This window comes from Singulisphaera chitinilytica, assembly GCF_049331405.1.
GTDB lineage: Bacteria > Planctomycetota > Planctomycetia > Isosphaerales > Isosphaeraceae > PoT.
Genome location: NZ_CP186274.1, coordinates 9,031,805 through 9,089,475 on the forward strand (window position 1 = coordinate 9,031,805; position 57,671 = coordinate 9,089,475).

Consider the following 57,671-nt stretch of genomic DNA (forward strand, 5'->3'; position numbering starts at 1 on the left):
TCCTCGAAGTTGGCGACTGTCACGATGTTGCCGTTGCGGAGCATGCCGAATCGCTCGAGCCGGATGTAGTTCCCGGCGTCGCGCCAGATGAAGAGGCCGGCGCCGTTGCAGGGGATGCTCTTGGGGTTCGTCGAGGGCCCCTTGGGGCGGAAGTCGCCGACGACCCTCACCTGGATCTCGAAGTCCCCCTCCACGGTGCGCAGGACCCTCGGGGCGTTCAGCCGGTCGATGTCGGCGTTGAGGTCGTGGAGCGTGCCGGGGACCTCGATCGACAGGTCCTTGCCCTTCGGGGTGATCTTGCAGTCGCCGTCGGGGTCGACGGCCAGGCCCCAGCCGGCGAGGGGCTTGCCGGTGGCCTCGGGGCCGAGGACCTGGGTCTTCGAATCGGGCTCCCGGGTCGAGCCGAACCGCAACGAGCCGAGGAACCGGCCGGCGTCGTCGGGCAGCTCATGGTTCGGCACCGAGACCACCATCAGGGCGAAGATCGCCTTGCCCGAGGCATACTCGCGGACCCGGATCATGACGACCCCGCCCCCCTTGGTCGGCTCGGCCCTGATGGTGAAGTCGCGCCCGGGCTTCCCTTCGAAGGTCACTCGCTTCTCGGTGACGACCCGGCCGCGGTAGTCCCTGGCGAACTGGTCGCGCTCGGCGTCGAGGTGCGACTGCTCGGCCCCCCGGACGATCCCGGTGGGGATGTCGAAACGCTGGGCGAGGTACTCGGCCGACTCCGTCTTCGCCCCGATCTCGATCACGCGGGAGTGCCCCCCGGGGCTGCTCCGCATCCTCGTCGACTGCCGGTTCGGCCTCGTCGGCAGCTCGACCGAGAATTCCCCCTCCTGCGAGACGGCGGGGGTCCAGTGCCTCACGCCGACCTCCGAGGCCTGGTAGAAGAACGAGGCGCACCCGAGGATCAGCACCGAGATCGACATGAGCGTTCCACCCCAAGGCCTGGCCCGCGCAAGCCGGGCCGGTCGGCGACATCGTCGAAGGGGGGGAACGCATGAGGCTATCGGTTCTTCCGACACTTCTGCAAGGCGATTCCGCAACGCACCGGGTCGACCAGGAATCCGGGAATCGGGGCGAATCGGGATGCAAAGCGCCCGGCCCTTGCCCCATAATCGCGGGCAGACCCCGAGGGAACTCGACTCTTCCGGACCTTCCTCCATGCCCGCAGCCGACCGCGACCTGCTCTTCGGCCTGATCGCGCTCCAGAACGGGCTGATCGACCAGGAACAGCTCCTGGCCGCCTTCCGCGCCCGGACCCGCGAGGCCGGCTCCAACCTCGCCGATCAACTGCGAAGGCTCGGGCATCTCGACGACAGGAAGGGTGCGGCGGTCGAGGCGATGGTCGCGCTCCACCTCAAGGACACCGCCGAGGCCCAGGCCACAAACGACGACACGACCCGGCTCCTCCTCCCGGACGGGGACGACTCGGAGGTCACGGCGATCCTCGACCACCTCGGTCCCGAGGCGAGGGGCGGGGAGACCGAGGTCGAGGTCGAGGTTAAGGGCGACGCGGACGACCCCGACCGCACCATGGTCGTGACCGACGCCCCCGACGGCCGTCGCTATCGGATCTTGCGCCCGCACGCCCGGGGGGGCCTGGGGACGGTCTTCGTCGCGCTCGACTCCGAGCTGCATCGGGAAGTGGCGTTGAAGAGGATCGTCGACAAGCATGCCGACGACCGTTCGAGCCGGCAACGGTTCCTGCTCGAGGCCGAGGTCACGGGGAACCTCGAGCATCCGGGGATCGTCCCCGTCTACGGCCTCGGGACGAACGCCGACGGCCGCCCCTATTACGCCATGCGGCTCATCAAGGGGGACACGCTCTCGCACGCGATCGCCCGGTTCCACGACGACGAGTCGCTCGTGCAGGACGCCGGCCGACGCTCGCTGGAGCTGCGCAAGCTCTTGCGGCGGTTCCAGGACGTCTGCAACGCGATCGACTACGCCCACGGCCGAGGCGTCCTGCATCGCGACATCAAGCCGAGCAACATCGTGGTCGGCAAGCACGGCGAGACCCTCGTGGTCGACTGGGGCCTGGCCAAGGTCACGGGCCTGGCCGATCCCGAGGGGGGCGATCAGACCCTCATGCCGCCCCCCAGCGGCGGCGGGGCCGAGACGCTGCCCGGCTCGGCGATCGGGACCCCCGCGTTCATGAGCCCCGAGCAGGCCAGGGGGGACACCGACGCCGTCGGCCGCCGCTCCGACGTCTACAGCCTGGGGGCCACCCTCTACTGCATCCTCACCGGCAAGGCCCCGTTCGGCGACGACGAGGAGAACCTCATCACGCTGATCAAGCGGGTCAGGCGCGGGCACTTCCGGACGCCGAGCGAGCGGGTCCCTGGGCTCGACCCGGCCCTGGAGGCCATCTGCCTCAAGGCGATGGCCCTGGAGCCCGAGGCCCGCTACCCGACGGCCAGGGCCCTCGCCGACGAGCTGGAGCGGCTGGGCGGCCGACGAGCCGGTCTCCGCCTGGCGGGAGCCCTGGACGAACCGCCTCGGACGCTGGGCCAGGCGGAACCGGGCCTGGGTGCTGGCCGGGGCCACCTCGCTGCTGCTGGTCGCCGTCATCGCCATCGTCTCGGCCGTCGTCATCGACCGCGCCCGGCGGCACGAGCGGAAGGAGAAGCTCCTCGCCGGGCTGGCGCTCGAGGCCGAGAAGGTCGCGAAGGCCGAGGCCCGTCGCGAGCGTGCCCAGGCCGAGGCCAACTACCGCCTCGCCCGGGGCGTCGTCGACCAGCTCGTGACCCGCCTCGCCGAGAGCCGCCGCTTGCAGGACCCCGCCAACGCCACGCTCCGCTTGGAGTTGATCGGACTGGCCCGGCGGTTCTACCTCCAGTTCATCCGTCGGCGCGGGCCCGACGCCCTCGCGAAGCTCGACCTGGCCGCCTCGTACCAGAAGCTCGCGCAGGCCGCCGGGGTGCTCGGCGACCCGGCATTGGCGATCGACCAGTCGCACCACGCGATCCAGATCCTCTCCCACCTCGAGAGGTCCGGCACGCACGGCCGGCTCGCATCCCTCCGACTCGCCGAGGCCCTCGACAACCTCGGCAAGTTCCAGGTCCAGACCCGCCGCTTCGAGGAGGCCGAGCGCACCTTCCTCAAGGCTCTGAAGGTCGTGGACCGCCCCGAGGGCTGGCCCGACCCCGACCAGGCCGACGCGCGTCAACACCTCGAGTCATCCATCCGGGGGGACCTCGCCCTCGCCCAGATGGACCTCGGCCAGCTCGACCGCGCCAACCAGTCCCTCGACGCCCTCCTCGAATCCGACGAGGGCTACAGCAAATCCAGGCCCGGCGACCTGGAAGCCCGCGACGGCCTGGCCACGACCCTCGCGCGCCTGGGCCTCGCCCTGATGGCCCGGGGCCGCCTCGACCGCGCCGACCCCTTCATCCGGCGCGCCGCGGTCCTGACATCGTCGAGCCCCGAGACCGCCGAGAAGTCTCCCCCCTCCGCGATCACCGCCTCCAACTGCGCGAGCCTGCTCGGCGACATCGAGATGCTCCAGCGCCAGTTCGCCCCGGCTCGGGACGACTACGACTCCGCCGTCCGCCAGGCCGAGGCCGCCCTCGCCACCGGCTCCGAGGTCGCCACCGCCCGGTCCGCCCTATCCCGGGCCCTGGCGGGCCGTGCAGGAGCCCTCGCCGCCCTCGGCCGTTACTCCGAGTCTCTCGCCGACTGGGATCGCGCCCTCGAGCACGCCGACCCCCGCGAGGCCCCCATCATCCGACTCGGCCGCGCCGAGACCCTGGCCGAGCGGGGAGATTACCTATTGGCCGTCGCGACCCTCGAGTCTTTGTTAAAAGGCCTGCCCGAATCCACCGACATCCCCTTCTTCGCCGCCAGAGCCTATGCGGTCGCCTCGCACGCGGCGGCTCAGGACCAATCCCTCTCACCCTCGGAGCGTGAGGTCCTGGTCGAGCGTTACGCCCATGCCGCGCTCGAGCACCTATCGCTCGCCCTGCGACACCGCGCCGGCTCCGAGCCCCGCAACCTCATCGACCTCCGCCACGCCCGGGGCTGGGATCCCTTGCGCCACCGCCGCGACTTCCAGGACCTGATGCTCGACCTCGCCTTCCCGAAGAACGCCTTCGCGACCGACGTCCGATCCCGGCAAGCCCCGAACCCTTGACGCGCCCCAGGGCGAGATCCTAAGTTCCGAGGTTCGCCCCGAGCCCGAGAGATGCAGGGAGGCCCCAGTCATGCCACGTATCGAGCCGATCGCCGAGCCATCGGATGAGGAGCGGAAAGCGATCCTCGCGCCGCTGGATGCGTTCAGCAGGAAGGCGGGGCATGTCTGGAAGCCGGAGGGGATCGCGCTGGTACTACGGGACGACGACGGCACCATCGTGGGCGGAGTGCTCGGCGAGACGGATTGGGGGTGGCTCAGGATCGCGATCCTGGCCGTGGATGAGAGGCTCAGGGGGCAGGATTGGGGGACTCGGTTGATGGACGAGGCCGAGCGCATCGCCGTCGCGAGGGGATGCCACCATGCCTGGGTCGACACGTTCAGCTTCCAAGCCCGACCTTTCTATGAGAGGCTAGGCTACCGCGTCTTCGGCGAGCTGCCCGACTACCCGAAGGGGGAGACCCGCTACTTCCTGGCCAAGCCGCTGGTCGGGCCGGTCGAGGCGGGGCGGGTGCCTTCGCCGCCGGAGGGGGTCGGCCCCTGAACGGCAGAGAGCGGGGCGGCAGGAACGGGCAAGGCAGGCAGACGTCTGGATTCGACAGGACGATCCCCGAAAGCTCGAGGGCTCGCGTCTCATGGCTCAGCGCAACGAAAGCCGTTGGTTGGTGGTCGAGGAGCTGCTCGAGCGCGGCGACCCGGCGTTCGTCGACGAGATCCGGCGGATCGTCGACGCCGAGGCCCTGGGGGATTTCGCCGGGCGCTGGTATGCCGACACCCGCACGGCCTCGCGACGGCTCCTGCTCGCCTACCTCGACAGGCCCCTGAACGCCTTCCGGCACGAGGCGCTCATCAAGCGCCTGTTCAAGCTCGCGGAGGCCGCGGGGGACGACCAGGTCATGGGGCGGTTCGCGGTCGCCCTCGATCGCTCGGTCAGGCGGAAGCTCGTGAACGCCCGCAAGGTCGAGTGGCGGCAGGTGGACGGCGAAGAGGCCGCGAAGGCCCTGGAGAGGGTCTGGAAGGGGCTGCCGCACACGGAGGTCAGCTATTACGGGCGAGGCCGGAGATACAACGTCTGGCGGCACTGGACGCAGCAGGAGATTCGCACGCCCAGGGACACGGTCATGCCCCGGGGCAAGCAACAGGATTTCTACGACCAGCGGGGCATCAAGCAGTCCGTGGCCGACTGGATCGTCAGGCTCCAGCTCACCCAGGGACGGTACAAGGACCCCGACCAGATCCCCGACGCCGTCCGGGCCAAGCTCGAGCGCTATCGCCTCTTCTCCACCCCCACGCGCAACTACCTCCGCCGCCGCTGCTGGCGATACTTCCGGAAGCTGGGGAAGGAGCACCCCGGGCGCTACGTGCCGGCCGTCGAGGAGATGCTCAACCGCTACCAGGACCACGACGCGGCCGACAGTTTGGCCCTGCTCGACAACTGGTCGCTGATGCACATCCTCTTCCACGAAAGCCCCGCGATCGAGGCCCGCGTCACCGGCTGGCGGACCGCCGAGGGGCGATCGCTCTCGGAGCTGGAGCCGAGCCCGATCTACCCGAACCTCTGGGCCGAGGCCCCGAGGGCCCTCTTCGAGCTGCTCGGCCGGGCGAAGGCCCGCCCCGTCAGGCGCTGGGCGCTCGGGATGATCATGCGGAACCAAGGGGCCGTGCTCCGGGTCGTCTCGCTCGAGGACTGGCTCTCCCTCATCGTCCACGAGGACGACGAGATCGCCTCGCTCGCCGCCGACTCGCTCCGCGACAACCCCGGGCTCGCCGGCATCGACGCGACCTTCTGGCTCGAGCTGGCCGAGCGCGCGAACCCGAGCGCCCTGGAGCTCCTCGTCGAGCTGATGCGGGCGCACGTGAGGCCCGAGGCCCTGAGCTTCGAGCAGGTCGTGGCCCTGGCCATGAGCCGCCCCTTGCCGCTGGCCAGGCTCGGGTTCGACTGGCTCCGCGCCCACAAGGTGAGGACCGAGGCGGAGGGCCTCTCCCTGCTCGCGCTGGTCGAGACCGAGGCCGAGTCGCTCCGCGCGGGGATCGTCGCCTGGGTCCGCACCGCCTTGACGGAGTCGCTCGGCTTCCGGCTCCCCTGGCTGCTCGAGTACTTCGACAGCCGGCACCGCGACGTCCGCGACGAGGCCTGGAACTGGTTCCGCGATGTGCTCGAGGCGCGCAACGACGTCGAGCTCTGGCGGCGGCTGCTCGAATCGCCTTATGACGACGTGCAGCTCGGCCTGATCGCCGAGCTGGAGGCGCACGTCGACGGCCGCGACATCGAGGGGCTGGAGCCCCTGGCGCTCGAGCCCGAGTCGATCCGCCTGCTCTGGGCGAGCGTGCTCCTGAACATCCATCGGGGGAACCGGGCCAAGCCGGTCGTCATCCGGCAACTGCTCCGGAGGCTCGCGAAGCGTCCCGACGAGCTGCCGCAACTCCTGCCCCTCCTGGCGATCGCCCTGCGGTCGACGCGGGGACCCGAGTGGCGGGCGGGACTTGCGGCGATCGTGCAGGCGGCCGGGCGCGACTCCGAGTCGGAGACTTTGGTCCGGCGGGCCTTCCCGGAGTTGCATTGGGCCTGACCGTTTGCGAAGATGCCCATCCCGACCCTGGCGGCGGCCAGGCCGGACTCGAGACCGTTTTGCTGCGGCGTTCCGCCGCGGTGGAGTCTGCCTCGGAGATTGCTTCCCCAAGGCCGTTGTTCTTTGGCTCGGGCCCGATACCGTAGGCGCCTACTGAGCCGACGAATGTCTCGGCGCCACGGTATCGGGCCCGAGCCTCGTGAACGACCTTGGTCGTCGCCTCGAAGTCGAGACGGCCTGGCCGCCCCCCGGGTCGGGAAAGACCCATCAAGCAGGATCCGACTCGATCCCGAGGACGGCGCATGGACCTGACCCTCGCGTACCACGGCCGGAGCGCCGTGCAGCCGGTCGCCGGCGGCCTGGCCGTCTCGCTCGCCCCCAACCTCAGGCGAGACCGGGTCGGCTTCGACGGGCTCCTCCGCAATCCCCTCCGCTTCCGCGAGGCCGTCGCCGCGCTCCACGACGTCGTCATCAGCGACCTCCGCCCCGCCGAGCAGGACAAGTCCGCATACGAAGCCTACACGGCCGAGCGCAGCAGGCGCGAGCAGGAGCTCCGCAGCAACGTCACCCAACGGGTCCGCACCGAGCTGCGCGAGGAATTGGAGGACTTCTCGGGGGTCGACATAAAGGCGGTCGAGACCCGCTTCCGCAAGATGCGGTCGGTCTACTGGGGGGCCCGCCGGGAATACTCGAACTACCTGCTCAGGCACGACCCGGAGCTCTGGCGCCTGCTCATGCCGTGCGACCCGGTCATCACGGTCGCGCCCGACTGCCTCTTCTTCGAATGCTTCAGCGCCGACGAGAGCAGCTACGGCTGCCTGACCGTCGACCGCGACGCCTTCACCGGCGAGCGCGACGTGGCCCTCGGCACGACGAACGTCGACTACTCGTGGGCCCTCTACGAGCACTTCCAGAAGCTCCGGAGCTATCGCGAGACCCGGTTCCTCGTCGACCCGACCGGCTTCGAGATCCGGACCGATATCGACCCCGCCCATCGCGAGGAGAAGATCGCCCTGCCGCCGAGCTGGCTCCGGGGCTTCATGCAGCTCCAGGCGGCCATGAGCCTCCCCACGCGCCGGGTCAGGATCAGCCGAGAGGGGCTCTACGGGGTCCTCGGGTTCCTCAAGAGGCACAAGGCGGCGAAGAGCCCCCGGGCCGTCCGGTTCGAGCTGGAGCCGGGGCAGCCGGTCGCGATCGTCCTCGAGCCCTGGGAACGACGGATCGTCCTGCACAGCACGCCCTATGACGGCCCCCGCTCGGAGACGATCCGGATCTGGGGCCGCAACCGCCTACTCGTCCTCGCGAGGCTCCTGCCGCTCCTGGAGGAGGCCGAGGTCTACCTCCTCGGCACCGGCCTGCCGAGCTTCTGGTCGATCAAGATGGGGGAGATGCGGCTGTTGCTCGGCCTCTCCGGCTGGACGGCCAACGACTGGACGAGCGGCGCCGCCCTCGACCAGATCGCCCCGCCGGCGCAGCCGAGCGACGACCTGTTGAAGGACGTGGCCCTGGCCTTCCGCGCCGAGCCGACCCTGACCTTCGAGCAGGTCCGCCAGCGCACGGGCGCGGCCCCGGCCTTCGTGGCGGCGGCGTTGAACCGACTCGCGCTGCTCGGGCAGGTGATCCACGACCTCCACGGCGGGGTCTACCGCTGGCGTCAGATCCTCCCCGTCGCCCTCTCGCTCGACCAGATCGGCCCCGAGCCGCCGGAGACCGTCGCCGCCCGCCAGCTCGTCGAGCAGAAGCGCGTGACGATCCACTCCGACGACTCGCGCCCCGACGGCCTCCGGATCCTCTCGGGCAAGGCCTCCGAGCGCCCCGTGAGCCTCCTCCTCGACGCCGACGGCCGCATGCTCCGCGGCAAATGCACCTGCTCGCACCACTACAAGGGGGGCCTCCGCAAGGGGCCTTGCCGGCACCTGCAAGCCCTCCGCACCTTCGCCGACGCCAGGCCCGCGCCGGCGTCGATCGAGTCGTGGTTCGCCTCCTTCCGCCTCTCTCGCTGATGCCGGATCGATCCACGCGGGATGACGCCTTCATCCTGAGAACATTTATACCTCTCTCTTCGTCAACGCGTGATCGTCGCCTCTCCTCCGGCGCCCGACCCTGGCGTGGAGATTGCGACATACGTGCAAAATTGACGCGAAATTGACAGGCGCCCGCCGCCTGGCTATCCTGCACAACGACATTTGACGAATGTCAGAGCATCGTGTCGTAATTGGCCGGCCGGAGTACGGGGGCGACTGATGATGGATGCGAGGCGGCTCGGGGCGTCGTGGTGGTTCGGCCTGGTCATCCTGCTCGGCATGGCGGCCGGGCAAGTCGCGGGGCAGGCGGGGGGCGGCGCCGAGGAGGACGACCCCCGGCAGCGCCAGGTGATGGAGCGGTTCCTGGCCCTGATCGAGAAGACGCCGAGGCGGGGCACGGCGCTCGACCGGGTCTACAGCTACCACGTCGAGCGCGGGACGATCGACGCCTTCCTCGACGCCTATCGCGCCAGGGTCGCCAAATCCCCCGACGACGGCAACACCTGGTTCCTGCTCGGCCTGTTCGAGGCCCAGCGGGGGCGAGACGCGGCGGCGGTCGCGGCCCTGCGCGAGGCGGAGAGGCTCCTGCCGCAGAACCCCTTGCCGTCGTACTACCTCGGCCAGGCCCTCGTCATGGTCGGCCAGCCCGACGCGGCGGCCGAGGCCTTCGAGCGCGCCATCGCCCGCAAGCCGATCCGCGCCGACCTCCTTGAGATCTTCCAGGCGCTGGGGAAGGTCCACCAGCGGGCCCGGCGGTTCGAGCAGGCGCTGGCCGTCTGGAACCGCCTGGAGAAGCTCCTGCCGGACGACCTGCGGGTCCAGGAGCAGATCGCCCAGGCCCTCATCGACGAGGGACAATACGCCGAGGCCCTCCCCAGGCTCGAGGGGCTCGCGAAGAAGGTCAAGGACCCGCATCGGCAGGTCCAGCTCGCCATGGACGCGGCCGACCTCAAGGTCAGGCTCGGCAAGACGGCCGAGGCCCTCAAGGAATTCGAAGGGCTGCTCGGCCGCCTCAACCCCGACGCCTGGCTCTATCGCGAGGCCAGGCGGAGGCTCGAGGACATCTACCTCCGCAACGACGACATGGCCGGGCTCTCGACCTACTACGAGCGCTGGATCAAGAAGACCCCCGACGACCTCGACGCCATCGCGCGCCTGGGCCGCCTCCTCGCGCTCCAGGGGCGCTCGGCCGAGGCCCGCGAGTGGCTCGAGAAGGCGGTGAAGCTCGCCCCGACCCGTCGGGAACTGCGGATCGCCCTGATCGACCAGCTCGCGAAGCAAGGGCTGATCGCCGAGGCCTCGTCGCAGTACGAGGCCCTGGCCGAGCGCGAGCCGGGCAACCCCGACACGCTCCGAGACTGGGGGCGGCTCCTGCTCAAGGACTCGAGCCGCCCCGAGCCCGATCGCAAAGCAGCCGCCGCGAAGGTCTGGCGCAGGATGGCCGACGCCAGGAAGGACGACGCCGTGACCGTCGCCCAGGTCGCCGAATTGTTCCGCCAGGCGGACATGGTCGACCAGGCGCTCGAGCTCTACCGCAAGGCGATCGCCCTCGCCCCCGAGTCGCCGCAGTACCGCGAGTACCTCGGCGAATATTATCAGGCGTTGAAGCGGACGGACGAGGCGATCGCCGCGTGGTCCGAGGTCGCCTCGGGGCCCAGGCGTAATGCCAAGTCGCTGGCGAGGCTCTCGGAGATCCTCGCGGGTTTCGGGCACCTCAAGCCGGCCATCGAGGCGGCGAAGGGGGCGATCGCGCTCGACCCGAAGGAGCTGCCCCTCCGGATCAAGGCGGCGAGCTTCCTCGGGCGTGACGGCCGGCTCAAGGAGGCGATCGCGGAGCTCGACGCCGCCGCGCGCCTCGCCGAGACCGAGGACGAGAAGGAAGAGGTCCTCCGGCTCCAGATCGAGAATTACCAGGCCTCGGGGACGCTCGCGGCCGAGATCGCGTCGCTGAGCCAGGCGCTCGAGTCGGGCCGGGAGACGGGGGCCGCGCGGTGGCTCCGGCTGGCCAGGCTCTGGGAGGCCGATCGTCGGCTCCCTGAGGCGGCGGCCGCGGTGAAGAAGGCGCTCGCCCTCGAGCCGAGGTCGGTCCCGGCCTGGGCGACCTCGGCGAGGCTCCACGAGTCGGCCGGAGACCTCCTCTCGGCGGCCGACGGCTACCGGAGGCTCGTCCAGCTCGACCGCAGGGCCCGCGGCGAGTACCTCACGAACATCGCCAAGCTCGAGGCCAGGCTCGGCCGACGCGCCGAGGCCCTTCAGGCCGGGCGCGACCTGCTCGCCTCGGCCCCCGGCAACGCGGACAACTACCAGGTCTTCGCCGACCTCTGCTTCCAGCTCGGGGCGAACGACGAGGGGCTCGACACCCTGCGGCGGTCGGTCAGGCTCAACCCGTCGGACTCGAAGGTCCTGCTGAACCTGGCCGAGGCGCTGGCCCGGCAGTTCCGGATCGACGAGGCCATCGAGATCTACTGGCGGGCGCTCGCCAAGCTCGACGAGATCGAGGCCAAGCTGAACGCGGTCGCGCGGCTGGCCGACCTCTACCTCCAGCGCAACCAGTTCGACCGCCTGATCGCGCGCCTCGGGCGGGAGCTGGGCAACCCCGACCAGCAGCGCGAGCTCGCCTTCTGCCTGGCGCAAGCGTACTCGTCGGCCGGCGACTACGGCCCGGCCCGGCAGGAATTGGAGCGGGTCCTGGCCACGACCCCGAGGGACACGCAACTGCTCAAGCAGCTCTCGAACCTGGCCGAGACCGAGGGCTCGCTGGCCGACGCATCCAAGTATCAGAAGCAGCTCAACGACCTCGCCCCGAGCGAGGAGGGGACATCCAGGCTCGCCCAGCTCTACGTGAAGTCGGGCGACATGACCGAGGCCGAGGCCCTCTGGGAGAAGATCTCGGCCGAGGACGAGGACTCGCACAGGGTCCTCCAGGCGATCGACAGCCTCGTGGGCAACGGCAAGGACGAGGCCGCCCTGACCATCACCGGGCGCCTGCTCCGCGCCAGGCCGGATGACTGGGAGGCCCTCTATCGCGAGGGGGTCGCCCTCGTCGACCTCGACCGACGCGACGAGGCCGAGCGCCGGTTCCAGGCCCTGCTCGCCCTGGGTACCTCCGACGACGCCCTGAGCGCCATCGTCAAGGCGAGGCGCAAGAATTTCCAACCCCAGGCCGCGAGCAGCGCCTGGGCCCAGGCCTACCAGGCCCGCAAGTACCCGCAGCTCTACCGGGGCTATGCGACCTACTCGATCCGCCAGGCGACCGGCCTCGACTCGCGCAATTATTACAGCAATGCCTCGGTCTGGAGCCCTGCCGACTTCGGCGAGGCCCGCATGGCGACGATGGCCTGGCGCTATCGCCTGGCCGAGAAGTCCGGCCGCGCCGAGGCCTTCGTCAAGGACACGCGCGAGGCCGCCAGGAACGCGGGGCGCGACGCCCGCCCGCGCTGGGACTGGCTCTACCTCCAGATGGTCCGCGACCAGGGGAAGTGGATCTACGAGGCGGCCAGGGAGCTCGCCCGCAACGCCCCCGACGACGTCGACGCCCAGTGGGCCATGCTGCACTGGCTGGCCGAGCGCACCACCAAGCCCGGAGGCGGGACCTATCGCCCCACGGGCGTGGGGGTCGTCGAGACCACCCCGCCGCTCCCCGCCGAGGAGGTCGACCTGATCCTCAAGGGGTATCGGACCCTCCGGCTCCGGAAGCCCGAGATCGTCTACAGCGAGATCCTCGCGAGCATCGACACCGAGCTCAAACGGGCCCTGCGCGACAAGGACCGCGAGCAGCTCTATCGCGACGCCCTCGCGGCGGTCGTCGACCCCGGCTCGCTCGGCAGCGCCCTGCAGCTCGCGGCCGAGCGCGGGGACGTCGACCGGGCGCTCGACCTCTTCGACAGGTTCGACCAGGCCAACCCCGCGCAGGCGACCATCGCCTACGCCTTCCTCTACGGCTCGGGCGACCCCCTCGGCCGCCTGATGAACGCCAGGGCCCAGGAGAAGGCCCACGGCGACGTCACCCGGATCCTCGACCACTACGCCCGCGTGATGCAACAGCGCACGCCCCAGGCTCGGCGGTCGAGGAACCTCTCGCCCGTGAACTCACGCTCGTATTATTACATCTGGGTCGGCAAGAACCAGAACTTCACCAACATCGACTTCCCGAAGCCGAACGACCACGTCGACCACGACGGCATCCAGCTCCTCCGCAACGCCTTCGAGCTCTGCCGGCGCGACGGCAAGTTCCCCGACCTCCTCGAGCACCTCGGGCGGGTCGCGGAGAAGGGGACGGAGATCGAGCGGATCGACGCCCGCCTGATGCTCGGCTACCTCCGCTGGTGGAACGAGGAGCGCGACCTCGCCGTGAAGGAGCTGGCCGAGGCCGTCAAGATCCGCCCGTCCGACCCCGAGCTCAAGCTGAGCCTGGCCGAGATCCGCGAGAAGAACGACGAGCCGGCCGAGGCCCTCAAGCTCGTCGACTCGGCCGAGCCGCTCGACCAGCGGATGATGCAGCGCCGCGAGCTGCTCGCGCTCCGCCTCTCGGTCCTCGCGGGGGACATCGAGCGGGCCCGCAAGGCGGCCGAGCGCCTCTTCGGCCTCCGGCTCGACGTGAGCATCCAGTCTCAGCTCGCCGACCAGATGGACCAGCTCGGCATGCACGAGCTGGCCGAGGCGATCCTCGGCCGCGCCCGCCGCCGCGCCGGCAACGGCACCGCCGCGCTCGTGAGCCTGATGCAGCAGTACCAGCGGCAGAACCGGACCGACCTCGCCGTGCAGGTCGCCCTGCAGCTCCTCCGCAGGGGCGGCTCGAGCGGGTTCAACCCGTATGCGAGCTTCTATGCGACCGAGGAGGAGACGGCCCGCAAGGAGGCCATCGGCACCCTGGCCCGCGCGGGGCGGCTCAAGGCGATGATCGAGCGGCTCGAGGCCCAGGTGAAGACCTCCCCCGGCTCGCTCCCCTTGCTCCAGAACCTCGCCGAGTACTACCGGGTCGACGGCAAGTCGGCGCAGGCGCGTGAGGTCTACAAGCAGATCCTGGCGATCCGCCCGGACGACGCCAAGATCCGGTTCCAGATCGCCTCTCAGCTCCTCGACGACGGAGAGATCGAGGCCACGCTCGACCACTTCCGCGTGGTCCTGAAGAAGGAGCCGTCCCTCTTCCGCTACCGCTCCGACGACATCTTCAAGGCCTTCCGCCAGGCGCAGAGGCTCGACGAGCTGGTCTCGCTCCTGGAGCAGGTGGACTTCAAGACCTTCGGCCACCCCGCGTTCATCACCCCGATGATCGCCGAGCTGTTCAAGGAGAAGGAGCCGAGGCTGCACGACGCCGCGCTCCGACTGGTGCGCAAGGCCATGGACGCCTTCCCCAACGAGCGGATGTACGTGCTCGGCCAGGTGAAGGACGAGGCGATCTGGGGCCTCCCCGAGATGCTCGACTACGCCAGGACCGCCGTCCTGCCGCCGGCCGACGACTCTCTCGACGCGATCTGGCACGGGCTCGACGAGGTGATCGAGTACGCCGACGACGGCCGGCTCATCGGCGTCGCCACGAGGCTGCTGGAGGTCGCCGCCAGTCGCAACGCCCTCCGCCCGCTCCTCGGCGACATCGAGGCGGCCTCGAAGCCGCCAGCCGGCCTGGAAGGCGGGGCAGGCCCTCGCCGGGGCGATCCTCGTCCGCCTGGGCGAGCCCGACCGAGCCCTCTCGCTCCTGAGCCCGATCATCGACGACCCCAAGGCGCCGATGGAGCCGTACATCGCGCGGATCCTCGCCCAGGAGCTGGAGGACCACGACGCCTCGCTCCCGATGGCCATCTCCATGCTCGAGCGGGCGATCCGCGAGAGCGACGAGGAGACCTCGCAATACTTCGAGATCCACGCCGCGCGCCGCCTGATCCCGCTCTACGAGCGCAACGGCCGGCTCGCCGAGGCCAGGGCCTTGCTCCTCAGGCTCGCGAATCGGAAGGTCACGCGCTACACCGCGGCCATCACCAACACCCGCATCGCCTTCTCGAACGCGATCCTCGCAGGCCAGATGCTCCTCGACGCGTCGCTCCCGACCGAGGCCGCCTGGACCTATCAACGCATGCTCGACGACCGCGAGGGGCTCGAGGCGCTCCAGGCCTTCTACCTCAGCGGCTCCACGGTCGCCGCCCCCGAAGACACCCTCGTCCGCGCGTTCCGGGAGCGCCGCGATGCCGCCCTCGCCAGGGCCGATCGGCGCACCTTGCGTCGCTACCTGGCGGCGACCCTCTCGCCCCCCGGCCCGAAGGAGGCCGCGAAGGCCCTCCTGAAGCACTCCGAGGCGGACGCCGGGCCCCCGTCCACCTTCGACCTGATGCTGAACGTCCAGCCGAAAGTGCTCGAACAGGCCAGGCTCTCGAGCCCGCTCGAGGCCCAGTTCGCCAGGGCCGATCCCCCTCTGCGGACGTCCATCCTCAAGGACCTGGCGAAGCCCAGGGCCGAGGCCCCCGACGACCTCTCGCACCTGATCGTCGCCGCGCTCGTCGGCCTCGACGACGGCGACGCCGAGGCGGTCAAGCCGACGCTCGATGCCCTGTCCGCCTGGCTCGACCGCCACCCCCTGGAGCCGATCCCCGCCGGCGAGCACGCGAACACCAAACAGCGGGCCGACGCCTTGCCGCAGGTCGCGCTCTGGCTCGTGGCCCGTCGGCTCGAAGGGCATGAGGACGCGAGGGCCCTGGCCGAGCGCCTTGCCGCCGGCGCCATCGAGGCCGCCGACCGCCAGGTCGAGCCCCTCTGGTCGCTGGCGATCGTCCGCGAGCAGGGGCAGCTCGCCCTCGACCGGGGCGACCGCGTCCTCGCCGAGGCCCGCTGGAACGACCTCCTCGCCCGGATCAACCGCCAGGTCGCCGCGAGGGAGGCGGTGAAGGGGGTCCCGGTCACGACCCCCGAGCGCTTCCGCCAGGCGAGCGCCCTCGCCTCACTCGCCACGCGGCGGGGCTTCGCCGGGCTCGGGCTCAAGGCGCTGACCGATCCCCTCAAGGGGGGTCCCCCCGTGCAGCCGCTCGCCGCCCCGAAGGAAGGGGCGGGGGCAGGTTCGACCCCCGCGAAGCCGGCCGAGGAGTCGCGGATCGTCGTCGCCCGCGAGGTCGAGCAGGCCTTCGCCAGCCTCGACCCGCTCTGGGAAGCGTCGGCCGACCCCAAGCGCGTCTATGAGTCGATCCGGGAGGTCGTGCTCAACGAGGCCAGGCCCGGCGAGATCTTCCTCTATGAGCGCCCGTTCGCCCGGGGCGAGGTGGGGCGGCCGAGGAGCGTCGGGGCCCTCCTGGTGAAGTGGGCCGCGAGGGCCGGGCGGCTCGACGACCTCAAGGCGCGGGTCGTCGCCCGCCGCAAGGAGCCCCGCGCCGAGGTCCCCACGCTCGTGCTCCTCGCGAGGATCGGCCTCGAGACCGGCGACCCTGCGCTCGCCAACGAGTCCCTCGCGGCCCTGGCGAAGCACCTGACCGACACCGCCGCCCAGACAACCGCCGATCAGGCCTGCCACGCCGCCGTGCCCGCCCTGGCACGGGCCGAGACGAGGGCCGCCGCGCTGGCCCTCCTGGAAGCCACGGCGAAGTCCCTGGCCAACGGCTCGGGCGAGGAGCCCCTCGCCGGCCTGAGCCTCGTCCTCGGCCGCCATTATCACGGGCAGAAGAAGGCCGACGACGTGCGGAAGTCGCTCAAGGCCTACGCCTCGGCCCTCGACCGCACCCTCAGCGGCAAGAAGGGGGACCCCGCGCTCTCGCTCCGCAAGGGGAACCACCTGCGGCTCGCCCGCGAGCAGCTCCGGCTCGGCCTGCTCGCCGAGGCCCTCGACACGCTCGGCCAGTTCGCCGAGGCCACCACGCCGCAGGCGGGGGATCCGCCGGCGGGCGAGGTCCTCGCGATGCTCCGGCTCCGCCTGCAAGGACTCCCCGCGGCCGAGCGCCTCGCGCTGCTCAAGGCCTGGAGCCTGCCGACCGCCGAGCGCAAGTCGGCGCGGGTGCTCGCGGGCCTGGCCCCGCGAGAGGTCCCGCCCGCCGCCTTCGGCCTCGGCTCGATCGGCGACGACGCGATCCTCGGCACGGCCGACCTGCTGATCGCCGCCGCGAAGGAGCAGGGGGCCCTCGAACCCCTCGCCGCCGAGGCCGAGCAGGCCGCCGCGGCGAAGATCGCCAACGCCGAGCCGCTGGCCATCCTGATCGGCCTCGCCCGAGGCAAGGGCGACGAGGCCATTCCGAGGCTCAAGGCGCTCCTCGCCAGGCTCCCCGGCAAGATCCCCGCCGAGCCCGAGACGACCCCCACGCCCCCCGCCTGGCCCGATATCCTCGTCGCCCTCGCCTGCCTCCGATCCGATTCGGCTGAGATCAAGGCGCAAGGGAAAGCCATCGCGAAGGTCCTCCTCGACCACGCCCGCAAGGTGTCGAGCGATGCCCTGGTCGCCCCCCTGCAACGCGAGCTGGTGCAGGCGCGGTCCGTCGCCGCCTCGGGCAAGCCGCTCGGCGAGCATACAGCAAACGGCCTCGCCCACTGGACGCCGATGGTCGTCGCGCCCAGTTCGGCCTCGGAGCCGGGTGAGGCCCTCTGGCTCGGCGACGAGGGGACGCGGGCGCTGGCGCACGTCTCCGGCTCGGGCCGGGACCTGCTGACCTTCAGGGCCCCGCTGACGGGGACCTTCACCGTCTCGGCCCGCGTCTCGGCCGCCGAGTTCCGCCAGGGGCACCTCGCCTACGGCGGGCTCGTGTTTGAGCCGCTCCGACACAAGGAGATGAAATCGGCCTTCGATACGTTGCTCTACAACAACACGGGGCAGCATGCCATCGCGTTCCGCTCGGGCAAGGTCTGGCCCCTGAACGGGCAGGAGCCCCTGGAGCGCCCTTGCCGGTCGTTCGGCGCCGAGGACGAGGCCAGGCTCTCGCTCGAGGTCACCCCCGAGAAGGTCCGCTGCCTGGTCAACGGCCACCTCTTCTACGAGGCCGAGGGGAACCCGGCGACGAGCAGCCCCTGGCTCTCGCTCTACGCGGCCGCCGGCCGATCCGCGACCTTCCGCGACGTCGAGATCCGGGGGACGCCCACGATCCCACGCCAGCTCGACCTCGCCGCCGACCCCCGCCTCTCGGGCTGGCTCCCCGGAGTCGAGGGGGACACACTCCCATCATGGAAGCTTGCAAATGAACATACCTGCGACGACGACGCCCACCTCGACTGGTCCCTCGCCGGGGAAGGTGAGATCCGCGGCCGTCGCCTGGACGCCTCGACCGCGCCCGGACCGGTCCCCGGCCTGTTGACCTATCACCGCCCGATCCAGTCGGGGGAGACCGTCCGCTTCGAGTTCCTCGCCGAGCCCGGCGTCGTCGAGGCCCACCCGGCGCTCGGCCGCCTCGCGTTCCTTCTCGAACCCGAGGGGGTCCGCGTGCGCTGGATCTCCCCGCATCCCGAAGGGGACTGGACGGCCCTGGAGCCCGACAATGCCGTCGCGATCCCCGGCGCCCGCCGAGGCCCCGACCGCCTCCCGATCAAGTCCCGCGAATGGAACCACGTTGCCCTCGCGATCCTCGACGATCGCATGACCATCGAGCTGAACGGGGCGCTCGTGTACGAGTTGCCCCTGGCCCCGGGGCAGTCGCGCCGATTCGGGCTCTACCACGACAAGGCCCGGACCTCGGCGAGGGCCCGTCACATCGTCCTCGCCGGCCCCTGGGGCGACTCCCTCGCCGCCGAGGTCGCCGGCAAGCTCGAGGCCCCTCGGCAGGGCGTCGCCCCCCCCGATGCGAAGACGCTCGACGCGCTCCTCGACCGCAAGCCCACGCCCCCCGACGCCACCGTCCGCGTCGAGGCCCCGAAGGTCGAGCACTGGAACCTTTCGACCTCGGGCAAGACGCATGAACTCATCTACGACCGTCCCATCGTCGGCGACTTCGCCCTCTCGGCCGAGCTGGCGATCGCGCCGGTGCCCGTCGAGCTGGGCTACGGCGGCGTGCGGTTCGGCGTGAGCGACGACCGCAAGCACTACCGCTGGTCGAACGGCGAGCGGAAGGGGGAGGGGGCCTTCGACCCGCCACTCCCCGGCGACAAAGCCTGGTTCAAGGCCGAGCTGGCGATCAAGGGCTCCGAGGCCGCCTTCTCGGTCGACGGCCGGCGGGTCCACGCCGAACGCCTGGCCGACCGCCCCGACCCGTGGGCGGTCGTGAGCGGGCTCCCGGCCTCGGGCGAGTCCGTCCGTTCGCTCCGGGTCGTCGGCGAGCCGAGCGTCCCGCGACGCGTCGAGCTCTCGCCCCTCGCGGGACTGAGGGCCTGGGCGATCGTGCCTGAGCCCGAGCCCCGCGGCGAGCACGGCCCGGCCTACTGGGCATGGCACGGCGAGCATCTCGTGGGGACTCCCTTCTACGACATCCCCGAGAGCCGCCAGGAGAGCCGGCTCGTCTACCGCCGCCCGCTGCTCGAGGATGGCGAGGTCTCCTACGAGTTCTTCGCCGAGGACGCGAGCCGGATGGTCCACCCGAGCCTCGGCGAGACCGGCTTCCTCCTCGCCCCCGACGGCATCAGGGCCGTCGACTTCCCCCGGCCCGACCACGACGACGCCCCTCGAGAGAGTCGCCTGACCGACAAGCCGCTCGCGATCCGGCCGAACGACTGGAACCAGCTCCGCCTGGCGCTGTCCGGCGGCAAGGTCACGCTCAGGCTCAACGGCGAGGTGATCCTGGAGCAGCCCTGGCCCTCCGACGCCCCGCGCCGGTTCGGCCTCTTCCATTACCTCGACGAGACCGAGGCCGTCGTCCGCCGCCTCGCTTACGAAGGCGCCTGGCCCGGCGCGTCGCCGAAGCCCTGACGCGTTCGATGATGATGAAACCCGGGGCTCGTCGGGAAAAGTCGTATTCGGACGCGGGCGGGACGTGACTAAGGGGTATCGAAACGACCCGAACCGGGGAGCCCCGCATCATGGCCCGAGCCTCGTCCTGGATCTCCCGCGACATCGAGACCCTCTTCCGCGTCGGGACGGCCGACGGCCTCGGCGACCGCCTGCTGCTCGACCGCTTCCTCGATGGCGGCGACGACGCGGGCCCGGCCTTCGAGATGATCGTCGCCCGCCACGGCGCGATGGTGCTGGGGGTCTGCCGACGAGTCGCGGGGGACGACCACGCCGCCGAAGATGCCTTCCAGGCCGCGTTCCTCGTCCTCGCCCTGCGTGCCCGGGCGATCCGTCGCCGGGAGTCGCTCGCCCCCTGGCTCCACGGCGTCGCCGCGAGGGTGGCTCGCCGGGCGCGTGACGCGGCCTCGCGACGACGTCGCCGGGAGGTCGTGGTGGAGTCGCCGGAGCCGTTCGCGACGGAAATGCTCGAGGCCGAGGCCGATGAGCTCCGGCTCGTGCTCGACGAGGAACTCGGCCGGCTCCCGGGCAAGTATCGCGACCCGCTGGTGCTCTGCTACCTGGAGGGCCTCAGCCAGGAGGAGGCCGCCCGAGCCCTGGGCTGGACCAAGGGGACGGTCTCCGGTCGGCTCGCCAGGGCCAAGGAGATCCTCCGCGGGCGCCTCTCACGCCGGGGCCTGGCCCCGACGGCCGGATTCCTCGCGACGCCCCTGACCTTGCCATCCGTGATGCCCGCGCCCCTCGCGACGGCCGCGGTCCGAGCCGCCCTGGCCGCGACGATCGGCATTGCCGAGGCGTCGGGCCTCCCGGCCTCCGCCCTCGACCACGCCAGGCGGACAATCCAAGCCATGACGGCGATCCGCTGGGCGACGATCTCCGCGATCTCCGCCCCCCTGATCCTGATCGCGCTGGGCACGGCCGGGGCCTGGTCGATGGCCGCACGCGACGACAGCCCGGCCCCCGCGAAGGTCCCCCATCGCGTTGCCGGGAAGATCGCCGATGACCAGCTCCCCCCCTGGGCGACGCAGAGGTTCGGCTCGACCCGGTTCCGCCACACGACGAGGATCGAGAGCTTCGCCGTGTCGCCGGATGCCACGTTCGCGGTCGCCGCCAGCGGGACGCGGATCTCGAACAGCGTCAGGGCTTATGACCTGGCCACCGGCCGGGTACTCAGCAACTTCGAGGATCTGCACGACGTCACCTCGGTCGCCATCTCGCCCGACGGCAAGACGGTCGCGATGACGCAGCGCGAGGTCTCGGCGTTGGCCCCGACTCTTCGTCTCTACGACACGGCCAGCGGCAGAGAGACGGCCCATATCACCTATCCCCCGAATGACCCCCTCCAACGCAGCGGCCTGCTTGGCTTCGCGCCAGATGGGAAGCACCTGATCGTCGAGGCGGCAGACAGAGTGTCGATGCACCTGATCCGCCTGGATAAAGGCGAGGTGGTGAGGACGTTCCAACTTGGCGGTTACATCTTCGCGGCGGTCCTCTCCCCGGATGGCAAACGTATCGTCGCCGGCGGATATGACTACGACGGGAACCACGACCTTGCTCGCCAGTGGGAGTTGGACACGGGCCGGGATCTGGGCCCCATCCTCTCGGCGAAGGGCACCGTCCGTTGCGCCGCTTACTCCCCCGACGGCACCACCATCGCCCTCGGCTACGAGGCCAGGAAGGCTCGCATCGAGATCGTCGACGCCGCCACCGGCAAGCGACGGCTGGAGATCCCATTCCCCGAGGATTCCATCCGGTCGCTCGCGTTCTCCCCTGATGGCAAGACGATCGCCGCATCCGGCGACTCGACCACGAGGTTGTTTGACGCCTCGGGCAAGGAGCGGTTGAAGATCGATCGCCGGGCGATCGGCCTGCGATTCTCGCCCGACGGGGCGACCCTCATCGGGGCGGTCGCGGGGATGATCGAGGTCTGGGAGACGGCCACGGGCCGATCGCTCGTCCCGGCGGGGGGAGAGAGCCCGGTCGAACAGATCGCTGTCACGCCCGACGGCAAACGCATCGTCACCCTCGGCGGAGAGGGGGACGGGCACGTCTGGGACGCCGCCACCGGCGAGCATCTACGCCGGGTGGGCATGAGCTGGCAACGAGGCTTCGCCCTCAGCCCCGACGGCCGGCTCCTGGCCTGGTCGCATGAGGATGACACGATCCAATACCCGAGCGAAGACGCCCCCGGCGCCACGGAAACCGGCAGTCGGCTTCGCCTGATGGACCTGACCACCGGCGAATTCATCGAGCGTTTCGATCCCTTCGAGGGCAGTGCCAACGTCCTCTCCTTCGCCCCCGACGGCCGGACGCTGATGACCGCCGACCGCATCGTGCGAGTCTGGGACCTGGCGACGGGGAAGGTCACGCGTCAATTCGCGGCCACCTGGAAACCACGGGCACGAATCTGGCGCTCGCGCTTCTCGTTCGACGGCACGCAACTGGCGATGATGTACCAGGGAGAGACGCGCGGCCTCTCCGTCGATTCCAAGTTCATGGTCTGGGACATCGCCGCCGGCCAGGAAGTCCCCGGCCCGACTCCGCGCTGGTTCACCCCCGAATTGCAGGCGTTCGCCGCGGACGGCAAGACGATGGCGGTCGCACGCCCGCCCTACGGGTCGGCGATCCAGTTGCAGGAGGTCGCCACGGGCCGGGTCCTCGGGGAATTCCTGGGCCCCCCCGCCCGGGTCACCTCCCTCGCCTTCGGCCCCGACGGTCGTCTCTACATCGGCCTGCCGGACGGGACCGTCCTGGCCAGGCCTCCCCACGCCCCAGGCTCCCCGCCTGCCGGCCAAGACAGACCGTGACCGCATCGCGAGCCGCACCACGCCGAAATCATTCGAATAACTGACACGTCAATTAATTGTCCTTTATTATCAACTCGGCACCCCAAGTGGATTTACATCGAAAAATACCGTCATTAGGATGTTCGCGTTGAAGCGACCGCGTCCTCGATTCCGGGCCGACGAAGTCCCACGAATTCGGAATCTCCGAAGGTTTCTCGGATTCGACGTTTCGATTCTGTATCCAGGGCGCAATCTAGATGAGCGCGTGACATTTTCCCTGAACATCAATCAGAACCTCGCCCCAAACAAGGGCTTTTCCCCTTAGTTTTTTCGGGATTGGACTTCGAGGTAGGCCGGGTCGAACCAGGGTTTCCCCCATCCCTCCCCCCCACGACTCGTGTTGCCCGGACGCAGCTTTCGTCCGCCCCGCCGTTGGTGTGCGGGAAGGCCCGGGCATTCCATCACTCAGTTCATCCTAATCGAAGCCGCTCCACGGAAGGGGGCATCGGCATGATTGGCAACGTGCAGGAAATTCTCTAGGTCCCGACAGCGATCGCCGCAATTCTCCCCCCCTCCATCGTACGCTCGACCGCCAGAATGTTTTCATAGGTTCATACAATCGCCGGTCATGAGGTCGGCCGGCCGGTTTCGAGCCTTCGGGCTCGCATCCGATGGCGAGGGTCATGAGACGGGGTCGTCAATCGAGTCAGGCGTGAGCGACAGGGCACGGTGTGTCGCCCTTCTCTCGACAATCGCACGAGTTCGGTGACGACCCAGGGCGTCGGACAGGAAGGCGCGGCGGGCCAGGCCGATCGGCCGGATCCCCCCCGGTGATGCTGCGCCTTGCATCCTCGTTCCGAGCCCCGATCGGACACACACAACCAGCGCAACTTCATCGAGAACGACCATGCTCAACAGGATGCACCGGGCCAGTCAGAGCATCATTGATCGACTGTCGAAGTCCTCCAGGCGTCGCCACGTCAAGAGGCGCGAGGATTGGCTCCATCGGCTCTCCATGGAATACCTGGAAGAGCGCGTCGTCCTCTCCAACATCAGCTGGATCAACCCGCAGGGGGGCGACTGGGACGTCGCCTCCAACTGGAGCGCGGGCCGGGTGCCCAACGCCCAGGACGCCGTCACGATCGCGACGGCGAATCTCAGTATCACGCATTCGTCGGGCGCGAATGACTCCGTCCAGAGCCTCACGAGTGCGTCTCCCATCACGCTGTCCGGCGGATCACTGCAACTCGCCGCCGCCTCCAGCATCAACGGGGCCTTGAACGTCTCGGGCGGGAGCCTCGTCGCGAAGGGGAGCCTGAACGTCCAGAGTATCGCCCTCAGCTCGGGGAGCCTGACGTCGGGCGCGACGATGACGGTCGGTCAGTTCGCCTGGAGCGGCGGCAGCGTCTCGGGCACGGGCCAGATCAATGCGACCGGCTTCAAGACGGCGACATCGAACCTGTCGCTCTCCAACGCGGCCATGACCCTGAGCTCCACCGGCCTCGCGCTGGCCGGCGACGCGAGCCTGCCGCTGGTCGGGAACGCGCATCTCTCCGGCTCGATCGCCAATGCCACGACGTATAGCCTGACGGCCCAGGTCCCGACCATCACCATCGGCGGCCTCGCGTTCACGAGCGACACCGTCACGCTCGCCAATGGCGCGCTCTCGCTCTCGGGCACGACCAGCCTGCCGGTCGTGGGTTCCGCGACCCTCTCCGGCACCATCACCGACGCCAGCCACTACAGCCTCTCGGCCCAGGTCCCGAGCCTCAAGCTCGGCGGATATTCCCTCACCGGCGACACCGTCACGTTCGCCAACGGCGCATTCTCGGTGAAGGGCACGGCCACCCTGCCGATCATCGGCTCCTCGACACTTGCTGGCACCTTCAAAGATCAGTGGAACTACAGCCTCTCCGCCCAGCTCCCCAGCCTGACGGTCGCGGGATTCACCTTCGCGAATGACACCGTCACCTACACCAAGGGCATCCTCTCCCTCTCGGGATCGGCGACCCTCCCGACCATCGGCTCGACGCCCCTCTCGGGCACAATCAATGACATTTGGAATTATACACTATCGGGCCAGGCCCCGAGTCTGAAGATCGGCGGCGCCACTTTCACGAATGATACCATCACCCTCTCCAAGGGGATCCTCTCGGTCTCCGGGACTGCGACCGTGCCGGTCGTCGGGCCCACGACCCTCTCCGGCAACATCACCGACGCCTCCCACTACAGCCTCTCGGCCCAGGTCCCGAGCCTCAAGCTCGGCGGATATTCCCTCACCGGCGACACCGTCACGTTCGCCAACGGCGCATTCTCGGTCAAGGGCACGGCCACCCTGCCGATCATCGGCTCCTCGACACTTGCTGGCACCTTCAAAGATCAGTGGAATTACAGCCTCTCCGCCCAGCTCCCCTCGGTGAAGGTCGGCGGGTTCACGCTGACCAACGACACCGTCACCTACGCCAAGGGTATACTGTCGGTCTCGGGGACGGCGACGTTACCTGTCGTCGGCTCGGTCCCCCTCTCGGGGACCATCAACGACGCCTGGACCTACTCGCTCGCGGCGCAGGTGCCCTCGATCAGTCTCGGCGGCTTTGCCCTGAGCAATGACACGCTGACGCTCTCCAAGGGGGTCGTGACGCTCTCAGGGACGGCCACTCTGCCGGTGATCGGCTCGGCGACGCTCTCCGGATCCATCACCGACGGCACCCACTACAGCCTCTCGGCGCCGGTCGCGAGCTTGACGCTCGGCGCTTACGCCCTCACGAACGACACGATCACCCTCGCCAACGGTGCGCTCTCGATCAAGGGCACCGCCGCGCTGCCGGTCATCGGCTCGGTGCCGCTCTCGGGCACCTACAAGGATCAGTGGAACTATAGCCTCTCGGCGCAGCTCCCGACCCTCACGGTCGCCGGGTTCAGCTCCACGAATGACACCGTCACTTACGCCAAGGGCGTTCTCTCGCTCTCGGGGGCGGTGACCTTGCCGCTCGTCGGATCGGTGCCGCTCTCGGGCACAATCAAGGACACCTGGAACTACTCGCTCACGGCGCCATTGCCGACGCTCACGGTCGCCGGCTACTCCTTCAGCAACAACACGGTGACGCTCTCCAAGGGTGTCGTGACGCTCTCGGGGACGGCCACCCTGCCGGTCATCGGCACGTTGCCCCTGTCCGGCACCATCACCGACGCCACCCACTTCAGTCTCTCCGCGACTCCGGGGGACCTGAAGCTCGGCGCCTTCACGATCTCCGGCCCCACCGTGACGCTGACAGAGGCGGGGGCCGTCGCGACCTTGAGCCTGGCGGGCAAGGCGAAGCTCGCGGCCTTCGGCAGCGCGAGCCTCGTCGGCACGGTCGACTCGAGCGGGACGTTCACCCTGACCGCGCCGCTTCCTTCCGTGAGCCTGCTCGGCGGCCTCGTCACGTTCAGCTCGATGTCGGCCATCATGACGGCGAGCGCGGCGGGGGTCTCTGTGGGGATCGGCGGAACGGGGACGGTCGCGAACATCGGGACCGTGAACTTCAAGGGGACTGTGAACGACGAGGCGAACTACAGCCTCACGGGCCAGGCGAAACTCAGCATCGCCGGCTTCACGATCGACACGGCCAACTTCACCCTGGGGACGCAGGCCCTGGGCGTCGCCTTCACCTTGCCCGTCCCCGACATCGGCGACGTGGGCTTCACCGGTTCCTACGGCCCCGGGGGTCAGTGGTCGCTCGGTGCCACGTACCCTGGCCCGGTCCAGGTCGGCCCGGTCACTCTCACGGACCTCGGCTTCGTCCTCGCGTCGGATAGCCTGACCCTGCAGGCCACCGGGACGATTGCCGACCTCCAGGCGCTCGCCAACGTGAAGGTCACGGCCCAGATCTTCTACGACGGCCGATTCATGATGACCGCCGACGCGCACGTCGTGCAGGTCGGCCCGTTCAGCCTCGGCGAGGCGATCGTCAAGATCGGCGACGACTACCCCGACAAGCATTTCGAGATCGACGTGCATGCCGTGGCCGGCTTCCCCAACCTCGGCGCGGGGATGACGCTCGACGGGGTTATCATCAGTTCCACGAACTATCACTTCACGGGCACGGACAAGCTCAACATCGCGGGCCTCTCGATCACGAGCGTGCAGGCCACGCTCGACAGCACCACCGGGTTCACGTTCAAGGGTAGCTGGAACTACGGCATCCTCACCGCGACCGTCTCCGGCACCATTGGAGGCGATGGGCATGCCCACTTCGAGGGGAACGCCACGGCGGGTGCGCTACTCGGCGGGTTCCAGACCAGCACGTTCTCAGTGATCGTCGACGCGAATCCCGCCGCGAAGACCTACTCGATCGACGCATCCACGACCCTGGATGTTGCCATCGCGAAGCTCAACCTGACGGCACACTCTTCGTTGGGTTCCTCGGGGTGGGATCCCCTCGTCTTCACGGCCACGGCGAGCATCGGCGGTGCGCTCTCGTCGATCCTGAGCGGGACGGCGCTCTTCACCATCGAACCGAACGACATCGGGTTCCAGGGCTCCCTCAGCGCCCCGAACGGCCTGGGGAACTTCAATGTCAACGGGAAGGTCTTCGCCGACGGCACCTTCCAGGTGGGGGGCTTCCTCGGCAGCGCCGGCCAGATCCTGGCCGCGGATGCCGCCAAGCTCCTCAATCAATTGGGAGCCTCCGCGAGCCAGATCGCCGGGGCACTCAAGTCGGCCTACAACTCCGCGGACCAGGATGTCGCGAGCATCCTTCATCAGCTCAAGGTCGACCTCAACACGATCGCCGATGCACTCCAGACGATTTACCAGGATGACCTTTCCTCGCTCGCCAAGGCGCTGTGGAACCATGCGACCACCGATGTCTATGGCCTCATCGATACGCTGAACCCTCGGGCGAACGGCGTGGCCCAGCTGCTCCTGGTCCTCTGGAACGACGCCAAGGTTACGGCGGATCTGGGGACGCTTTTCGACGAGGTCTGGCTCAGCTCGGCGGGCTCGGTCGGGGTCGGGGGGCTCGTCGGCGGTTTCATCGGGGCGGGCTTCGTCGCGAGCAACTCGTTCGAGGTCGCCAAGTTCCTCCTGAATACGGCGCATGTCGGGCTGGGCGACACCGCGAAGGGGATCTCCGACTGGCTCGGCGGGAACGCGCCGGCGGCCTTCTGGGCCATCGCCAACGGCGCGAGCAGGGGTCTCGGCAGCGCGGTCGTCGGCGTCGTCAGCGGGGGCCTCGTGGGGAACAGCGCGAACGAGGTCGCCAGGTTCATCCTCGGCAAAGCCCAGGGTTCGCTCTCCGACGCCGCCAGGGGCATCGCCGATTGGATCGGAGGCTCCAACGGGCAATACAATGCCTTCTGGGGCATCGCCGTCGGAGCCGGCCGAGGGCTCGGCGATGCGGTCGCAGGCATCGTCGGCGCCGGGATCGTCGCGAACAGCTCTTACGAGGTCGCCAAGTTCATCCTGGGCACGGCCCAGGGTTCGCTCGGCGACGCCGCCCAGGGCATCTCCGACTGGCTCGGGGGGGGCTCCAATGGCGAGTACTATGCGTTCTGGGGCATCGCCAACGGGGCGGGCAAGGGTCTCGCCAGCGCGATCGTCGGCTCGATCAGTGCCAACTTCGTGAAGAACGACACCTACGAGGTCGCCAAGTTCATCCTGAACATCGCCAAGGGCTCGCTCTCCGACGCCGCCAAGGGCATCTCCGACTGGATCGGCGGCACCTCGGGTCAATACTACGCCTTCTGGGCCATCGCCACGGGGGCGGGCAAGGGGCTCGGCAACGCGATCGCCGGGTTCGTCGGGGCCGGATTGTTGAACAACAACTCGTTCGATGTCGCCAAATTCGTCCTGAACACGGCCCAGGCCTCTCTCACCGATACGGCCAGGGGGATCTCCGACTGGCTCGGCGGGAACCCGGCGGCGGCCTTCTGGGCCATCGCCAACGGCGCGGGCAAGGGGATTGGCAACGCGATCGCCGGGGTCGTCGGAGCGGGCTTCGTGGCGAATGACTCATTCAAGGTGGCGCAGTTCATCCTGAACACCGCCAATGGCACGCTCGCCGATACGGCCAAGGGCATTTCCGACTGGCTCGGCGGGAACCGGACGGCGGCCTTCTGGGCCATCGCCAACGGCGCGGGCAGGGGACTCGGCAGCGCGGTCACCGGCCTCGTCAATGCCGGCCTCGTGGCGAACAGTTCGTTCGAGGTCGCCAAGTTCATCCTGAACACGGCCAATGGCACGCTCGCCGACGCCGCCAAGGGGGTCTCCGACTGGCTCGGCGGGAACCGGACGGCGGCCTTCTGGGCCATCGCCAACGGCGCGGGCCGCAGCTACGTCGACGCGACCTGGGGGCTGATCAATTCCGGTCTGCTGGGAAACAGCTACAGCAGCGTCTCGGGATACCTGTTCAGCATCTTGAGCTATGGGGACGCCGTGGCCGTCCTCAACTCCATCTTCTGAGCGACGGTCGGCGATCATCCAACCTCGCTCGACATCCAGGCGGAGGAGGCCTATCGAGCGGCCTCCTCCGCCTGGCGTTTCGAAGGGGCAGGGGCCGCCGTGCCTCTCATCCGAAAACCGGGGTGGACGATGACTCGCGGGGGCGCTCCCGTTTGCTTTCGGGGGGCCTCCGTTTTAACATCGAGCCGAGTTCGATCGTCGGAGGTCGTCCGAGGGTTCGATCGGTCGAGTCATCAGCGAGGTGGGATCGATGCAAGCGTCGTCCTCTGGCCGTGGTCGGGCCTTCGCGTTCTTCTGGCTCTGCGTCGCCCCTGCATTGGCCTCGGGGGCGGAGCCGGGGTGGGTGGACCTCTCGCCGCTCGACGCCTGGAAGTCGCCCACGGGGGCCTGGGAGGTCGTCGGGGGGGTGCAGCCGGATCCGAAGAACCTGAACCGGCTGGCGTCGACGCCGGGCTCGGGGATCCTCGTCAACGGGCCGATCGGGCGCACCACGAACCTGTTCAGCAAGGCGAGCTACGGCGACATCGAGTCCCACTTCGAGTTCCTCATCCCGAGGAAGTCGAACTCCGGGGTGAAGTTCCAGGGGTTCTACGAGATCCAGATCTCCGACAGCCACGACGCGAAGACGGCCACGGGGAGCGACTGCGGCGGCATCTACCCCCGCGCCGAGCTCCTGCCGATCTACAAGCACATCGACGACGGGTACGCCCCCAGGACCAACGCCGCCAGGCCTTACGGCGAGTGGCAGACCCTCGACGTGACCTTCCGCGCCCCCCGGTTCGACGAGGCCGGCAAGAAGGTCGCCAACGCCAGGTTCGAGAAGGTCGTGCTCAACGGGCAGATCATCCACGAGGACGTCGAGGTCAAGTCCCCCACCGGGCACGTCTGGCGTCAGAAGGAGGTGGCCGAAGGGCCGATCCTCCTCCAGGCCGACCACGGCCCGGTCGCCTTCCGCAACATCCGGGTCCGCCCCCTGGCCGCGTCGACCGCCCCCTGAACCGAGGCACGAGCCCAGGCCGTCGAAGCGCGTCGACCGCGAGCGAGGCCCGCATCCCGGCCCCGACTCGGCCCCGCCCACTCCATCAAGGATGACCGATCCATGGGTCTCTTGGGACGACTCCTGCAATTCCTCTTCGGGCGCCCGCAACCGAAGGCCCCCGAGATCCAGCCCCGACGCGCGACGCCCCCCGCACGCCCCGAGGACGCCCCCGTCGTCGTGCCGATCCCGCCGGTCGTCGCCCCCATCGCGCCCGTCGCCGAGGGCGAGCCGGCGGCCCCCGCCCCCACGCCGGCCGCCGCCGAGCCCCTCGCGCCCGTCGCCGGGCCGCCCCCCGAGGCCACGCAGGATCCTTACTTCTCCGCCCAGGCCGCGAAGGTGCCGGCGGCGCGCAAGGAAGGGGAGCTCGGCCTCGACGCCGACGACTTCCTGCCGATCACCCGCAAGGAGATCAAGGCCGAGGCGAAGGGGATGAACCTCTTCGCCAACGCCTGGTTCGGGCGCCGGGACCTGATCCCCCCGGCCGACGACCCCCGGACCAGGCTGATCGACCGCGCCCTCGTCACCAACGGCCTGCTGAGCCCCGAGGAGCTCGCGGAGATCCATCAGGCCGGGATCGAGCACGACTGGCTGAGCCCCGCGCTGTCCGCCGTCGAGGCCGAGGCCGTCCTGCAAGGCGAGGCGGCCATCCTCGCCGATCGCGAGGCCCGCGAACGGCTCAAGGCCCGGAAGAAGGCCGAGGCCGCCGAGCGCAAGCGGGCCCGCGAGGAGGCGATATCGCGCGACTTCGCCACCGACATCCGGTTCCTCGGCCGCGGGGTCTCCGCGAAGCTCGGCGACCGCACCAGCAACGTCGAGTTGCTCCAGTCGAAGGGCCTCCCCGTCATCAGTACCCCCGCCGAGCTGGCCGAGGCCCTCGCCCTGACGATCCCGAGGCTCCGCTGGCTCGCCTTCCACAACGAGGTCGCGACCCGGACCCACTACGTGCAGTTCTCCGTCCCCAAGCGGAGCGGCGGCACGAGGACCCTGAGCGCCCCGCACAAGAGCCTTGCCGTCGCCCAGCGCTGGGTCCTGCTGGAGATCCTCAACAAGCTGCCGGTCGAGCCTTGTGCTCATGGGTTCATATCCGGGCGAGGGATCGTCTCGAACGCCTCGGAGCACGCGGGGCGGGGCCTCGTCGTGAACATGGATTTGCAGGACTTCTTCCCGAGCATCGGGTTCCCTCGGGTCCGCAAGCTGTTCGAGACGCTCGGCTATTCGCCCGCGGTGGCGACGATCCTCGCCTTGCTCTGCACCGAGTGCCCCCGCCGTCTCGTGCAATACGAGGGCCAGCCCTACCATGTGGCCACGGGGCCTCGCGGCCTGCCGCAAGGGGCCTGCACGAGCCCCTCGCTCTCGAACCAGGTCGCGCGTCGCCTCGACCGCCGCCTGACGGGCCTCGCCGGGCGCCTCGGCCTCTCGTACACGCGCTACGCCGACGACCTGTCGTTCTCGGGCGACACCGAGTTAAAGCCGAAGGTCGGCTACCTGATGGCCCGGATCCGCCGCATCGCCCAGGACGAGGGCTTCGCCGTGAACGAGGCCAAGTCGCGCGTCCTCGGCCGCAACTCGGCCCAGACCGTCACCGGCCTCGTCGTCAACGAACGCCCCGGCGTCCCCCGCGACGAGATCCGCCGCATCCGCGCCATCCTCCACAAGGCCCGTACCGAAGGCCTCGACCAGCAGAACCGCGAAGGCCGCGACAATTACCTCGCCTGGCTCCGCGGCAAGATCGCGTATATCTCCATGTCTCGCCCGGAGGTCGGCCAGCGCTTCAAGGACGAGCTGCAGGCCTTGCTCCAGAAGCCGTGACGGTCCCGCGGCCGGTGGTCTGTGGAGTGGCTATCGACGGCGCGACGATCGCAAGATCAGCCCTCGCTCCGATATCGCCGAAGATACGGCACCTTGCCTTTCTCCAAAAACTTGTCGTTCGCATCGCGAGGGTAGAGGGTGAGCCCCCTCTGGGCCCTGTCGTCGTCGTGAAAGCCGCAGGTCGAGACCCCGAGCTGATCGAACATCAAAAATCCCAGAGTCTCGATCGGATTCGGGTCGAGTCTGAGCAACGAGGGGTTGGGATCGGGGTGTTCGGATGCGGACCACAGTGGCGAACCGCAGAGCAGCAAGCCGTAGTTTCCTGGGGAGAAGCCAAAGTGGGCGACGGTTTCCTTCTCGTCGAATCCTAAGTTAAGACAATACTCCTCCCACCAATCGCAAATCCCACTCCAGCGTGTCGGCGGAGAACTGTCATCAGGGGCACCGAGGAGGGCATGGACCTCGGCTCGCGTCATGCCGAAGCGGATCGGCAACGCTCCGACATAAGGCTGGATGTCGAAGGTCCGCACAAGGCCTATCGGCGATCTCCCAAAATACGGCTTTAAAACAAGCCAAGCCAATGCGTAGCACACACTCTCAATAAGCTCGGCCGAGACCAGCGGCCCTCTCCATCTCTCCCGGCGAAATGAAGGCCCATCAACGACGATGGGGCTGCCCCAAACCCCGGCCGGCCCACCCCCCAAGGGTAGCCACGATTGTCCCAATCGCGGCCACCCACAATACCCCACAGTTAAAGTGTTGGCCCATGTCCCAAGCGTGCCTTGCGCAGCCAATATCGAGGGCTTCAGGCAATAGGTTAAGCTACCGAATCACGGAGTAGATGGTCTTAACTCGGGGCATTGCGTCGATCCAGATATGACAAGAACCGCCGAGCCATGATCTCAGCAAGTCGAGGCGATCGAGCGCGGTCGGAAGCCGCCAGGCGTGGCAATCCGGGGCTGAGTCGGGGCTCGCTGAAGAGGCATACCTCTCGAAATCGGGGAAGGCCGATTGACAGCCGCCGGGCCCTTTCCAATAATACCCATCGATGCGTACTTCAAGTCCGTAGGAAACCTCCTCATGGCAGGCAAGAGTCCGTCCGCGCTGAGCGGGCGAGAGTATGCGATCCTGAAGATCCTCTGGGAGCAGGGGCCGCTGTCGGTCCGCGAGGTCCGCGAGCGGCTGGATGGCGGGGAAGAAGGGGAGATCCCCTATACGACGGTCCTCAGCCTCCTGCAGCTCATGGAGAAGAAAGGATACGTCGGCCACGAGGCGGACGGGAAAACGTATCGGTACTCGGCGAAGGTGGCGCGGGCGAAGACGACGAAGATGGTGATCGGCGACTTCCTGAGCCGGTTCTTCGACGGCTCGGTCGAGGCCCTGCTGATGGGCCTGGCCGAGGGGCGGGAACTGACGCCCGAGGCCTGGGAGAAGCTCAACGACGAGATCAGGAAGCGGGAAGGGGGGCCTCCGCGATGATCGCGATGAACGAACAGACCTGGCGGTGGGTCGAGCTGGCGGGGCACTGGCTCCTGGCCTGGACCCTGGTCGTCCTCGCCGTCGCCGCCTGGATCGGGGTCGCGCGACCCCGGCGGGTCGCGCTGCGATACTGGGCCTGGTGCTCGGCCACCTTCGCCGGCGCGGCGCTGCTGCCGATCTTCCTCCTGCTCGGCCCTCAGGTCTCCTGGAGCGAGGCCCTTGCACGCATCAACGTCGGCGTTGATGTTGGGACGAGGCCTGTCGAACGGAAGGTCGAGACGTCTCGGGAACGGTTCGTCTCCTGGTTCGAGGGGTACTCCGCGTTCATGCCGCGGGAGGAACCTCAAGAGCACGAGAAGGCCGTGCAGCAAGGCCCCGCAATGGGGGCTATGGTGGAGGCCTCGACGACGGAAGTCACGATGAAGGTCGGGCGCGAGGGGAATCGCTGGGCCTCGGTCGTGATCGCGGCCTGGGCGTTGGGGTTCGCGGCGTTTGTCGCGAGGCTGATCGTCGCCGCGGCGAGGGTCCGCACTCTGATCGCCGAGGGCGAGGCGGTCGCGTCTTCCCACGAGCTTGCGGACGAGATGGAAGCGTCGAGGCAGGCGCTGGGGCTGCGTCGACGGGTCAGGCTGATCATCCACCCACGGATCAAGGCGCCCTTGTGCGCGGGGCTCCGCCGCGCGACGATCCTCTGGCCGACACGGGAGAATTGCCCGATGACGCCCGATCAACGCAGGGCGAGCCTGACGCACGAGCTGGCCCACCTGAGAAACCTCGACGACTGGGTCGGCCTGCTGGCCGAGGCCTGGCGGGCGACGGCCTGGTTCTATCCGCCGGTCCACTGGCTGCTCGGGCGGTTGCAGCTCGAGCGCGAGTCTCGCTGCGACGAGATCGCCGCCGGGCATCTGGGGAGCCCCGAGTCGTATGCGCGCTGGCTGCTCGACCTCGCGCCGGTCGGGGTCCGACCGCCGGCCCTGGCGTCGTCGCTGCTCGGGGGCTCCGACCTTGCGATCCGGATCCGACGCCTCCTCGACGGCCGATCGCTCGGCTCGAGGCCGCTCGGCCGAGGACAGGTGCTGATGTGTGCCTGCCTGGCCCTCGTCCTGCTCGGGGCCGCCGGCTCGGTGCGACTCGTCGGCTTCTCGGCCCTCGCCGAGGAGCCGAAGGGGAAAGCCGAGGCCGCAGCCGTGGGGGATGATGCCCCGCTACCGGAGATCAAACCCAAGGACCTGGCCGCGAAGATCGTCGAGTCGCAGGAGCGGTACAAGGCCGGGCTGCTCGTCGTCGAGTTCGAGGAGGAGCGCGGGCCGTTCCCACCCGCTCGCGGCGCGGCGGCAAAGAAGGACGATAAGACCGAGGGGGAGGAGATCAAGTTCCCCGGCCGGTTCCAGTACGCGGGTGACGGGCGGCGTTGGCGAGTCGAGGAAGACACGATCACGACGAACTACTCGACCAGGAAGAACATGCCCCTGCAGACGGCTTCGGGCTTCGACGGGTCTCGCCATTACAGGTGGACGTCTCAGGGCAACCTGGTCGTCCTCGGCGAGTCGGACCTCTCCGGCCCATCCTGCTCGCCGCTGGAGAAATTCTGGCACACCAGCAAGAACCTGCTGGAGATGCTCGACAAGCCGGACGTCAAGATCGGGCAGAGGACCGTCGACGGCGTCCGCTGCTATACGATCGAGACGTCGACGACCGTCGATGGGATCTTATGGGGGACGGAGTACGTCGTCTCGCCCCGACGTTCGTATCTCGCCGTAGGGCTGACGTATCAACGGGGCGGGCGGGTCTACTTCTCGCATCAGCTCGAGGCCTTGCGCCAGAAAGACCAGGGACTCTGGTTCCCGTCCCGGATCACGTCGGGCTCGGTTCCGGAGCCGGGCAAACGACTCAATCAACACGCGGTACGCCGACAAATGCAGATCATACGGTGCGAGCCCGGCGGGACCTTCCCCGACGAAGACTACCGGTTCAAGCTCCCCGCCAACGCGGACGTCCGGGACCTCGCGACCGGGACGAGCTATGCCAACGACCCCTGGTGGCCCGAGGTCGGCAAGCTCCTCCGCGAGAAGTTCGATTGGCCCAAAGTCGACCTCGACCCATTGAGGCGCGTGCAGACGCACGGAGAGCCCCCCAGCCTCGGCAAGGCCGCCCCCGCGTTCGAGGTCGTCGAGTGGATCAACTCGCCGCCCCTCGACTGGGCCGGGCTGAAAGGCAAGGTCGTCCTGCTCGACTTCGCGGCCCTCGGCGTGAATCACGAGGCCTTCGCCCCGCTCCGGAAGCTCCGCGAAACTTATGGGGGGCTCGGCTTCGAGGTCATCTCGATCATGACGCCCCACGATGCCCCGGACGAGGTGCGGCAGCTCGTCAAGGAGCTGGACATCAAGCACCCGGTCGCCATCGACCGTCCGCACGAGCCCGACTATGGCGCGATGCGCAAGGCCTTCGGCATGACGAACGAGATTTCCTCCTTCCTCGTGGACCGCGAAGGGGTCATCCACAAGATCCCCCTGGAGCAGTTGATCCCGGAGCTGGTCCGCCTGCTCAAGACCCCGAATGGCCCCGAGGTCGAGCCGCTCTCGCTCGACCACGCCGAGTTCAGCGACGACATGAGAAAGGCCGTCGACGAGGCCTGGCAAGGGTGGACCAGGCAGGAGGTCACCGACGCCAGGATCTCGGGCAAGGTCATCGACGCGACCGGCCAGCCGGTCCCCAACGCGAAGGCCACCCTCATGCTCCGGGCGAGCGTGCAGATGTTCTCCAACGCCCATTTCATGTTCCAGGCCGCCGACAAGCGCGAGGCCGCGACGGGCGCCGACGGCTCCTTCACCTTCCCCAACATCGGCAAGGGGAACTATGCGATCCGGGTCACCGCCCCGGAGCTGGCGACGGTGGAGCGGCTCACGGTGATCGAGCCGGGCTTCGCGGAGAACACGGTCCTGGTCGACATGCCCCAGGGAGACGTGATTCGCGGCCAGGTCGTCGACGAGGAGGGCAGGCCGGTCGTCGGCGCGGAGATGGTCCTCAACGAGCGCAAGCTGCCGCACCCGAACGGCTCGGAGACCAATTACAACGACTTCCTCGAAGGGAAGGTCACCGACGAACTGGGGCAGTTCCGCTTCCACGGGCTCTCCGAAGGGGTGTACAACCTGAAGGCCAAGCTGGACGGCTTCCTCGAGGCCAAGGAAGAGCGCGTGCCCGCAGGCTCGACTGAAATTCGGTTGCTACTCCGGCGGGCGGGGAAATGAACCGCTTCGGCTCGCGTGGCCCGGGGGCGACGCGAGCCGTCGGCAATCGCGCGTCGATCGGGGCGATGAGTCCTGGCGTCGCGGGCCCGAATTTGCGAGATTGTCGCGGGCGACGAGTCTGGGCGACCTTTGACGAGGCCGGACCGCCGGGTTCCTCGGCGGACCACCTTGTTTTTTCGCGGTTTCCTCTTGAATCGTCAGGGTCGCTTTCTCATAATCGCTCGATGCGCGGTCCGCTGGGCCGCATTTTTGATTTTTGGGACTTCACCGGTGCCTCAGGGGGACTGGATTCCCCAAGGGCGGAGCCCGGCCCCTTACTCCTGTTTCTTTTGAGGACCTCGTTGGCGGGGTCAGGCAAAGGCGATTTATGGCGGACGCGGTCAAGATTGCGGTCGCAGCACGCGACCCTCAGAAGAACAAAGGGACAGGATCCCGGGTCTCGCGCCGGCTTCGGGCGAAGGGTCAGATCCCGGCGGTCATCTACGGCCACAAGCAGCCGGTGGTGACGATCTCGGTGCCTCGCGACACGGTCTGGGACATGATCAAGAAGTCGACCCACCTGGCGGAGCTGAGCTTCGAGGGCGGGACGAGCGAGACGGTCATCGTCCGCGACATCCAGTGGGATCACCTGGGCAAGGAGATCATCCACCTCGACTTCGCGCGGGTCAGCGCCGAGGAATCGGTCGAGACCGAAGTCCGGCTGGACATCCGCGGCACGGCCCCGGGCGTGAGCGAGGGGGGCATCCTCGAGCAGCCGGTGCACGCCATCTCGGTCACCTGCCGCGCCAACGCGATCCCCGACTCGATCCGGATCGACGTCAGCAACCTGCACCTCAACCAGTCGATCCACGTGAAGGAGCTCGTCCTTCCCGAGGGCGTGAAGGCGAACGCCGACGCCGACCTGGTGCTGGTGCACGTCGTCACGCCGGGCGCCGAGGCCCCCGCCGCTGGCGAAGGCGAGACCGCCACCCAGCCCGAGGTCATCAAGCCCGAGCGGAAAGACAAGGAAGAGTGAGCCTGATCCCGGCTCTCGCGGTGATGTCGGGGTCCTAGAGAATGTGGAAACTGGTCGTCGGGCTGGGTAACCCCGGTAGCAAATATCAGGGGACCCGGCATAACATCGGCTTCGAAGCCATTGACCGACTTGCCGCCGGGGGCTCCGGGGCGACGTTCACGAAGAAGTTCGACGGCCTCCTCGCCGAGGCCGAGATCGACTTCCGCCGGGTCCTGCTCCTGAAGCCCGAGACGTTCATGAACCTCAGCGGCCGGTCGGTCGGCCAGGCCCTGAGGTTTTACAAGCTGGAGTTGGCCGACCTGCTCGTCGTCTGCGACGACCTCAACCTCCCCCTGGGGAAGCTGAGGCTCCGGGGCGGTGGCTCCGACGGCGGGCAGAAAGGGCTCCGAGACATCACCGCCCAGCTCGGGTCGGACAACTATGCCCGACTCCGGATCGGGATCGGAGACCGAGGCCCGATCGACGCCGCAGATTTCGTCCTCAGCCGGTTCCGCAACGCGGAACGGCCCCTCATGGACGACGCCTTGATCCTCGCTTCCCAGGCCGTGGCCGTCTGGACATCCCAGGGCCTGGCCGCCGCCATGAATCGATTCAACGGACCATCTTCCCAATAGTGGTCGGTGGGATCTCGGGCGAACCAGGCCGAGCCGAACCGCCCAGGGCCCCTCGAAGGACGAGGGCCCGGGACGACCGCAAGCGACGACCGGGCTCGACTTCGACACCGATCCACCCGACTTTTGAGGTTTCCCAGAGGAGTGCGACTTGGCTATCAACACGTATGAGGCGATGTTCCTGCTGGATAGTGCGAAAGTCGCCGTCTCGTGGGACGATTCCGTCAAGCATGTCCACGACATCCTGACCAAGCATGAGTCCGAGATCGTGGCCAGCCGGCAGTGGGATGAGCGTCGGCTCGCCTACCCCGTCGAAGGCCACAAGAAGGGGACGTACCTCCTGACCTACTTCAAGACGGACGCGTCCGCCCTGAAGGAGATCGTCGCCGACTGCCACCTGAGCGACCTCGTCCTCCGCGAGCTGATCCTCAAGGTGCACCCGAAGCTCGTCGACCACCTGGTCAACCAGGCGATGACCTCGACCCCGAATGTCGAGGAAGAGAGCGGCCGCGAGGAAGATCACGACGAACGCCCCCGGCGCCGTCGTCGCGACGACTGAACCTGACCGTTCGGTGCGAAGGCTTCGACAAGCATCGCGATCGATCAGCGCCCTAGAACCGATACGGCCGGCCTATCGTTACCCCAATCCGAGTGCTGCTCGGTGTTTCCGCCCTGAGGCTCTTGTGGGCCTTTTGGCGTTCTGGTACGTTGCTCGTTAGGATACAGGCGTTTATCTCCCAACGAGCGGTTCGAGCCGGATCGGTTTGCCGCTGGTCCTTTGGAGGGACTTGTCGATGGCCGACTTGAATAAAGTGTTTATCATGGGTCGCCTGACGTTCGACCCGGAACTGCGTTACACCCCCAGCGGCTCCGCCGTGACCGACCTCCGGATGGCCACCAGCCGGACCTGGTCGTCGAAGGACGGGGACCGCAAGGAAGAGACGCTGTTCATCGATGTGACCGTCTGGGACCGACAGGCCGAGAACTGCTGCCAGTACCTCCGCAAGGGCAGCGGCGTCCACGTCGAAGGTTCCCTCAAGATGGACACCTGGGACGACAAGACGACCGGCGAGAAGCGATCGAAGATCCGCGTCCAGGCGGATCGCGTTCAGTTCCTCGACCGCAAGGACGGCGGATCGAACGGCGACAGCGGCGAATACGGCGGCGGAAGCAGCAGCTATGCCCCTCCCGCCGCCAGGGATTCGCAGCCGAGGCGAGGCGGGCCGGCCCCCGAACCACGAGGCGGGCGGGCCTTCACTCCCTCCAACAACAACAACACGAACCGCCGGCCTGCCGAGGCGGATTCGGACGACGAAGACATCCCGTTCTGATCTTTCGTGAGTCTCGAAGGGCAGGGCGGGGGATCGCTGGTGAGGTAGTTAGCTGGATGGACGGGAAGGCGGGCGGGCGTTGGCCCTCCGCAGGCTCCCGTGACCCCGGCCGACCGACGAGACTCTGGCGGAGCGGGTCGTGACCCACGCGGCCAGGTCGGATCCGCGACAGTCGACATCGACATTCGAGACGAGGCTTTTGGTTTTTCAGGCTCGGCCGAGCGGCGGACATCGACCTTCGCTTCGCGACGCCTCATTTCAGGAGTGAGTACGACATGGCCAAGATGACCGACAAGAAACCGGCCAAGGCCAAGCCGAAGGTCAAGGCCAAGACGTCCAAGGCGAAGCAAAAGACCGAAGCAGCGCCGAAGGTGGCGAATCCGCTGGTCCCGGCCGTCAGGCAGCCCGGCGTCGAGCGACGCAGGAACCACCCGACGCGGTCGAAAGACGGCCAGATGCAGATCCTTCTGACCCACTCGGTCCCGCACGTCGGCCAGCCCGGCGACCTCGTGAAGGTCCGCCCCGGCTTCGCCCGCAACTATCTGCTGCCCCAAGGGCTCGCCACCTTCGCGACCCCGCACAACCTGCGGATCGTCGAGAAGCACCGCCAGCGCCTCCGCGAGCTCGAGGAGGCCCGCCGCGCCGACCTGGTGAACCTGGCCGCCCAGATCGCCCAGCGCTCGATCACGATCGAGGCGAACGCCAACGCCGAGGGCCACCTCTACGGCTCGGTCAACGCCGAACAGATCGCCGGCGCCCTCCGCTCCGACAACTTCCCGATCGACACCGATCACGTGAAGATCGAAGGCCCGCTCAAGGAGCTCGGCCTCTACACCATCAAGCTGCACCTCGGCCAGGACGTCACCACCGAGGTCAAGCTGTGGGTCGTCCCGACCCACACCGAGGAAGGGACCGCCTGAGCCCAGGCCTCCTTCGCCCCGGATCTCCGGCCCGCAGATCGATCGGCCGCCCGCACAGCAAGGTGCGGGCGACGCTCGACACAACGCCTCGTCACCGGCCCTTTTCGGCCGGAGGCGAGGCGATTCCATTCCACTCGCCCCGCATCTTCGGCACGCGCACCCCTCGAATTCGCCGCTTTTTTTGATGGGCAAGGCCCGGGATTGCCGATACGATTGTACAGATCGGCCGCCCTCCCGGGTGAGCGTACCCCCGTCGATTCTCGACGCCCCTTCGCGAGAGAGGGGCGGCTCGGCAGGGCCGGTCGCTCGTCGGGAATAGGGCAATCTTTGCCCGAGGACAGGGGTCGTCGAGTCGCACGGAGCCGCGCCGGAACATGCCTCCCCACTCCAATTACAACGGCAACGGAAATAGCAACGGGAATGGCCAGGGGCCCGGCCGGTCGTCCAAGGGCGGCGGGCAGACGCCGCTGACCGACCGCCTGCCGCCGCAGAACATCAAGGCCGAGCAGGGGGTGATCGCGGCGGCCCTGCTCGACAACGAGGTGCTGCACGACGTCGTCTCCCTGCTCAAGGTGGACGACTTCTACCGCGAGACGCACCAGGCCATCTACCGGGTGATCCGCGACCAGTACGACGAAGGCAAGGCGATCGACGTCATCACCTTGTCGGACGAGCTGAGCCGTCGCGGCGAGTTCGAGTCGATCGGGGGGCACGAGGCCCTCGTCGAGATCCTCGGCAGCGTCGCCCACGCGGCCAACGCCAAGTATCACGCCACCATCGTCCGCGAGAAGTCGGTCCAGCGCCGGCTGATCGAGTCGGCCAACGAGATCCTCCGCGACGGCTACTCCGACACGTTCACGGCCGAGGACCTGCTGGAAAAAGCCGAGCGGCTCGTCTTCAGCATCGCCGACGACCAGACGCAAGGCGACACCGTCGAGCTGAGCTCCGTCGTCCAGGACGCGATGGACCGGATCATCGCCCGGTCCGAGTCGAGGCAGCCGGTCACGGGGACGGGGACCGGGTACATCGACCTCGACGACATGACCGGCGGGTTCCAGCAAGGTCAGCTCATCATCGTTGCCGCCCGCCCCTCGATGGGTAAGACGGCCTTCGCGCTGAACATTTGCGAACATGCCGCCCTGGCACTCAAGGTCCCCGTGCTGTTCGTCAGCCTCGAAATGGGGCAGGTCGAGCTGGCCGAGCGGCTCCTCTGCGCCCGGTCGAGGGTCGACGGCCACAAGATCCGCACGGGGCAGAACCTCGCGCATCGCGACCTGACGCAGTTGAGCAACAGCTTCAACGAGCTGCGGGAGTCGCCGCTGTTCATCGACGACACCCCCTCGCGCAACATGCTCCAGATCACGGCCAACTCGCGGCGGCTCAAGAGCCGGGCGGACCTCGGCCTGATCGTGCTCGACTACATCCAGCTCGTCGACAGCGACGAGTCTCGCGACAGCCGGCAGGAGCAGATCGCCAAGATCAGCCGCCGGCTCAAGACCCTCGCCCGCGAGATGAAGGTGCCGGTCATCGCGCTCTCGCAGCTCAACCGTGCGGTCGAGAACCGCGAGGATCGCCGCCCCCGCATGGCCGACCTTCGCGAGTCGGGTGCCATCGAGCAGGACGCCGACATGGTCCTGCTCCTCCACCGCCCCGAATACTACGACCCCAACGACCAGCCGGGCGTCGCCGAGTTGATCGTCGCCAAGAATCGTAACGGCGCCACCGGCACGGTGAAGCTCTCGTTCCTGAGGAACATCATGCGGTTCGAGAACCTCGCCGCCATCTCCGAGCCGATCGACGCGGGCTCGTTCTGAGGCCGGTTGGGGACGGATAAGGCCCTGGCGGCTCGGCTCAACCCGGAGGGGTCGAGCCGAGGGTCTCGAGGATCATGCGGCACTCGGACGCCAGGCGGTCGAGCCGGTCGTCGCCGCCGACGTAACGCTCGAGGGCGCTCCGATAGTACCAGAGCACGTCGTCACGCCCGGCATTGAAGAGCGACCAGACGGGGCGCCCTTCCTGCAGGTCGAGTCGCATGCTCGTGAGGTTGTGGAGCTTGTCGGCGAGGGCCACGGCCCTCGCCGAGGCCGGGGCTTTTTCAAGCTCGGCGAGATGGTCGCGCTTGCGGTTGATCCAGGGGCGCCTGTGCCCTGTCTCGTCGTTCTTGACCTCGGAGCAGGCCCGGACGGTGCGGGCGACCTCGGCGCCGAACGCGACCTCGACCTCCGCGATGGAGGTCTCGGTATCCTCCACGATGTCGTGGAGCAGTCCGGCGATGACGACCTCCTCGGAGAACCCGAGTCGGTCGAGTATCAGAGCGACCCCGACGACGTGCTGGACGTAAGGAGTCTTGCTCCCTTTGCGGCACTGCCCCTCGTGGCGCGCCGCCGCCCACCGCAGGGCGCGCTCGAGGGGCAGGCTCATCAGGTTGCCGGGCGTCGGGCCCGGCCCCATTTCCGCCGTCATCAGCAGTGCGAGTGCCGGACCGAACGCAGGAAGCCGCGGATCTTCTGCGAGATCTCGGCCCGGTGCGTTAGGAAGCCCACATGCCCCGCGCCTTCGATGGCCTCATAGCGGGCGCCCGCGATGGACGCCGCCAGGGCCTTCTGCCGCGAGGTTGGCACGATGACGTCGCGGGTCCCCGCCAGGATCATGGTCGGGACGTCGATGCTCCAGAGCCGATCCGAGACGTCGAACGAGCCGAGCAGGCCGATCCGCTGGGCCATCACGCTCTGGTCGGTCTCCCAGCAGCGCTCGACCACGAACTCGGACAGGGCGCTCGACTCCGGCTTGCCGCCGTGGAGCAGGTTGAAGAACTGATTCACGAAGCCGTTATCGCTCGGCAGGGGGAACCGCTCGAGGACGCGCCGGGCGATCTTGGCACCCAAGTTCACGCGGAACTTGGCCTCGACCCCCTGGAGGACCAGCGCACCGAGCCGGCCCGGCTGCGATGCCGCCAACTCCAGAGCCACCGCGCCACCGAACGAGACGCCGAAGACGGTCGGCAATTCCAGGCCCATCTGATCCAGGAGCAGGCCGAGGTCGTGGGCCAGGTCGCCCATATCCTGCGCGGCGGGCGCACCGCTCGGGAAGCGGTCGCCCCGGAGTCCCGGCACGATCACATGGTAATGACGGGCCAACCGCGTCGCGAGCGGCGCCACGAGCTTCCACCCACCCGCCAGGCCGGGGATCAGCACGAGAGGCTCACCTTCGCCCCACTCGACCACGTCGACCCACTCGCCGCTAATTCGCGCCTGACGCTGTCGGCCTTCGTGAGCATAGGGTGACAACAACCAATCGGTCCGCCGTCGCGCCGCTATCCGCATGAACCCATCCCCCTATAGCCGGCCCAAAACCAAGAGGCTCATCACCAAGTTGCCGGTTCGATGGGTTCTTACAAACGCATCTCGCGTACCTAACCTCCAAATGGTGCGGAAAACTCAAGGTTCTTAACGGAATCCCTCGCATGTCACCTCAGATCGACCACAAATCGCCGTCGCAAACTGACGAAACCTCGTCAATGACTCCATTAACCGCGCAATTCAGGCAAGAATTAACGAGATTTCGATGGCCTTATACTTTATCTATTTTACCCGTTTACCCTGAACCCTTGTTTTCGAGAACATTTCGAGTGGATTTCAGCCAATTCACGGCATCACCCGAAATGACGACGATTTCGTTAACGAAACCGCGTCAATTTCGACGAACGACGACCATCATATCGAGATTTCGTTAGCGAAAACCTTGCATTTCACCCTCGATGCGATAGCCTTGGAGGAGCTTCACCTTCGCTTCGCACCAGTGCATGCTATCGATATCGAGCCCTCATGGATGCTCGCCCTTCCACCCATCGTTTCGACCCCGAGACCCTGACGGGGTATCCCTCGGATCACGTCCCCTTGCGCAGCAGTCAGTCCCAGATGCAGAGGCGTCGGCTCCTGCTGACCGGCTCGGCGCTGGTGGTCCTGTTCTACTCCGTGGCGGTCCTCTTCCTCGTGGCGTGGATGGGGGATATCGGCGTCCGTTGCTTCTTCAACCTGGACGTGAAAGAGAGGATCCCCGAGGGCTACGTCTGGCAAGGGGGCCAGCCCCAGCCCGGGGATACGCTGCTCTCCATCGGCACGGTCCGGATGACCAACTACACCGATTACATCCGGGCCTTGCGCGGCTTCGGCAACCAGATGGATAAGTGGGTCGAGGTCCGGTGGAGGGACAAGGATGACAGGGAGAAGACGGCGCAGGTGCAGGTCCGCTACCGGCCGCTCGCCACGTACGTCTGGTCCCTGATCTGGTTCGTGCAGGAGGCGTTGATCTTCGCGGTGGGGGCCAGGGTCTTCTGGAAGCGTCCGAACGACGACTCGGCGAGCATCTTCTTCCTGCTCTGCATCATGACCGTCGGCGCCTATATGGGGGGGTACCACTGGACCGAGATCGTCGTCGAGCCGCTCCTGATCTACCCGTTCGCGGCGTTCGCGATCTTCGTCCCGGTGGTGAACCTGCACTTCTACTTCGTCTTCCCTCGGCACAACCCGATCTATGAGGCCCATCGTCGCAAGATCCTGGGGGTGCTCTACGGGTTCCCTCTCGCCTACCTCGGCGTGCTCTGGGTCTGGATGCTCCGCTCGCGATGGCTCGGCCTGCACTCCAAGGGGGAGCACGTCCAGTCGGCGCTCCAGGTGGTCCGGGGGCTGTGCCTCGGCTATATCGGCGTGGCGGTGGTGCTGTTCGGGCTCTGCCTCTGGTGCATGGTCGACAGCTTCCGCAACGCCAGGACGCGGAACGAGCGCAAGCAGGTCCAGTGGATCCTGCTGGCGACGGTCCTCTCGGTCTTCCTGATCGCCTACCTGCTGGGCCAGGTCTGGTCCGACACCGCCACGCTCGGGCGCGACAGCGCGGCCTGGCCGATGTTCGGCGTCTCGCTGCTGTACACCCTGGCGTACGCCTGGAGCATCACGCGATACAAGCTGATGCTGATGGAAGAGATCATCAACCGCCGGGGCGTGTATTTCGCGATCACGCTGGCGGCGGGGCTCTTCTATTCGTGCGTCCTGCTGTTCGGCGGGGCGGTCATCGGCGACCAGCTCTTCTCGGCCGGCCAGACCTGGCGCGGGGCGCTCTTCGCCGTGGTGGCGGTCGTGCTGTTCCTGGTCCTCTCCGAGGTCATCCGCGAGCGGTATCAGAAGGCCATCGACCGCCGGTTCCACCGCGAGAAGTACCAGTTCGACCAGGCGATGCGGAAGATGCGCGTGGCGGTCGACAGCCTGGTCGATCGCGAGACGCTCGGGAATCGCCTGCTCGAGGCCGCGGCCGACGTCCTGCGGCTGGAGTGGGGGGCGATCTACATCGGCGACGAGCCCGACGGCCCGCTCCACCTCGTCGCGAGCCAGGGGGCCGCGCCCGACGAGACCATGCTCCGCGGCGACAACCCGCTCGTCGAGCGCCTCAGGCAGAGCGCCTCGATCCGACTGCCGCACGCGATGTCGCTCACCGGAGTCTCGGACCCGGCCACCGACGCCATGATCGCCCTCGGCGGCGAGGCCGCCACCGCCCTCGAGGCCGACGACGAACTCGTGGGCCTGCTCGTGCTCGGCCCCAAGCGGAGCGGCATGCCTTATGAGGATGAAGAGATCTCATTCCTCAGCGCCCTCAGCTCGGTCGCGACCCTGACGCTCCACTCGGCCGGGATCCAGCAGACCCTCGAGACCTTGAACCGGGAGCTGCGCGACAAGGTCGACAAGATCGCCGAGCAGCAGCGCCGGATCCTGATCCTCCAGGACCAGCTCACCGACCAGGGGGAGTCGCCGAGACGCCCGCCGCCCTCGGTCCGCCCGGAGGTCTTCGACCAGATCAAGGGGTCGGGGCCGGAGGTCCGGCGGATGATCGACGTCGCCCGCAAGGTCGCGGCGAGCCCCTCCGCCGTCCTGATCCGGGGCGAGAGCGGCACCGGCAAGGAGCTCCTGGCCGAGGCGATCCACGCCGCGAGCCCCAGGGCGAGCCGGTCGTTCGTCAAGGTCCACTGCGCGGCGCTGTCTCAGAGCCTGCTCGAGAGCGAGCTGTTCGGCCACGTCAAAGGGGCCTTCACGGGGGCCGACCGCGACCGCGTCGGCCGGTTCGAGCAGGCCAACGGCGGGACCCTCTTCCTCGACGAGATCGGGGACATCAACCTCGAGGTGCAGACGAAGCTGCTCCGCGTCCTGCAGGAGATGTCGTTCGAGCGCGTGGGGAGCTCGCAATCGCTGTCGGTCGACGTCCGGATCCTGGCGGCGACGCACCAGGACCTCGAAGGTCTCATCCGCGCCGGGAAGTTCCGCGAGGATTTGTATTACCGGCTCAACGTCATCAGCCTGCGGACCCCCTCGCTCCGCGAGCGGAAGGATGACATCTTCGAGCTGGCGGTCCACTTCCTCGGCCAGCACGCGAGGCGGATCGGCAAGACGGTCACGCACCTCGACGAGGAGGCGGTCGAGGCCCTCGTCGCCTTCGACTGGCCTGGGAACATCCGCGAGCTCGAGAACGTCATCGAGCGAGCGGTCGTCCTGGCCGAAGGCCCCGCCGTGACCCGCGACGACCTCCCCCCCGAGGTCCGCCAGCCCCCCGCCAGGCGCAAGCTCCGGGCCACGGTCAAGGCGACGACGGCCGGGGCGTCCCGGGGCAAGTCCTCGTCCGTCGGCTCCGGCTGGACCGAGCCCGCCTCCGCCCCGAGGGGCTCCGACGAGGGCTGGGACTCCGAGTACGTCGCCTTCGAGCGCCAGCGGCTCGTCGACGCGATGGAGGAGGCCCACGGCAACAAGAGCGAGGCCGCCCGGCTCCTGGGAATGCCCCGGAGTACGCTCTGCAGCAAGCTCAAGAAGCACGGGCTGCTCTGATCCGACTCAGGCCCGGTCGGACTGCGGCCCGACGGGGTCGGGGAGCGAGGCGGGGGCCTCGTGCTTCAGGAGGGAGTTGGCCCCCCCTTCGTCGATGACGATCGTGTTCAAGAGGCCCCCCCGGATCGCGGCGAGGGCGGCCTCGGCGCGGTCGGAGCCGGTGACGACGGCCACGCGCTTGGGGATGACCCGCAGGCGGTCGAGCTCGAGGCTGATCACGCGTCGTTGATAAGGAGTTGAACACTCCTTGCCGTCGGCGTCGTAGAAGCGGCCGAGGATCTCGCCCACCGCGCCGGCGAGGCGCAGGGTCTCGATGTCGGAGGGGGAGAGGACGTTCCGCTCGAGGAAGACCGAGTTCTCCAGGGATCCCACGCCGACGAAGGCGAGGTCGGAGTGGGCGAAGCTCTCCATGACCCGCCGGATCTGCGCGAGGCCGAGGAGCTTCTCGACGGTGTCCGGGTCGGGGAGGATCGCGGGGCTGTTCAGGGCGAGGAAGGCCCCTTGCCAGCGATGGGCGAGGGTCCTGGCCAGCTCCACGGCGTCATAAGGGCCGGTGCTGGAGTCGATGTTGCCCATCGCCTGGGCCATCGTGAGGCCGCGGACCCCCTCGGCGGGCTTCATGTGCTCGATGAGGGCCTGCAAGGTCCGGCCGCCGGCGATGGCCACGACGCTGGTCGACTTCAGCCAGGCCGAGACGACGGGGGCGGCGAAGTAGCCGGTCGCCTGGCGAAGGTCCTTGATCTTGAGCCCGGCGACGGAGCGGATCACCACCGAGTCGACCCCGAGCTCGTCCCTGAGCCGGCGCTCGAGCTCGGGGTTGCGGGGGTCGTAGTCGGAGATCGTGATCCGGACGAGCCCCCGCTCGCGCGCGATCGCCAGCATCCTCGAGACCTTCGCCTGCGAGACGTTGACGAACCGGCCGATCTCCGCCTGGGGGAGGCCGTCCTGGTAGTACAGGCGCGCCGCCAGGATGAGCTGGTCGTCGCTGTACGGCGGCTTGCTCATTGTGCCCGGGACCTCAGGGATCGGGCCGGGGTCGACCGGGCTTGGGTGTTCATTTCGTGCCTTCGGGGACGAGCTTCATGCCGACCGTGCGGTCGGTGAGCTGGGAGTACTCATTGTCCTGAATCTTGCCGACCTGCTCGAGCTTCTCATTGAGGGTCGAGACGGCGAGCTTGCCGTTGGCGTTGTCGAAGGTCATCTCCCCCTTCACGGCCTGCGTCTTGAGGGTGAAGGGGGGATCCTCGCCCGGCGTCGGCTTCATGGTGAACGTGGCGTCGACGCCGATCTTGGCGATACCCTGGGGGGACTCGCCATTGTAGCGGAAGGTCTTCGCCAGCGTCATCGAGCCGGTGGGGGGGCTCGGGATTTCGACCTTCTGCTCCCAGGTCTTCCCCTCGGCCACGTCCTCCTTGGGGACGATCAGGCCGGCCTGGGTGATCATCATCTTGAGCCCCTCCTCGGAGAAGATCTCCGTCGAGCCCCCCGCCGCGCCGCCGAGCTCCTTGAGGATCTTCGTGATGTTCGCGGGGATCTTGACGTCGGTCAGCTCGCCGGTCGGGGCCATCTTGAACGGGAAGGGGGAGCCGACCAGGACCTTGAAGAGATTCTTGAGCGGGTTGACCGGGGCCTTCTCGTCCTTGGAGTCGAACTCGAGGTTCAAGGCGGGGGAGTCGATCTTGATGCGGACCCGGTTGATCGTGTGGGTGAGATCCGCAACCCCCTGGGGGTCGACCGACTTGACGGCCCAGGTGATGTCGACCGTCTGGGTGAGGGTCAGCTTGCTGACCTCGGCCCCGCCGGTGCTGACGGTGGTGATCGTCTTCTCGGTCATCTCGTAGTTGAGGGCCTCGCCGGCCTTGAGCTTCCAGCGCAGGCTCGCCGCCCGTGCGTCGGCGGAGGCGAGCGCGAGAACCAACGACAGACCCAAGCCCCAGGCCGTCCTCGTCCTGAACCCCATCGGTCGACTCCTCCGAGATGCCGGCGTGCCCGAACTCCTTATGTTCAGGTCACCTCCGTGCCCCGCGCCAGCATATCCGGTGCGGGCGGTCCTGGCAAAGCCACTCGGATCCCGATCCCGGTCACGCATGGAGGTCGGCCTCGTCGGCTCCGGCGTCGCGATCGGGTCGGCCCCGGAGCAAGAGGCAGAGCGCGACGAAGTCGTAGAGCGCGTGCGCCACCATCACCGCGAGCAGGTTGCCGCTGTAGATCCAGACGACCCCGAGATACGCCCCCAGGAACCCGGCGACGAGGATGTACGTCACGGTGATCGGGTGCAGCAGGCCGAAGATCGTCGCCGTGAGCCCCAGCGCCGTCCACCTGTTGAACCCGCCCTCGAGCGTCCCCTGGAGGAAGCCGCGGAAGAGCAACTCCTCGCCGATCCCGGCCGCGAGGGAGAGCAGGACGAAGTCGGAGATGGGGCGGTCGCGGAGCAGGGGGGCGATCGCCCTGTCGAAGATCCGCACGATCCTGCCGAGGGGCCCGATCGGCCAGCGGACCGCCACGAAGAGGAAGAGGAGCATCGGCACCGTCGCCAGGACACCGAAGACGGCCCCTCGCCAGTCCCAGTCGAACCTGGCGAACGGATCCTCCTCGAAGACCTCGCCGAGCATCAGGGCCAGCGGCGCGAGCGCGGCCTCGAAGAGCACGGCCGCCACGAGGATCATCTGCCGCTCCTCGGGGGTCCGCTCCTCGTCGCCGTCGGACTCCACCTCATCGTCGATCGCCAAGATCCATCTCTCCCCTCGATTCGACCCGAGGACTCGAAGGCCCCGGTCCATGACCGGACACGCGTCGAGTACTCGCTGACTTCAAACGCGCCCGGTCACGAATCCTTGTCCTTGGCGATGCCCGCCACCCTGGCCTTCGTGATCCTGAGGTAGTCCTCGGGGGCGAGGATCACCTGCAACCCTCGGGTCCCCGCGGAGATCGAGATCCGGTCGAACAGCTCGATCGTCTCGTCGGCGAAGACGGGAAACGCCTTCTTGCAGCCGATCGCCGTCACGCCGCCCCTGATATATCCCGTGAGGGGCTCGACCTCTTTCAGGGAGACGGTGTCGACCTTCTTGTCGCCGGTGGCCTTGGCCAGGCTCTTGAGGTCGAGCGAGGCGTTCCCCGGCACGACAGCGAGGCAGACGCCGTGCTTGTCCCCGCGGGCCACGAGCGTCTTGAAGACCTGCTCGGCCGGCATGCCCACCTTGAGCGCGACCGACTCCGCGGCCAGGTCGTCGGGGTCGACCTCGTACTCGCGGAGCTCGAAGCGGATCCCGGCCTGTTCCAGGAGCCGAACGGCATTCGTCTTGGAGATCGCCAAAGGGGGATCCTCGCACGCAACGACCCCGGGCCGTCGACACCGCACGACACGACGCTGTCACGATCCCGGGCTGATAGGATACGACGCCCCGGCCGGTTCGCCAACTCGGGCGCGTCCCGTTGAGCTCGGCACGAATGGGCGAGGGCCGGCGGATCGGCGTCCGTCGGCCCTCGTGGCGGTGTTGGAGTTAGCGCGTCGGGATCAATGGACGGGGGCGAGCGGAGGCCCTTCGCCGTCGGCCGACGGGGCCGCCTCGATGACGCGCATCGTCTTCCACTTCCCGGATCGGAACCGGAAGACGAAGCAGACGGCCATCGCCAGGATATAGGCCGTGGCGAAGCCCCAGGCCCAGTTGATGTTCCCCTTCGACTGCACGAGGAAGTAGGTCGGGATCACCATGATCGGCCAGGCCAGGGTGAACGTCAGCAGGGAGACGAACCGCGTATCCCCCGCACCTCGCAGGGCGAACGAGAAGACGGTGTTGAGCGCGTCGGCCAGCGAATAGACCGCCGCACACGCCAGGAGCGAGGGGACGATCCGGGCGATCTCGGCGAACTCCTTGGGGTCTCGGTTCCCCTCGAAGAGGCTCACGAGCGTCCCGGGGATGAGGACATACGCCGAGGCCACGATGCACATGTAGCCGAAGGTCCAGCGCAACCCGGTATAAGCCGTGCGCTCGGCCAGGTCCGGCCTCGAGGCCCCGAGCCGCTGGCCGACCAAGATCGACACCGCCTGCCCGAGCCCCATCATGGGCAGGAACGCGACCATGTTGAGCCGGGAGGTCAGCGTGGTCGCCCCCATCACCGCGTCGCCGAGGCCGCCGACGAGCTGCACGAAGACGTTGAAGACGAGGACGTCGAGGAAGACCTGCGCCCCCGCCGGGCCGCCATACTTCATGAGCCGGCCGAAGAGGGCCCGCTCGGGCCTCCAGCCGGCGAGCGTGCTGTACTGGCGGCGGAACCCGGGGCTGAGGAAGAGGGCCAGGGCCACGATCGCCGACATCCACGAGCCCGCGACCGTCGCCATCCCGGCCCCCGCGATGCCGAGCTCAGGAAAGCCGAGCTTGCCAAAGATCAAGGGGAGCGCCAGCAGCACATTCGTCGCCGTCCCCGCCGTCTCGATCACGAGGACCGTCCAGGTCCGGCCCACGCCCGAGAAGAACCCGTTGACCGACGCCATGATCAGCATCGGCAGCGCGGCGAAGCAGAGGCAACGCAGGTACGTGACCTCCAAGGCCTGCGCGGCCGCCGTATGCCCGCCGATCCCGATGATCATCGGCACGACCGGATACAGCAGCAGGATCAGCAGTCCGGCGATGATCGAGAAATAAATCCCCTGCCAGACCGCCGGGCCGACGCGCTCGGACCGCCCCGCGCCGGTGTACTGCGCGACGAAGGTGGAGACGTACCCGGCCGTCACCTGGAGCAGGCCGAAGAGCTGCCAGAACCACATCACCGCCGGGAACGAGGCGGCCATCTCCCCCGGGTCGTGCCACGAGAGCAGCACGGTATCGAGGAAGACCTGGACCGTCATGAACCCCTGGCTCACCACGAGGGGGAAGGCCAGGTGGATCAGCTCCCGGCTCCCGCCGGCCCCGGATAAGTCGGGGGTCGCTTCGGGGTCGGAGGATGCCCCGGCGGGGGCGTCGTGCGAGCGCGTCGGGCCGGCAACCTCGGCTTCGTCCATGACTTCGCGAATGCTCATAACTCCTCCTTCGACAAGGTTACCGACCGCCCCTTTTGCGTCGGGGACGCGCTTTGAGGTCTCGGTCGATGTGTGATCCGGCGGAGAAGAAAGGACGGGCGTCCCTCGTCGGCCAGTCGGCGCGAAGTCTCCGAGATTCTCGCGTTGCTACAGAGGGCGGAAGGCCCCGAGAGGTTCGACCCCTTCTTCAAGATCGGATCCCCGGGCGAACCGCGGCCGATCAATCCTGGTCGATCGGCGCCTCGCGTTTTCGACAGCGTGCGTGTCGGCTCGCGGAACTTCCGCCCGCGCTCCGCGGATCCTAACGGAGGTTTCATCTCGACAAGATCAAGGCCCCGCGAGCCACTAGACTCCTCGGGGCGATGGGCGACTCCTTGTAGTCCCGAAGACTCAAGGAATAACGGATATGGCTCCATCCTTTAAGGGAACTTTGCCGCGTTGGCCTTTTTGAGGGTTTGACCCGAGAAGGAGTATCCCCCTTGATACCGTTGTGGTTGATCGACCTGTCGTTCGTCCTCGCGACGGCCTCTCCCGCGTGCCAGGCGTCGCCCTTGCAGACAGACGCGAAGACGGCGGAGGTCATCGCGCGGCTCGAAGAAGGCCTGCCGCAACTGATGCGGGAAGCCAAGGTACCAGGCCTGGCGATCGCCCTGATCCGAGACGGCCAGGTCGCCTGGCATCACGGCTTCGGGGTCAAGAACAGCCAGACCAGGGAGCCGGTGGATGACGCGACGGTCTTCGAAGCCGCCTCCCTCAGCAAGCCCGTCTTCGCCTACGCCGTCTTGAAGCTGGTGGACGAGGGCAAGTTCGACCTCGACCGGCCGCTCAACCGGTACCTGCCGGGCAAGTACGACGTCGGCGACGACGCTCGCCTGGGCCAGATCACGGCTCGCCGCGTCTTGAGCCATACGTCCGGGTTCCCGAACTGGCGCAGCGATGACGGCTTGAAGATCCATTTCACGCCGGGCGAGCGGTTCAGCTACTCCGGCGAAGGGTTCGTCTATCTCGCCAGGGTCATCGAGCACGTCACCGGGAAGACGTTCGACGACTTCATGAAGCGTTCGGTCTTCGACCCGCTCGGCATGACGAGCAGCAGCTACATCTGGCGCCCGGAGTACGACCGGACGAAGGCGTCCGGCCACGACGCGAAGGGGAATCCGATCGGCCAGAACAAGCCGCCGGCGGACGAGCTCGAATCCAGCAACGCGGCGTCCAGCCTGCAGACGACGGCGCAGGACTACGGGCGTTTCGTCGCCGCGATCCTCAAGGGCACGGATTTGAAGCCGGAAACGCACAAGCTGATGTTAACGCCCCAGGCTCAGGTCCGCGAAGGGGGCCACATCTCGATCGACCGCCCCGCCGCCAGGCCTGTGCCCGGGGTCTCCTGGGGACTCGGCTGGGGCCTGCAGACGATCACGGATGGGCAGGCCTTCTGGCACTGGGGGGACAACGGCGATTTCAAGGCCTTCGTCATCGCCTCCGAGGGGCCGAAGCTCGGCGTGGTGTACTTCGCCAACAGTGCCAATGGCCTCAAGATCGCGCGAGACATCGTCGCCGAGGCCGTGGGCGGCGCCCAGCCGGGGCTCGATTGGCTCAATATCAAGCGGTGAAGCTCGCCTCGGATCGGCTCAGACCAGCTCGCCCCGCATGACGGTCACGGCGCGGCCGGAGAGCCGGGTGCGGGGGCCGTCGACCTGGATCCGGAGGCTCCCGCCTCGGGGCGAGGCCTGGTAGGCCTTGAGGTGCGTCTTGCCGAGCTTCTCGGCCCAGTAGGGGCCGAGGCAGCAGTGGGCCGAGCCGCAGACCGGGTCCTCGTCGACGCCGAGCCTCGGGGCGAAGAACCGGGAGACGAAGTCGAACTCCGAGGTCTTCGACCGCCCGGTCACGATCAGGCCCCGCACCGGGATCGCCGCGATCCGGGCGATGTCCGGCCGGAGGGCCCGGACGACGTCCTCCGACTCGACCTCGACGAGGCCGTCGAACTCGTTGAGCCCGGCGAACTCCACCGGGGCGTTCACCGCGAGGGCGGCCACGTCCTTCGTGAACGAGGTGGCGGTCGGGACGATCGGCTTGCTCGGGAAGTCGAGCGTGATCCAGCCGTCGTTGAAGGAGGCGGTCAGGAGGCCGCTGCGGGTCTGGAACCGCGCGGTCGATCCTTCGTCGAGGTGCCCGTCCTGCCAGAGGACGTGCGCCGCGGCGAGGGTGGCGTGGCCGCAGAGGTCGACCTCGACGACGGGCGTGAACCAGCGGAGGCGGAAGGCGTCCCCCTCGCGGTGGAGGAAGGAGGTCTCGGAGAGGTTCATCTCGCGGGCGACGTCCTGCATCCAGCGGTCGTCGCCGGGCTCGGGCAGGACGCAGACCGCCGCCGGGTTGCCGGCGAAGGGGCGATCCGTGAACGCATCGACTTGCACCACTGTCTGTCCCACGCGTCGGCCCCCTCGATGGTGTGGCGGGTTCGCAGCCTGCCGAGGCTTCGCCTCGGGCCTTCCCGCATGCTAGCGAATCCCCCCTCGGGTGTCGACCGAACGGGCGATCGCAGGCCCTTGGGGAGGCACCTCGGCTCGGCTAGACTGGTTCCCATGACGCCAACCGACGACTCGCCCGAGCCGATGCCGACCTCGAAGCCCGCCCGACTGACGCCGCGCGTCAAGGTCTGGTTCGAGGCCGAAGGGGGGTTCAGCTTCGGCTTCGGCCTGATCGCGATCCTCCAGGCGGTGGAGCGCGTCGGCTCGATCAAGCTCGCGGCCGGGGAGCTCGGGCAGAGCTACCGGCACATCTGGGGGCGGGTCAAGAAGGCCGAGGAGGCACTCGGCACGTCGCTCGTCGAGACCCACGTCGGCGGCCAGGGATCCCAGCGCAGCGAGCTGACCGAATACGCCCGCCGGCTCATCACCGACTTCCTCGCGATCCGGGGCCGGATGGTCGACGCGATGGAGCGGGAATTCGCCGGGCGCTCGGCCTCGCCCCCCCCGGAATGAACCGGGAAAGGAACCAGGGCCGAAGGCCCGAGGGAGATTCCCTCGAACCTTCGACCCTGTCATTGCGCTTCGGGATTCGATCTCAGATCTGGGGCGCGGGCCGCGAGCGGGGGTGTCTCAGCGGCTGCGGGTGCTGGCCGTCGTGGCCTCGGCCAGCGAGAGCGACCGGCGCTGGAGGTCGTTGCGGCGGACGATGTAGAACTGCAGATTCTGCGACTGGGCCAATTCCGGCTGCCGGAGGATGAAGAGGACGTTGTCGGGCCGGATCGTCTCCCAGTGTCGCTGGCCGACGATCATCCCCACGACGATGTCCCCCTTCTGGATCTGGGCCTGGGCCCCGAGGCTCCCCGGCGTCACGGCCTGGACATAAAGCCCGCCGCGAAGCTTGGGGGAGGCGGCGACGACGTATTCCGGGTTCACCGGGGTCGTCCTGAGCCCGAGGACTCGCCAGACCTCCTCGCCCGCGTCGACGGCGGCGACCGCCGGCTTGACCGTGGCGACGCTGCCATTCGGGTTGAACGGCTTGGGCTCGATGCTGAGGACCTGCTCCTGGCCGCCGCGCTTGATCAGGACGCGGGCCTGGTGGCCGGGGGCGACGTCGAGGAGGCCACGCTCGATGTCGATCGGGGTGCGGACCCCGTAGTCGCCGATCTTGAGGAGCTGATCCCCCACCCGGAAGCCCCCCGCCTCGGCGGGGCTCCCCGAGGGGACGTCGGCCAGCAAGACCTTGCGGTCGGTGCTGTTCTGCGTCTCGGCGCCGACGAGCCCGTGCCAGGTGGAGGTCAGGCGCCTCGTGCTCATCATCTCGACCGTCGATCGCTTCACGTCGTCGATCGGCAGGGCGAACCCGATGCCCTGGGCACCGGCCCTGACCGCGACGTTGATGCCGATCAACTCTCCGTCGATGTTGATGAGCGGGCCGCCCGAGTTGCCCGGGTTGATGCAGGCGTCGGTCTGGATCAGGTTGCGGTAGACCTGCTCGTCGGAGAGGGTCACGTTCCGGTTCAGGGCGCTGATGATCCCGACGGAGACCGTGTTCTCATAGCCGAACGCGTTGCCGATGGTGATCACGTCCTCGCCGACCATGAGGTCGGCCGAGCTGCCCACGGTCACGGCGGGCAAGGGCTTGCCGGCGTCGACCTTCAGCACGGCCAGGTCGAGCGTCTCGTCGTGCTGGAGCGACCGGGCCGGATACACCGAGCCGTCGGCCAGGTGCACCTCGATGCCGTTCACCTTGTCCACGACGTGGTGGTTCGTCAGGATGAACCCTCGGCCGTCGATGATGACGCCGGTCCCCATGCCGTTGACCCGGGGACGCTGGTTCTCCTCCGCCGTGAAAGGCCAGCGGCTCGACGAGGCCGCCTTCTTCTCGCTCGAGATGCTCACCACACTGGGCTGGACTCGTTGCACCGCCTCGACGACGGGGGTCTTCCGCGGCGCAGCCAGGGCCGGTCGGGCCGAAACCCCCATGACCGACGCGAGGGCCAGGACCGCCGCGATCCCAGGCCGTTCCCATCCTTGTCGTAACACGGGCAGTGACACGATGGTGGTCCCCAATTCGGGAATGCTGGGCCCCGGTCTTCGCACAGGCTCCGTCCACCTCGAGTGGCCCTTCCGTGGCCATCCCGACGCTTACGCAACCAGCCCCCTAGACCGAAAGACCTGCCTTGATTCGATTCCTCTATCGCCTGCTCGGCGTTCTTCCGTTGTGGTTTGGATCGGTTCCCCCAATTCCCGGGCTTAAGGTCAGTCAACGACTTTTAACCCATCTTTCCCATTGTCCGTACTTTCGAGAAAACTTCCCCTAAATTGACAGAGGTCGGGTTGCAACGTTTGTCTCGGTTCGGGAAGAATCCGATCGCGGGCAAACCCTGATGAACGCCCGCACCTTTCGTTGACAGCATCCTGTGACGGCCGTTACCCTCAGCAGCATTGTCGACGCGACCGGCACGGTTTCGGCCGGAGATGGGGCCTTTTGGCGGACGGGCGGACCTTGACGCCCACGACGCGACGGCCCGACTCCTCCGCCCCGGCCGCTCCCAAAGGTTGCGCGTCGCGACGACACAAGTGTGCGAACCCGATCGATCCGACGACTCTCCGCAATCCGTAGACTCGTCCGTCGGAACCCACAAGCAGTCCCAGGAGCGGCCATGGCGGAGAAGTCCCGGAAGCGGCTGATGCTCGAAACGAGCCTGGCGGAGGATCCGGCCGACACATTCCTGCGCTACGGCCTGGCGGTCCAGTGCCTGCGCGACGGCGACACCGAGGAAGGCCGCTCGCGCCTGATCGCCCTCATCGACGACCATCCCGAGGACCAGGTCGCGGCCTATCAGCAGCTCGGCCAGTCGTACCTCGAGGCCGGCGAGAACGCCGAGGCGTCGAAGACCTTGCGCACCGGGATCGAGAAGGCCAACAAGCGAGGGGACTGGCACGCCGCCGGCGAGATGGAAGGCCTGCTCTCGCAGATCGACTGACGGGCCTCCTCGCGAACCTCAACAACCCGGAGGCCCGGGCTCGCCCCTCGCCGCACGAATCGAACACCGCCACTCGCGACGGAGCCGCGATGCCCG

34 protein-coding genes and 1 pseudogene (2 of these 35 running past the window's edge) are annotated in these 57,671 nt (G+C 68.3%); 24 read left to right on the forward strand and 11 right to left on the reverse strand.

What is annotated here, in order from left to right; genetic code table 11:
* Nucleotides 1–929 carry the 5' portion of a DUF1349 domain-containing protein gene (locus tag ACOYYX_RS35180; protein WP_422927326.1) on the reverse strand. The gene continues 268 nt to the left of window position 1, outside the view, so only the first 929 of its 1,197 coding nucleotides appear in the window; it begins with the start codon at nt 927–929; its stop codon lies beyond the left edge, outside the window.
* A gap of 607 nt (nt 930–1,536) precedes the next feature.
* Here ACOYYX_RS35180 and ACOYYX_RS35185 point away from each other — a divergent pair.
* The 11 genes and pseudogenes from ACOYYX_RS35185 to ACOYYX_RS35235 form a co-directional block, all read left to right on the forward strand.
* Nucleotides 1,537–2,373, forward strand: a pseudogene (locus tag ACOYYX_RS35185) (serine/threonine-protein kinase); the annotation flags it as partial.
* A 160-nt stretch (nt 2,374–2,533) separates the two neighbouring features.
* Nucleotides 2,534–4,135, forward strand: a complete 1,602-nt coding sequence (locus tag ACOYYX_RS35190) for a hypothetical protein (protein WP_422927327.1) — start codon at nt 2,534–2,536, stop codon at nt 4,133–4,135.
* Between the two features lie 70 nt (nt 4,136–4,205).
* Nucleotides 4,206–4,676, forward strand: a complete 471-nt coding sequence (locus ACOYYX_RS35195) for a GNAT family N-acetyltransferase (protein ID WP_422927328.1) — start codon at nt 4,206–4,208, stop codon at nt 4,674–4,676.
* A 91-nt stretch (nt 4,677–4,767) separates the two neighbouring features.
* Entirely contained in the window at nt 4,768–6,702 is a 1,935-nt protein-coding gene (locus tag ACOYYX_RS35200; protein ID WP_422927329.1) for a hypothetical protein, read from the forward strand.
* A gap of 302 nt (nt 6,703–7,004) precedes the next feature.
* On the forward strand, nt 7,005–8,705 hold the full coding sequence (locus ACOYYX_RS35205) for a hypothetical protein (RefSeq protein ID WP_422927330.1): 1,701 nt from the start codon (nt 7,005–7,007) through the stop codon (nt 8,703–8,705).
* 240 nt (nt 8,706–8,945) lie between these two features.
* Nucleotides 8,946–15,398, forward strand: coding sequence for a tetratricopeptide repeat protein (locus ACOYYX_RS35210; protein WP_422927331.1), 6,453 nt, complete (start codon nt 8,946–8,948; stop codon nt 15,396–15,398).
* Nucleotides 15,399–17,460: 2,062 nt separating this feature from the next.
* Nucleotides 17,461–19,521: a DUF1583 domain-containing protein gene (locus tag ACOYYX_RS35215; protein WP_422931706.1), complete on the forward strand. Its 2,061-nt coding sequence runs from the start codon at nt 17,461–17,463 to the stop codon at nt 19,519–19,521.
* Nucleotides 19,522–19,631: 110 nt separating this feature from the next.
* Nucleotides 19,632–22,367 (forward strand): sigma-70 family RNA polymerase sigma factor, encoded by a 2,736-nt coding sequence (locus ACOYYX_RS35220; protein WP_422927332.1) that lies wholly within the window; start codon nt 19,632–19,634, stop codon nt 22,365–22,367.
* Between the two features lie 886 nt (nt 22,368–23,253).
* On the forward strand, nt 23,254–28,791 hold the full coding sequence (locus ACOYYX_RS35225; protein ID WP_422927333.1) for a beta strand repeat-containing protein: 5,538 nt from the start codon (nt 23,254–23,256) through the stop codon (nt 28,789–28,791).
* A 250-nt stretch (nt 28,792–29,041) separates the two neighbouring features.
* Nucleotides 29,042–29,788, forward strand: coding sequence for a 3-keto-disaccharide hydrolase (locus ACOYYX_RS35230; RefSeq protein ID WP_422927334.1), 747 nt, complete (start codon nt 29,042–29,044; stop codon nt 29,786–29,788).
* Between the two features lie 102 nt (nt 29,789–29,890).
* Nucleotides 29,891–31,639: a reverse transcriptase family protein gene (locus ACOYYX_RS35235; protein ID WP_422927335.1), complete on the forward strand. Its 1,749-nt coding sequence runs from the start codon at nt 29,891–29,893 to the stop codon at nt 31,637–31,639.
* A 56-nt stretch (nt 31,640–31,695) separates the two neighbouring features.
* On the opposite strand, the gene ACOYYX_RS35240 is transcribed toward ACOYYX_RS35235, so the two are convergent.
* The gene (locus tag ACOYYX_RS35240) at nt 31,696–32,232 is read right to left on the reverse strand and encodes a hypothetical protein (RefSeq protein WP_422927336.1); all 537 of its coding nucleotides are present in this window, start codon (nt 32,230–32,232) and stop codon (nt 31,696–31,698) included.
* A 487-nt stretch (nt 32,233–32,719) separates the two neighbouring features.
* On the opposite strand from ACOYYX_RS35240, the gene ACOYYX_RS35245 reads away from it, so the two are divergent.
* The 8 genes from ACOYYX_RS35245 (at nt 32,720) to dnaB (ending at nt 42,057) form a co-directional block, all read left to right on the forward strand.
* Nucleotides 32,720–33,118 (forward strand): BlaI/MecI/CopY family transcriptional regulator, encoded by a 399-nt coding sequence (locus ACOYYX_RS35245; protein WP_422927337.1) that lies wholly within the window; start codon nt 32,720–32,722, stop codon nt 33,116–33,118.
* The gene (locus tag ACOYYX_RS35250; protein WP_422927338.1) at nt 33,115–36,366 is read left to right on the forward strand and encodes a M56 family metallopeptidase; all 3,252 of its coding nucleotides are present in this window, start codon (nt 33,115–33,117) and stop codon (nt 36,364–36,366) included. Before ACOYYX_RS35245 ends, ACOYYX_RS35250 begins: the two co-directional genes overlap by 4 nt.
* A 367-nt stretch (nt 36,367–36,733) precedes the next feature.
* On the forward strand, nt 36,734–37,381 hold the full coding sequence (locus tag ACOYYX_RS35255) for a 50S ribosomal protein L25 (RefSeq protein ID WP_422927339.1): 648 nt from the start codon (nt 36,734–36,736) through the stop codon (nt 37,379–37,381).
* Between the two features lie 41 nt (nt 37,382–37,422).
* Nucleotides 37,423–37,995: an aminoacyl-tRNA hydrolase gene (gene pth / locus ACOYYX_RS35260; protein WP_422927340.1), complete on the forward strand. Its 573-nt coding sequence runs from the start codon at nt 37,423–37,425 to the stop codon at nt 37,993–37,995.
* A gap of 148 nt (nt 37,996–38,143) precedes the next feature.
* Nucleotides 38,144–38,551 carry a 30S ribosomal protein S6 gene (gene rpsF, locus ACOYYX_RS35265; protein ID WP_422927341.1) on the forward strand — a complete coding sequence of 136 codons (408 nt, stop codon included), beginning with the start codon at nt 38,144–38,146 and terminating at the stop codon, nt 38,549–38,551.
* Nucleotides 38,552–38,786: 235 nt separating this feature from the next.
* Entirely contained in the window at nt 38,787–39,323 is a 537-nt protein-coding gene (locus ACOYYX_RS35270) for a single-stranded DNA-binding protein (RefSeq protein ID WP_422927342.1), read from the forward strand.
* A 275-nt stretch (nt 39,324–39,598) separates the two neighbouring features.
* On the forward strand, nt 39,599–40,243 hold the full coding sequence (gene rplI, locus ACOYYX_RS35275) for a 50S ribosomal protein L9 (protein ID WP_422927343.1): 645 nt from the start codon (nt 39,599–39,601) through the stop codon (nt 40,241–40,243).
* A gap of 374 nt (nt 40,244–40,617) precedes the next feature.
* Nucleotides 40,618–42,057, forward strand: coding sequence for a replicative DNA helicase (gene dnaB / locus ACOYYX_RS35280; RefSeq protein ID WP_422927344.1), 1,440 nt, complete (start codon nt 40,618–40,620; stop codon nt 42,055–42,057).
* A gap of 37 nt (nt 42,058–42,094) precedes the next feature.
* On the opposite strand, the gene ACOYYX_RS35285 is transcribed toward dnaB, so the two are convergent.
* Together ACOYYX_RS35285 and ACOYYX_RS35290 are read right to left on the reverse strand one after the other, a co-directional pair.
* Nucleotides 42,095–42,694, reverse strand: a complete 600-nt coding sequence (locus tag ACOYYX_RS35285; RefSeq protein WP_422927345.1) for an HD domain-containing protein — start codon at nt 42,692–42,694, stop codon at nt 42,095–42,097.
* An 11-nt stretch (nt 42,695–42,705) separates the two neighbouring features.
* Nucleotides 42,706–43,533: an alpha/beta fold hydrolase gene (locus tag ACOYYX_RS35290; protein ID WP_422927346.1), complete on the reverse strand. Its 828-nt coding sequence runs from the start codon at nt 43,531–43,533 to the stop codon at nt 42,706–42,708.
* A gap of 534 nt (nt 43,534–44,067) precedes the next feature.
* Here ACOYYX_RS35290 and ACOYYX_RS35295 point away from each other — a divergent pair.
* Nucleotides 44,068–47,106: a sigma 54-interacting transcriptional regulator gene (locus ACOYYX_RS35295; RefSeq protein WP_422927347.1), complete on the forward strand. Its 3,039-nt coding sequence runs from the start codon at nt 44,068–44,070 to the stop codon at nt 47,104–47,106.
* 6 nt (nt 47,107–47,112) lie between these two features.
* Here ACOYYX_RS35295 and ACOYYX_RS35300 read toward each other — a convergent pair whose 3' ends face one another.
* The 5 genes from ACOYYX_RS35300 to ACOYYX_RS35320 all read right to left on the reverse strand — a co-directional run bounded on the left by ACOYYX_RS35300 (nt 47,113) and on the right by ACOYYX_RS35320 (nt 52,123).
* On the reverse strand, nt 47,113–48,111 hold the full coding sequence (locus ACOYYX_RS35300) for a sugar-binding transcriptional regulator (protein WP_422927348.1): 999 nt from the start codon (nt 48,109–48,111) through the stop codon (nt 47,113–47,115).
* Between the two features lie 49 nt (nt 48,112–48,160).
* Nucleotides 48,161–49,066: a DUF6263 family protein gene (locus ACOYYX_RS35305; protein ID WP_422927349.1), complete on the reverse strand. Its 906-nt coding sequence runs from the start codon at nt 49,064–49,066 to the stop codon at nt 48,161–48,163.
* A gap of 121 nt (nt 49,067–49,187) precedes the next feature.
* The gene (locus ACOYYX_RS35310) at nt 49,188–49,835 is read right to left on the reverse strand and encodes a lysostaphin resistance A-like protein (protein WP_422927350.1); all 648 of its coding nucleotides are present in this window, start codon (nt 49,833–49,835) and stop codon (nt 49,188–49,190) included.
* Nucleotides 49,836–49,930: 95 nt separating this feature from the next.
* Complete coding sequence (gene ybaK, locus ACOYYX_RS35315) at nt 49,931–50,419, reverse strand: Cys-tRNA(Pro) deacylase (protein ID WP_422927351.1); 489 nt, start codon at nt 50,417–50,419, stop codon at nt 49,931–49,933.
* Between the two features lie 201 nt (nt 50,420–50,620).
* Nucleotides 50,621–52,123: an MATE family efflux transporter gene (locus ACOYYX_RS35320; RefSeq protein ID WP_422927352.1), complete on the reverse strand. Its 1,503-nt coding sequence runs from the start codon at nt 52,121–52,123 to the stop codon at nt 50,621–50,623.
* Nucleotides 52,124–52,602: 479 nt separating this feature from the next.
* Here ACOYYX_RS35320 and ACOYYX_RS35325 point away from each other — a divergent pair, with 479 nt between their 5' ends.
* A complete protein-coding gene (locus tag ACOYYX_RS35325) occupies nt 52,603–53,733 on the forward strand; it encodes a serine hydrolase domain-containing protein (protein ID WP_422927353.1) in 1,131 nt (376 codons plus the stop codon).
* Between the two features lie 18 nt (nt 53,734–53,751).
* Here ACOYYX_RS35325 and ACOYYX_RS35330 read toward each other — a convergent pair whose 3' ends face one another.
* A complete protein-coding gene (locus ACOYYX_RS35330) occupies nt 53,752–54,549 on the reverse strand; it encodes a PhzF family phenazine biosynthesis protein (protein WP_422927354.1) in 798 nt (265 codons plus the stop codon).
* Nucleotides 54,550–54,702: 153 nt separating this feature from the next.
* On the opposite strand from ACOYYX_RS35330, the gene ACOYYX_RS35335 reads away from it, so the two are divergent.
* On the forward strand, nt 54,703–55,101 hold the full coding sequence (locus tag ACOYYX_RS35335) for a winged helix-turn-helix domain-containing protein (RefSeq protein ID WP_422927355.1): 399 nt from the start codon (nt 54,703–54,705) through the stop codon (nt 55,099–55,101).
* Between the two features lie 117 nt (nt 55,102–55,218).
* Here ACOYYX_RS35335 and ACOYYX_RS35340 read toward each other — a convergent pair whose 3' ends face one another.
* The gene (locus ACOYYX_RS35340) at nt 55,219–56,631 is read right to left on the reverse strand and encodes a trypsin-like peptidase domain-containing protein (protein WP_422927356.1); all 1,413 of its coding nucleotides are present in this window, start codon (nt 56,629–56,631) and stop codon (nt 55,219–55,221) included.
* 620 nt (nt 56,632–57,251) lie between these two features.
* On the opposite strand from ACOYYX_RS35340, the gene ACOYYX_RS35345 reads away from it, so the two are divergent.
* Entirely contained in the window at nt 57,252–57,575 is a 324-nt protein-coding gene (locus tag ACOYYX_RS35345; RefSeq protein ID WP_422927357.1) for a tetratricopeptide repeat protein, read from the forward strand.
* An 89-nt stretch (nt 57,576–57,664) separates the two neighbouring features.
* A protein-coding gene (locus ACOYYX_RS35350) for an iron-containing alcohol dehydrogenase (protein ID WP_422927358.1) crosses the window boundary here: on the forward strand, nt 57,665–57,671 show its 5' portion. Its footprint extends 1,130 nt past the window's final position; 7 of the gene's 1,137 nt are visible here — the first part of the coding sequence; it begins with the start codon at nt 57,665–57,667; its stop codon lies beyond the right edge, outside the window.

Coding starts and splice junctions, on each gene's coding strand:
- ACOYYX_RS35320 (WP_422927352.1), bottom strand. CDS start 52,123: ATGAGCATTCGCGAAGTCATGGACGAAGCCGAGGTTGCCGGCCCGACG.
- ACOYYX_RS35255 (WP_422927339.1), top strand. CDS start 36,734: ATGGCGGACGCGGTCAAGATTGCGGTCGCAGCACGCGACCCTCAGAAG.
- ACOYYX_RS35245 (WP_422927337.1), top strand. CDS start 32,720: ATGGCAGGCAAGAGTCCGTCCGCGCTGAGCGGGCGAGAGTATGCGATC.
- ACOYYX_RS35205 (WP_422927330.1), top strand. CDS start 7,005: ATGGACCTGACCCTCGCGTACCACGGCCGGAGCGCCGTGCAGCCGGTC.
- ACOYYX_RS35220 (WP_422927332.1), top strand. CDS start 19,632: ATGGCCCGAGCCTCGTCCTGGATCTCCCGCGACATCGAGACCCTCTTC.
- ACOYYX_RS35210 (WP_422927331.1), top strand. CDS start 8,946: ATGATGGATGCGAGGCGGCTCGGGGCGTCGTGGTGGTTCGGCCTGGTC.
- rplI (WP_422927343.1), top strand. CDS start 39,599: ATGGCCAAGATGACCGACAAGAAACCGGCCAAGGCCAAGCCGAAGGTC.
- ACOYYX_RS35230 (WP_422927334.1), top strand. CDS start 29,042: ATGCAAGCGTCGTCCTCTGGCCGTGGTCGGGCCTTCGCGTTCTTCTGG.
- ACOYYX_RS35235 (WP_422927335.1), top strand. CDS start 29,891: ATGGGTCTCTTGGGACGACTCCTGCAATTCCTCTTCGGGCGCCCGCAA.
- ACOYYX_RS35305 (WP_422927349.1), bottom strand. CDS start 49,066: ATGGGGTTCAGGACGAGGACGGCCTGGGGCTTGGGTCTGTCGTTGGTT.
- ACOYYX_RS35300 (WP_422927348.1), bottom strand. CDS start 48,111: ATGAGCAAGCCGCCGTACAGCGACGACCAGCTCATCCTGGCGGCGCGC.
- dnaB (WP_422927344.1), top strand. CDS start 40,618: ATGCCTCCCCACTCCAATTACAACGGCAACGGAAATAGCAACGGGAAT.
- ACOYYX_RS35295 (WP_422927347.1), top strand. CDS start 44,068: ATGGATGCTCGCCCTTCCACCCATCGTTTCGACCCCGAGACCCTGACG.
- ACOYYX_RS35215 (WP_422931706.1), top strand. CDS start 17,461: ATGAAATCGGCCTTCGATACGTTGCTCTACAACAACACGGGGCAGCAT.
- ACOYYX_RS35335 (WP_422927355.1), top strand. CDS start 54,703: ATGACGCCAACCGACGACTCGCCCGAGCCGATGCCGACCTCGAAGCCC.
- pth (WP_422927340.1), top strand. CDS start 37,423: ATGTGGAAACTGGTCGTCGGGCTGGGTAACCCCGGTAGCAAATATCAG.
- ACOYYX_RS35200 (WP_422927329.1), top strand. CDS start 4,768: ATGGCTCAGCGCAACGAAAGCCGTTGGTTGGTGGTCGAGGAGCTGCTC.
- ACOYYX_RS35345 (WP_422927357.1), top strand. CDS start 57,252: ATGGCGGAGAAGTCCCGGAAGCGGCTGATGCTCGAAACGAGCCTGGCG.
- ACOYYX_RS35225 (WP_422927333.1), top strand. CDS start 23,254: ATGCTCAACAGGATGCACCGGGCCAGTCAGAGCATCATTGATCGACTG.
- ACOYYX_RS35285 (WP_422927345.1), bottom strand. CDS start 42,694: ATGGGGCCGGGCCCGACGCCCGGCAACCTGATGAGCCTGCCCCTCGAG.
- ACOYYX_RS35250 (WP_422927338.1), top strand. CDS start 33,115: ATGATCGCGATGAACGAACAGACCTGGCGGTGGGTCGAGCTGGCGGGG.
- ACOYYX_RS35195 (WP_422927328.1), top strand. CDS start 4,206: ATGCCACGTATCGAGCCGATCGCCGAGCCATCGGATGAGGAGCGGAAA.
- ACOYYX_RS35270 (WP_422927342.1), top strand. CDS start 38,787: ATGGCCGACTTGAATAAAGTGTTTATCATGGGTCGCCTGACGTTCGAC.